Genomic DNA, 57671 nt, shown 5'->3' with positions numbered 1-57671 from the left:
AGAAAAAGAGCGCCCTGAATTATTAACGAGATCATTCGACCGAGTAATGCTTGTCAAAAATTTAGGCCTATATACTCACCAAGTATATGACTTAACACTGCAAGTAAAAGCCGGTTCACAAAAAGCGCTTGCTGATAGTAGTAAATTACAAGAAACTGAAAACTACGTAAAAGCAAACCAAAGCGAGCCAAACCCTAATATGTTTGGTACAGCGAAAGGAAAAAATGTAATTGTCGTCACTCTTGAATCCTTGCAAACCTTCTTAATAGGCGCATCAGTCAATGGGCAAGAAGTTACACCATTCCTAAATGAATTCATAAATGAAAGTTATTACTTTGATAACTTTTTCCATCAAACTGGTCAAGGGAAAACATCCGATTCTGAATTTCTAATCGATACGTCGTTGTATCCATTAAATCGAGGGGCTGTATTCTTCACACACGGTAACAATGATTATACTGCGACTCCAGAAATCTTACGTCAGCAAGGTTATTTCACTTCTGTATTCCATGCGAATAACGCAACATTTTGGAATCGTAATATCATGTACTCTGCTCTTGGTTATGATCGTTACTATAATGAGCTTGATTACAAAATTACACCAGAAACAAATTTAAATTGGGGATTAAAAGATATCGAATACTTTGATCAATCAGTAGATATATTAAAAACTGTTAATCAACCATTCTATGCTCGTTTCCTTACTTTAACAAACCATTATCCATTTACGTATGATGAAGATACAAAATTCATTGAACCATACAACTCTGGTAATGGCGTATTTGATCGTTACATCGTAACAGCACGTTACTTAGACGAATCAATTAAAAAATTTATTGAACGTCTAAAGGCCGAGGGGCTTTACGATGATTCTATTATTGTGTTATACGGTGATCATTATGGTATTTCCGAAAAACATAATCGTGCAATGGCACAGTTTTTAGAAAAAGATCAAATAACAGAATTTGATACTTTAAATTTACAACGTACGCCTTTATATATTCATATTCCTGGACAAACAGAAGGTCAAACTATTTCAAAGCCTACGGGACAAATCGATATGAAACCTACTATTCTAAATTTATTAGGTGTTGATTCTACGAATGATATTCGTTTTGGCCATGATATGTTTTCAGATGAATATACTGGCTTTGTTGTTTTACGTGATGGTAGCTTCATTACAGATAAGTATGCATACAAAAACAACACTTTCTACGACCGTATAACAGGTGAAATTGTAGATTTACCAAAAAAAGAAGCTCAAGCCCTCATTAAACGTGCCCAAAATGAATTACGAATGTCTGACAAAATTATTGAAGGCGATTTATTACGCTTCTCAGAAAGCAATAAAATTAAAACTGGCGAAGTACAAACTAAAATTAAAGAAACAGAAAAATAATCTATATATGAAAAAGGAGCAACTTATTACAGTTGCTCCCTTTTACTTTTATTCTACGCTTGTTTCTAAAGCTACATCCGTATAGGTATTATCATTACCAATATTTAAAATTACTTCACATTGACGCAATCTCAATTCAAAGAGCATGATAGAATCATGATAGATTTCAGGATTTGATTTCATCTTATGTAATATCTCTTGTTTTTCTTGTATTTCTATATGCGTGTTTTCTACAGCTTGCTTTAAGGAGTTAAATGGATTCCTAAAGAATATATTAATATCTCGCTCTTGTGTGTTTTCAAACAGCTCAAATTGCAAGAAAAATTTCTTCATAATAGAAGCCGTTACCTCAGTATAATCTTCATTTTCTACATACTGTTTGTATTTGTTATATAGCATAGATTTATTTTTAGGAAGAACTCCAAATAATTTACCGGCACTTTTCAGTAAAAATTGTGCTGGCGTAAATCGACGTAAAATATTTACTTCATCCATTTGTATTCTAGTCGTCATCCTGTCAGTATCTCTGCGCCAGTCATCAAGCACTTTAAAGTCACATTCTAACTGTATTCTATTTTCTCCAAATAGTGAATTAAGCCCTTCACTAAGTTCTTCTAAATACGTTTGACTTTGAAGAAGCTCATTATTAGAAGTTGCAATCCAATTTTGCATAGAAAGAGCAAGATTAGGTAATACAGTTTGTTCTAAATATTTATGCACTCTTTCATTCATTGCTTTATTTAGTTCCGTATCCATGTGCCCGAAATCACTTTCTTCACTAATTAAATTAGAACAGCTCTTTAATATCTTCGGAATATTTTCAGTAAGATCATTTGTAATTTCAGTTTTCATTGAACGATATGATTGTGTAATGAGATGAATTTTTTCCCGCTCAAATGCAGTAAGGTTATTAATGCTACCGTTTAGTTTCACTAGCATATCTTCATTCCAATTAATAGCATCCACTAGATTGTTTTCTTTCTCAACACGTTTATCCAAAAGATATGTAATTGTTTTTCGAATGAAATATAATAACTTTTCAGTACGTTCTGCATCTATATGTTTATGATTAAAGTTAAAATGAATAAACTCAGTTAAATCATTTAATTGTTGACTACTTGTATATAACGAAGAATAAGGGAAAATTCTCGCATGCGGGAAATATGTGTTTATTCTCGTTGCCGTATCATGTAATACCCTTTTCACTTCTGCTTCACTGTAAATGTTATCGATTTTATTTAGTAAGAAATGAATTTGTAAATTTGGCGTATGTTCTTGAATACTTAATAGAATGTCACGTTCTTTATCAGTAAAAGGTGAATCCGCATTCAATACGAACAGTAATTCGTCTACAGAATTTAAATATTCGAATATCTCATCTCTAGTGTCGTTATTCCTATTAAAGCCAGGTGTCACTACAAATGTAAGTTTATTTTCATTTAAAAATCTGCATGGTAATTTAAATTCAACACATGCTCTATCTCTATATGTTTGATGGTGCTGAGACATCATATTATGGTAATCAGAGACATCTTCCGTTGTTGTAATTGCTGAGTCTGTTATAGCGTTTATTTCTATATGAGCATCATTTTTTAAAACTACTACATTTGAAATTGATTTTTCTAATATATTTTCTCCTAATATAGAGTTAATAAATGTAGTTTTTCCGTTTCCTGAAGTTCCCGTTACTAAAATACGATTTGTTCTTAAATCTGCGAGCTCGTCAACTAGCCATTTAAATCGGTGACCTATTTCTATATTGTGCTTTTGTGCCCATTGTGTAATAGATTCAAAAAGATGTAAGCTGTACTCTAAGCCATTTACATGATTAATAGAATGTGACAATAAGTTTTCTGCATGTTCTATATTTGCTGAATCTATTTTGGAAGGGAAAATCTCATCCCATGCCAATACAGCTGCAGATGGAAATACAGCATAAGATGGATTGACTACCTTTAACCAATTTGCTAACAGATTTGGTATGATATCGTTTAATTGTCTAAGCGTATATTGACCTTGAATTAATGCAAAGTACGTTTCTTCGTAAAGAGCAGAAACTTTGTTCCATATATCGGACGAATGTATTTCAATATGTAAGAAAAATTCATTTATTGTGTTAAGCCACAATAAGTAATTTTTTTCATTTTTATAACTGTTCCAGAGTGATGAAACCATTTGCGTAAATTGTACTTGATCTACATTATTTAATGTAGCTAATGCATCATAAAAATAGTCTGGTGAAATATGTTTAGTAAACCCTTTATCGATATATCCTTTTAACACCTCAAACCAAGGATACGATTCTATGCGAATTAACTCATTCACAGCAAGCTCTACTGCACTATCAAAATCTTGCTGTTCCTCATAAAAGGAACGGGCAATTTTTGTGACATTCGGATAATCAGGATTTAAAGAAACTGCTTCTTTAATAACACCGAAAGCTGAGTCAAAATTATTTTGCTCAATGTAAAGAGAAAGTAATTGTAGTCTAATTTCGGTCATCAATATTTTATTATCAGTAGTAATAGAAGTATAAATATTTTCAGCAAATGATAACTGATTAAGTTCGAAATAAGCATCCGCAATATTTTTTTGTGCCCATGGTGCTAATTCATTACTAACCTTCTCCCATTTAAAAATAGCTGCTTCAAAATCTTGATGACGATAATAAAATTCACCTTGTGCAAAACGAATATAAGACCCATCAGAAATCTCATTTTTTTCTTCGTTTACATAAGCTTGTCCAAGTACGTCAAGAGTTGGTTTTGTTTCATTCTCCATTAGGAATGTTTCATAATACATCTTTTTTATTAATTGTTTTTCTAATCTCATCTTTTCCCCCACTATATCTTGAAAATACATTTTTAAGATATGTCAATACTTTTTGTATGTATGCTTTTTATCTTAACAAAGAATATCTTTTGGAAAATTTCATTTTCCTTTCATTTTTCAAGTTAGATTGAATTTTTATGAGAAAAGTTTCAGTTTTTTTTCAATTCCCTTTCAGTTATGAAACAGCATTAAATGTTCCTAATAACCTAATAACACTATAATATTCCACATTATATTATCAGGAAAACCCCATATAAACCATATTATAAAAAACAATATATATTGAATTTATATACATAATTCACTGTGCTGTCAAACAAAAAAACAATAAGAGCCAACAGCTATTCATACCATTTCTTTCTCAAATTGTTTTCCTTTAAAATGTTTCAGTAGTTATGTAATTAAATTCCATTAACCTATATAAATAACTAGTCCAAAAAATATCTATATGCATATCATGTTATAGTAAAGAATTTAGGAAATCCTAAAAGGAGGCATTTTCATGTTTGAAGATAAATCTAAAATAAATTACCCATATGAATTTACTGAAACTACAACAGTTCCTCTAAAGAACCCCATTGATAAAAAATTCAAGAACGGCACAGGTACACATAACTTCCCAATTAAGAAGCACTATAAAGAGCAAGTTCTATACACTGAAAAAATTAATAATAATAAAAATAAGTAATTGTATAGACCTTTATAACAATTAGCCAAATAAGAAGCAACATTCGACCATGCATAGTTATTTAGTTAGTAATGATACAATTCATGCACATTTTAAAAAGTGCTGTATACAGCGCTTTTTTATACATAGATAAATTTAAGCTAACGCAACCAAGAAATAAACTGCAAAATTACTCCACCTTATTTTCGTTTAACAATTAAATCTACATATTAAAAGGGAGCAACAGTAAATGTTGCTCCCTTTTGAAAAGTAATTTTATTCACTCTACATAACCCTCTTAAACATCTTCTCCAACTCATAAGTAGAATGATGCACAAGAATCGGTCTTCCGTGTGGGCATGTGTATGGGTTTGTTGTTGTACGTAATTCTTCCAGTAAGGCAAATATTTGATCGTTCGTTAAATATTGATTCGCTTTAATGGACGCTTTACAGCTCATCATGATGGCTGCTTCTTCACGTAACTTTTTAATATCAACTTTTTTTAGTTTAACAACTTGCTCCATCATTTCATCGATAATTTCTGTTTCTTGTCCTTTCGGGAACCATGTTGGATGCGAGCGGACGATAAAGGATTGATGGCCGAATTGTTCTAAAAATAGCCCGACTTTTTTTAGTTCTTCTAACTGTTCTTCGACACGTAAAAATTCAGTAAGAGATAGATCAATACGGTACGGTACAAGTAACTCTTGTACTTCTTGCGCTACCCTTCCTACTTTATCACGGAAGTATTCATAATTAATACGTTCCTGCGCGGCATGCTGGTCAATCATATATAAGCCTTTATCATTTTGAGCGAAAATATATGTTCCATGCATTTGTCCAATTGGATAAAGTGGTGGTAAGTCATTCCCGTTCATTTCAATCTCTTTTATTTCCCGAACTTCTTCTTCTAATTCCTCTAGTTCAAAGTCCTCTTCATTACTGTCCCACGATTTCTCTTCTTGAATTGGTTCTTCGATTATCGGTTTAGTGGATGGTTGCCAACTTTGCTCTTCTCTTATGAGCGACTGTGGTGGTTGCCATTCTTGTTTCGGCGGTTGCCAAAGCTGCGCTGGCTGTTTCACAGCCTGCGGTTCTTCTTGTTTTGCATCCATGCCAGTTGGTAAAACAATGTCCGGCATAGATGGTTCTTTCGGCTTCGCATGCTCAAACTGGAACTGTTCTTGCACACTTTCGTCTTTTTCTTTTTTCTTCGTTGTTACGCCTGCATCTGGAATGAGCTGTATTTTTTTAAATGCAGCTTGCAATGTTTCTTCGATCAGCTTTAGCAATTCTTGTTCTTTACTAAAACGAACCTCTAACTTCGCTGGATGTACGTTAACGTCAACTAGCATTGGATCCATTTCAATAGATAAGAAGCCAATTGGATACCGGCCGACTGGCAGTAATGTATGGTATCCTTGCTGAATTGCTTTCATTAGTACAAAGTTTCGAACGTAACGACCATTTACGATCGTTGACATATAATTTCGAGATGCTCTCGTTACTTCTGGTAATGTTACATAGCCTTTAATTGTAAAGTCTAAAGATTCAGCTTCAATTGGAACAAGCTTCTTCGCAACTTGAATACTGTAAATCGATGCAAGTACTTGTCTTACATCACCGTTACCTGATGTATGAAGCAATTTCTTTTCATTATGAAACAGTTTTAACGATACTTCTGGATGTGACATTGCAATACGATACACGATATCTGTAATATTCCCGAGCTCCGTATGAATGGTTTTCATATATTTAAGACGCGCTGGTGTATTAAAGAATAAGTTTTGTACTGTAATATCTGTTCCTTTTCGGCTCGCAGTTTTCTCTTGTTTTATAATGTCTCCACCTTTAATTATGAGGTGTGTACCAGGCGCATCACCTGTGCTAGTAATTAATTCTAATTCACTAACAGAGGCAATACTCGGCAATGCCTCACCGCGGAAACCGAGTGTTCTTATGCGAAACAGATCGTTTTCATCTTTAATTTTACTCGTCGCATGGCGTTCAAAAGCGACAATACAGTCTTCTTCTGCAATACCATCACCGTTATCAATGATACGAATTTTCGATAACCCAGCTTCTTCTAAGTGGATTTCAATAGATGTACTATTCGCATCGATAGAATTTTCCACAAGTTCTTTTACGACTGAAGCAGGGCGCTCTACTACTTCCCCTGCCGCAATTAAGTTAGAGAGTTGGTCATCGAGTTTGCGAATTTTCCCCATCTACTTACTCATCCTTTCTTTAACTTCTTCTGTAAGCGATACAATTCGTTCATCGCTTCTAAAGGTGTCATATCAAGTAAATCAATTTTTTTAATTTGCGCAAGTACTGCGCTTTCTTTTTGATCAAGCACAGGCTTGTCTTGTTTTTTTGAAGATTGGTCTCCTCCAAAGAAAGATAGTTGTGACTCTTCTTCAGTCTCTTCTTTCTTTTCTTGTATTTCTGCCGGTTCTTCTTTTACAACTACAGGTTCTGGAACAACTTCTTGTACCTTTACTTCTACACGCTTTGGAATAATAATTTCTTCCTGTCCTTCTAGTTGTGCTAACACTTCTTTCGCGCGGGCGATTAAGCTATCTGGAAGCTCTGCAAGTTGCGCAACGTGAATTCCGTAACTTTTATCAGCTGCTCCATCTTGAATTTTATGAAGGAATACTACTTTTCCATTCTCTTCAATTGCTGAAACGTGTACATTTTTCAGTTGATCTAAACTCTCTTCTAACACAGTCAATTCGTGATAATGCGTAGAGAATAACGTTTTTGCACCAATTTGGTCATGAATATGTTCAATGATTGCTTGTGCAAGTGCCATACCATCATACGTAGATGTACCTCGTCCAATTTCATCGAATAAAATTAAACTTCTTTCTGATGCGTTTGCAATTGCATTTTTCGCTTCTAACATTTCGACCATAAATGTACTTTGACCTGATATTAAATCATCCGCTGCACCAATTCTCGTAAAGATTTGATCAAATACAGGTAATACTGCTTCTGTTGCTGGTACGAAACAACCGATTTGCGACATAACAGTTACAAGTGCTAATTGTCTCATATACGTACTTTTACCAGACATGTTCGGTCCTGTAATTAAAAAGACATCCATCTTCTCTGGCATAATACAATCATTCGGTACATACAATTTCCCGTTCAATACTTTTTCAACGACAGGATGACGACCATCTTTAATAAAGATTTCACGCTTCGTTGTTAGTACAGGTTTTACAAACTGTTCTTCTTCACTAACTGTCGCAAAACTTTGCAGTACGTCTAATTCACTAATTACTTTTGCTAAATGTTGTAATTTCGGAATAAATACTTTTACTTCTTCACGAAGCGCTGTAAATAAATCGTATTCTAGTTGTACAATTTTTTCTTCTGCTTCTAAAATTAACGTTTCTTTTTCTTTCAGTTCATCTGTAATGAAACGTTCAGCATTAGCAAGCGTTTGTTTTCGTTCGTAGCGGCCTTCTGGAAGTGCTGCAAGATTCGCCTTCGTCACTTCAATGTAGTAGCCGAAAATACGGTTGTACCCGATTTTTAACGATTTAACTCCTGTAATATCACGCTCTCGTTTTTCAAGCTCAGCGATCCACGTTTTTCCGTTTTTACTAACGTAACGATATTGATCAAGCTTGTCATTATAACCGTCTTTAATAATATCTCCATCTTTAATAGAAAGCGGTGGGTTTTCTTGAATACTTCTTCCTAGTAATTCAGTTAAGCTCTCACATGGATCCGCTCCTTGAATTAACCTTGCTGCATAAGCATTATCTAACAAACTAATCGCTTCTAAAATAGCTGGCACTTGAAGTAAAGATCGTCTTAACTGTAATAAGTCCCTTGCATTGACATTACCAAATGCAACTTTTCCTGCTAAACGTTCTAAATCATATACTTCTTTTAATTTTTCTTTTAAATCTTCACGTAAGAAGTAATCATTTACAAATGTTTCAACCATTTCTAAACGCTCTTCAACTTTTTCTTTCTGAATAAGTGGACGTTCCATCCACTGTTTTAACATACGACCACCCATAGCTGTTTTTGTTTTATCCAATAGCCATAATAATGATCCTGTTTTTTCTTTCGTTCGAAGTGTTTCCGTCAGCTCTAAATTTCGCTTTGAATGCACATCAATTTTCATAAATTGATTCGTATAATAAATTTCTACAGGTTGTAAATGATCTAATGAACGTTTTTGCGTTCTTATCACATAGTTAAATAAGCGTCCAATTGCTTTAATTAACTTTGCTTGCGAAACATTTTTCACAAGATGTTCTAATCCTTCAGGAATTGCCGTTGCATCTTCATATGAAATTGTCATTTTTAACGTTTCAGTTAATTTATTTAATTCATCTTTAGAAAATGAAGAATCTACAACAATTTCTTTCGAACCAGTTGCATACACTTCCAATAAAATATCTTCTACTGAACCAGTCAATAACGTTACTGTATTTTGTCCAGTCGTTAAATCATTACAAGCTAAAGCATATGATCCATCTTCAAAATGTGTTAATGCGGCTAAGAAGTTGTTTTCTTTCTCATCAATTGTACGCCCTTCCATCATCGTTCCTGGCGTAATTAGTTGTACTACTTCACGGCGCACTACACCTTTAGCTGTTTTTGGATCTTCCACTTGCTCACAAACAGCAACTTTATATCCTTTTTCAACAAGTTGTTCAATATAGTTTTTAGCTGCATGATGGGGTACACCGCACATCGGTATACGATCACTACTGCCACCATCTCGGCTCGTTAATGTAATCTCAAGCTCATGAGCTGCTTTAACGGCATCTTCAAAGAACATTTCATAAAAATCGCCTAATCGGAAAAATAAAAAGGCATCTTGATAGTCTGCCTTAACCTTTAAATATTGCTGTATCATAGGGGTATATTGCGTCATACTTTTCCTCCATAATTCTTACATAGTAATCAATTTTCATATATGTCACATTTCACGGACATCCATATCTCCTATTTCAGGAGTCTATCTTCATTATAACATATTTCATAAAGAATCATGTTCATTCAGCGCCACTTATGTAAAGTAAAAAGCTAGGAAGAACTTCTCCCTAGCTTTCTATTACTCTTCTTCTGCATCAACGATAAAGTTCGGATCTAATTCTTCAAATTCATCATCAGCAATTTGGAAATCATCATCTGATTCTACGCAGCCTTCAGGATTTACACTTACACAAATTTTCGTTTCTCCAACTACTTCTGTTACAAATTCACGTTCTACAGTTACAACAATTTTATTACCGTTTGGTGATACCAGCGCTTCTAAACAATTTGGTGGCTGAATAACACGAGCAATAATTTCTAAATCGTCACCAGAAAAGTTTTTATCACGATAACCAATGCTGACTTCGTCCGTGTAGTTCACGCGTTCTGTTACAACTTCAGTCTTTGTATTTCCATCAAATGAATACCAAGTGTTCACATCATAGAAACCTTCAATTTCCACATGCTTCCCATTCTTTCTTGCTTCGTACGAGTGGTTAATTACCCAGCACCCTAAAATACTTGTTGGTTCATTATTCGATTCACATGTATGCGTTGACTTTGTATACTTACGTCCTTTTCCAACCACTGCTTTTGTAATAATCTCTCTAAATTCGGACATTCGTAACCCTCCTCAATCACTATTCACTTAATCATATGCGTGACAATAGCGGAATGTGTCATTCTTTTTTTGAGAAGAACTTACGTTTAATCAACTAAAAAAAAGAGATGTCAATATGACATCTCTTTAACAACCACAATTTCCTTTTTTACTTTCTACCGCTGCGCCAGTTTCACCCTTAAGTACATCGCCACCAGTTGAAATTAATATTTCATCTGTTACGTTGTTAGAAATTGTACTAGCAACTAACTGTAATAAGTCATTTACATATGTTTGTGAAGATTTAAATTCTTGTACAACTGGAATACTGTCTAACTTATCTTGCAATGCATCAATTTCAGCTTCTACCTTTTTTAAAGCTTCCCATTTCCCGTAATGTTGCAAGTTTACTGCTTGTTTTTGCAGTGCTTTAATTTCATCAATTGCGCGCTTTACATTTTCATTTTTATGAATTTGCGCCTCTGCTTTCTTAAAAAAATCAACCTCTTCTGTTTCAGAAATCATTTTTGCTAATTCTTTCGCTTGTTCAACAATGTCATCTTTCGAATATACTTTCATCTATTATTTCACCTCAATCGGCTCTTCAACTAATTCCCCGTTAAGAGACCAAGTTTTTGCTTCCGTTACTTTTACTTTCACAAGCTGACCAATTAAAGATTTTGAAGCAACGAAGTTTACAAGTTTATTCGTACGAGTATAACCTGCAAGTACTTCCGGATTATTTTTACTTTCCCCATCAACTAACACTTCTACAATTTGACCTTTATAACGACTATTCTTTTCAATTGCCAACGTATTTACTAGTGTATTTAAGCGTTGAAGACGTTCTTTCTTTACTTCCATCGGTACATTATCTTTCATTTTTGCAGCTGGTGTACCTTCGCGAGGAGAATAAATAAATGTAAAGGCAGTATCAAATCCTACTTCACGATATAACGACATCGTTTCTTCAAATTGCTCATCTGTTTCATTTGGGAAACCAACGATAATATCTGTTGTTAATACTGCATCTGGAATTGCTTCTTTAATTTTTCTTACAAGTTCTAAATAATGCTCACGCGAATATTTACGCGCCATAATTTTCAACATATCTGTACTTCCAGATTGAACTGGTAAATGGATATGTTCTACTAGGTTGCCACCTTTGCCAAGTACTTCAATTAAGTGATCATCGAAATCACGTGGATGGCTCGTTGTAAAACGAATACGGGCTATATCAACTTTACGAAGTTCGTCCATTAAATCACCAAGACCGTATTTTACATCTTCAAAATCTTTACCATATGCATTTACGTTCTGTCCAAGTAATGTAATTTCTTTATAACCATTCGCAGCTAAGTGACGAATCTCTTGGATAATATCTTCTGGACGTCTACTTCGCTCTTTTCCTCGTGTATACGGTACAATACAATACGTACAGAACTTATCACAGCCATACATAATATTTACCCAAGCTTTAATATCACCACGGCGTACTTTCGGAAGGTTTTCAATTACGTCCCCTTCTTTTGACCAAACTTCAACTACCGTTTCCTTCGAGAACATCGCATCTTTTAGAATGTACGGTAATCTATGAATATTATGCGTTCCAAACACCATATCTACATGCTGATTTTTTTGCATAATTTTATTTACAACAGATTCTTCTTGAGACATACAACCACATACACCAATTAAAAGGTCCGGATTTCTTCGTTTTAGTGACTTTAAATGGCCTAGTTCACCAAACACTTTATTTTCAGCATTTTCACGAATCGCACAAGTATTTAATAAAACTACATCTGCATCCTCAGTTGAAAAAGTTGGTTCATATCCAAGCGTTGTGAAAATACCTGCCATTACTTCCGTATCATGCTCATTCATTTGACAACCATATGTACGAATATAGAACTTTCGGCCTGTACCAAAATTGCGAAACTCTTCAGGTAAGCCAAAATCCCGTTCAATTTTAACTTCTTCTTTCCCGCGCTTTTTCGCATCCTTTAAGGAAGGTGGTTGATATACACTTTCAAAGTATTTACTATAATCTTTCTCTTCTTTTTTCGTAGAGGAATTAGCTTGTTGACTTGCTAATCGTTGTTGCTCGTTCATCGGTAATCTCCTTTCACCCTTAACTATACACACTCTATAGTCCATTTTAATGCGCTTAGACTCACCTCAAAAATGGTTAGATAGCTTGGAGATAACTTGTCCTTTGAAACTTGAGTAATCAATCTAATCATTCATAAGAATGAAGTCTTCCCCACGCAAATAGACATTCCCTTTTTATCATTTCTTATTGTCCTACCAAAAAGCATATTGCTTTATCCCTATAAACATTACCATAGTATGACGTGTTTCGCCAATTTTAACAATCCAGAGGCCCTTTATTATCTTACATTTCATAAGCAATGAACTTGCCATTTTCATACAACGATTTACATATTATTTTACCATTCTGAATTTTCTAAGTAAATAAAACTACCCTATATTTTTTGCACATAAAAAAGGTTGCCAAATCGGCAACCTCCTCTTCTTACATCACATAAATTCAGCAACAAGCTCATCAAACATTTTCTGATCCATATTTAAATCAGATTTCACTAAAGGCTCTTCACTATAGCCTTTAACAAGTTCTTGATATGATGGTTGCTTAGTATTTTGATAAATTAAACCTGTTACTAAACCGTTATTTTCCATTAACGTTTGCATAGCCATCATGCGATTAGATGGATCATATCCCTCTACTGTGCTTAGTTTCGTTAAATTCTCTTTAAACCAATCGTAAGTATTTACTTTATTGTAAGTAACACATGGGCTAAATACGTTAATTAATGAAAATCCTTTATGGTTAATACCAGCTTCAATAATTTGTGTTAATTCTTTTAAATCACTCGAAAAGCTTTGCGCCACAAATGTCGCACCAGCTGTTAAAGCCATTTCCATTACATTTAGTGATGGTTCAATTGAACCTTGTGGTGTGCTTTTCGTTTTAAATCCAGCTTCACTACGTGGTGAAGTTTGCCCTTTTGTTAATCCGTAAATTTGGTTATCCATTACGATGTACGTAATATCGATATTACGACGAATAGAATGGATTGTATGTCCCATACCAATCGCAAATCCATCACCGTCACCACCTGAAGCGATAACTGTTAAATCACGATTTGCCATTTTCACACCTTGTGCAATCGGAAGGGCACGACCATGAATACTATGCACACCATATGAATTAATATAACCTGAAATACGGCCTGAACAGCCGATACCAGAAATAACAGCAAGTTCATCTGGATTTAAGCCAACGTTAGCTGCTGCACGTTGAATTGCAGCTTGCACTGAGAAGTCTCCGCAACCTGGGCACCAGTTTGGCTTTACACTGTTACGAAAGTCCTTAAATGTTGCCATTTAATACAACCCCTTTTTTGCATTCGTTGTAAATCTCTTTCGGCAAGAATGGGTTTCCATCATATTTTAAAAGACTAGAAATTTTCTCACCATTACCAAGATTCATTTTCATAATGTTAGCAAGTTGACCTGTTGCATTGTTTTCTACTACTACAACACGCTTCGCCTTTTTCACAAGTGGATCGATTTCAGCTGTTGGGAACGGGTGAATTAAACGCACATGAGCATGGTTTACTTTCATACCCTCTTGTTCTAAACGCGTCATTGCCTCTTCGATCGCACCACGAGTTGAGTTAAATCCAACAAGCAATACGTCTGCTTCTTCATGCTTAACATTTTTATAAACAGGGGTATTAAACTTCAAGTTCTCCATTTTACGGAAACGTTTGTCCATTTGATCTTTACGGTTTATTGCTGATTCCGATGGCTTTCCAGTTTCATCATGTTCTACACCTGTAACATGGTGAACACCATTTTTCATACCAGGTAAAACACGCGGCGAAACGCCGTCTTCAGTTACTTCATAACGCTTGAAGTATGCTTTATTTTCACGTTCTGGTAATTCTGCTTCTAAATCAAGCTTACCACGACGGATTTCCACTTTATCTAATTTAAGTGGTTCTACTGTTTGTTTTCCTAACGAAAGCTGTAAATCTGTTAAGAAAATAACAGGAACTTGATATTCTTCAGATAAGTTAAATGCTTCTACAATGTCATAGAAAGCTTCTTCAACTGTACTTGGCGCCATTACGATTTTTGGAATTTCACCATGCGTACCGTAAATCATCGCCATTAAGTCAGACTGTTCTTGTTTCGTTGGTAATCCCGTACTTGGACCACCACGTTGTGTATCAACAATTACTAATGGGGTTTCTGTAATACCTGCTAAACCGATTGCTTCCATCATTAATGACAGACCAGGACCAGCAGATGCAGTTAATGTACGAACACCAGCATAGTTTGCGCCGATTGCCATTGTACAAGCTGCAATTTCATCCTCAGTTTGGATTACTGTTCCGCCGACTTTCGGTAATTTTTTAATTAAGTATTCCATAATTTCTGATGCAGGTGTGATTGGGTATGCTGACATAAAACGAGCACCACCAGCTACCGCACCAAATGCGATTGCATCGTTTCCAATCATAAACATGCGTTTTTTACCATCAGCTTTTTCAAGCTGCATCATGTTTACTTTCTCACCTAGTAATTCTTTCATATATTGAGAGCCGCGTTTAATTGCGTCCATATTCTTTTGAACGACTTGCTCTCCTTTACGACCAAAGATTTCTTCAACAACATCTAAATAAGCTGTTTCGTCTAATCCTAATACTGCACTTGATGCTCCAACAGCGACCATGTTTTTCATTAATGATGTGCCTAATTCTGAAGCAATATCTGTAAACGGTATCACATATAGATTTACATCTGTATTGTCGGGTATTGTTGGATTAAATTTCGCATCCGCAACTACAATTCCACCTGGACGTAGTTCGTGGAAGTTAAAATCAATTGTTTCTTGGTCAAAAGCAATTAAAATATCTAAATCATCTGAGATCGCGCGTACTTCTGTTGTACTTACACGAATTTTATTATTTGTATGGCCGCCTTTTATACGTGATGAGAAGTGGCGGTAACCGTATAGGTAATATCCTAATCGGTTTAATGCAATACAGAAGATTTCTCCTGTACTTTCAATTCCTTCACCTTGTTGGCCTCCAACTTTCCATGAAAGTTGACTAATCATCTCCTACACCCCTTTTGGCTGCATTCATTGTAGTGTATTTTTTTACAGTAATAGTTTAGCATTTTTTATGCAAATAAACTACAACGGACGCAAATTATGCCTCTTCTGATTTCCCTGAATCTTTAGTATAAAGCTATTTTGTTTTTCATTCTAGTATTAGGTCTTAAAAAAAGCAATAAAATCAAATGAATTAATTTTAATTTTTCTGAATTTTAAACCACAAACTTAAAAACTCATATGTTCAACAAAATTATCATATAAAAATCTTTCTACAGTAGATGCAGCATAGTATTTATAAAGCTCATTCATGACATTTTCATAATCTCCATAGGCAGATACATTGACAACCGTATCTACAATCCCATCAAAATCTGAACCAAACCCTATATTGTTTTCTCCACCTAGCGAGCAAATATATTCGATATGTTTTATGATATCAGTTATATTTGCTTGCCTTTCACTTGTTAGAAACTGCGGTACAAAAGTGACACCGATCATGCCATTTTTCTTTATAAGAGCTTTAAGTTGTTCATCGTTTAAATTACGTGGGTGCTCGCAAAGTTTCATACAATTTGAGTGGGAAGCAATAGGATTTTTTGCAATCTCTATAACATCCCAAAAACTTCTTTCATTTAGATGAGACACATCAGTCCATACATGTAGCGCATTCAGTTCTTGTACAACCTGTTTACCAAAATTCGTTAAACCCGCCCCACGTGTCTCTAGCGCACCATCAGCTAAGAGATTAGCATAATTCCATGTTAGTCCAAAAGAACGTACTCCTAGGCGATACAACAACCGTAATTTCATTGCTTCTTTTCCAATTGCTTCGCATCCTTCTAGTGTTAATATCGCTCCAACCTCGTCCTGTTTTAACATGTTAATATCATCTTGTGTCTGAATAAACTTTACACTTGGTAGGGATAAAATTTCATTATAAAAAATATCTACCATTTGTAATGCTGCTTCAAATCGGTTTTCATATGCCACTGTTTCTGGTACATATATAGCAAAACATTGTATACTTCCTTTTCTTCTCTTTAACTGTTCAAATGTAATATGTAATTGTGAATCATCGTTAAAATTCCTTTTCCCTTGTGCACTCCATAACTGAAGAAGCACGTCACAATGAGCATCAAAAATTTTCATTTTCATTCCTCCATTATAAAAACAACCTGTTTGCATACTGCAAACAGGTTGTTTAAAACTTAACGAGGTTCTACAATTAATTTTATTGCTGTACGCTCTTCGCCATCAATCATAATATCTGTAAACGCTGGGATACAAATCAGGTCCAAACCACTAGGCGCTACAAATCCTCTTGCGATTGCTACTGCCTTTACCGCTTGGTTCAATGCACCTGCACCAATAGCTTGAATTTCTGCTGTTCCGCGTTCGCGAATAACACCTGCAAGTGCACCAGCTACAGAATTAGGGACCGACGTTGCTTTAACTTTTAATATTTCCATTCCGCGTTTCCTCCTCGTTTCTTTAAAAAGTATTAGCAATTATTTCACTTTAACTTATATTCACGAGGAATGGCGCGTATTCCTGCTAAATTTTCGTAATTTTTCTAAAAAATTAAAATATAATAACTTATCTAAAATTTAACGGAAATTTACTCAAAAAATGGTTGATCGTCATTAATTAAAATGCGCTCAATTTTCTTTGCTTTTCCTGTATTTGGATCCACATCAATTAACACTGCACTTAATTGCGTTCTACCACTTGTTACTTCAAATCGTACCGGTAAGTTCGTTAAAAACTTCTTCAATACCGCTTCTCGGTCCATACCTAATATTCCATCATATGGCCCTGTCATCCCAACATCTGTAATATATGCCGTTCCGCTTGGTAAAATACGGTTATCCGCTGTAGGGACATGCGTATGCGTACCTACTACTGCTGTAGCGCGTCCATCTACATACCAACCTAGCGCTTGTTTTTCACTTGTAGTCTCCGCATGGAAATCAACAAAGATAATATTCGTACGTTTTTTCGCAATATTAATTAATTCATCCACTTTACGGAATGGACAATCAATCGGAGGAAGGAAAGTACGTCCTTGTAAGTTAATAACTGCAACTTCTGTTCCATTACAGTTCACAAAGATAAGTCCTTTTCCTGGAGTTCCTTCTGGGAAGTTAGCTGGTCTTGCAAGATATTTTGCATCATCGATGAATTCAAATACTTCACGATTATCCCAAGCGTGGTTTCCAAGTGTAACTGCTTGCGCCCCACATTCTAAAAAGTTTCGATATATTTTTTCTGTAATCCCACGGCCACCTGCTGCGTTTTCTCCATTAATGATTGTTACTGTAGGTGTATATTTTTTCTTTAATGCCGGTACGTATTGTTGAATCATACCTCTACCAGGAGATCCTACTACATCCCCAACAAATAATATTCTCATATGTCTTACCCTTTCTATGTACTGCATTTTTTATTGCTATAGCATTAAGGAAATTCCTTATAATATGTTTATTATAAGTTTGTTTCACTTTTACGCTATATAACTAACTGTCTTTATTTTATCCAATTCCAACACAAAAAAATAAAGTGGTGTTTCACCACTTTATTTTGCGTATTCCACTGCACGTGTTTCACGAATAACAGTTACTTTAATATGTCCTGGGTAATCCAGTTCATTTTCAATACGTTTTCGGATATCACGAGCTAAACGATGAGCTTCTAAATCATCGATTGTATCTGGTTTTACCAAAATACGAACTTCACGTCCTGCTTGAATTGCAAATGATTTTTCAACGCCTTCATAAGACTCTGAAATCTCTTCTAACTTTTCAAGACGACGAATGTAGTTTTCAAGCGTTTCACTACGAGCTCCCGGTCTTGCAGCTGATAAAGCATCTGCTGCTGCAACTAAAACTGCAATGATAGAAGTTGGTTCTGTGTCACCATGGTGAGATGCGATACTGTTTATAACTACAGGATGCTCTTTATATTTCGTTGCGAGTTCAACACCAATTTCAACGTGGCTACCTTCTACTTCATGGTCAATCGCTTTTCCGATATCATGTAATAGACCAGCACGTCTTGCTAGTTTTTCATCCTCGCCAAGCTCTGCTGCCATAAGTCCAGTTAAATATGCAACTTCCATAGAGTGTTTTAAGACGTTTTGTCCATAACTTGTACGGTATTTTAAACGACCTAAAATTTTAATTAAATCTGGGTGTAATCCGTGAACACCCACTTCAAACGTTGTTTGCTCTCCGACTTCGCGAATATACTCGTCCACTTCACGTCTTGATTTTTCGACCATCTCTTCAATACGCGCTGGGTGAATACGTCCGTCCTGTACTAGTTTATCAAGAGCGATACGAGCTGTTTCACGACGAATTGGATCGAATCCAGAAAGGATTACCGCCTCTGGTGTATCATCGATAATTAAGTCAATACCCGTTAACGTTTCTAACGTACGAATATTACGACCTTCACGCCCGATAATACGTCCCTTCATTTCGTCATTTGGAAGATTTACAACCGAAACGGTTGTTTCAGCAACATGATCAGCTGCACATCTTTGCATTGCAAGAGATAAAATCTCTTTTGCTTTCTTATCCGCTTCTTCTTTCGCGCGAACTTCACTTTCTTTTACCATAACAGCGATTTCATGAGAAACTTCATTTTCTACTTTACCAAGAATAATTGCTTTCGCTTGTTCGCGTGTCAGATTGGAAATGCGCTCTAATTCTGTTTGTTGCTTTTGAACTAACTCTCCCACTTTGCTTTCCAACTCTTCAATCTGTTGTTGTCTCGCTACAAGAGAATCCTCTTTCTTCTCTAACTGCTGCTCGCGTTTATCGAGCGTTTCGTCTTTACGATCAAGGTTCTCTTCTTTTTGCATTAAACGATTTTCTTGTTTTTGTAATTCGCTTCTACGGTCACGAATTTCTAATTCAGCTTCTGTACGAAGTGTATGAATTTCATCCTTTGCTTCTAAAAGCGCTTCTTTCTTAAGTGCTTCAGCCTCACGATTCGCTTCGTCTAGAATACGTTTCGCTTCATTAGCCGCACCATTAATCTTCGCTTCAGCAATAGACTTTCGAACAAAAAAGCCAACAACTGCACCGACTGTTGTTGCAAGCAAAATGGAGATGAGTATCCAAACTGTACTACTCATGATTTCACCTCCCCTTGCTATGAATGAAAAAAGACTGTCGGCATGTACATTAAATTACAACATACAGCAAAGACCGTCGTCCCGCTTTTTTAAGGGACTTTCTTCATTTCACAATTAAAATGTCATATTATTATTTCGGTAAGTTTTAAACCTTACTCCGAATATTACTTCTCTTCTTGAGAAGAGTATATCGTATATAAGAAAAAATATACATTCTCATTGTATCTATCGTAATTTTCATTGTCAAGCGTTGTCTACTTTTACTTTCTTTACCTTCAGTCCTGAATGTTATCTGAATTTGAAAAATTGATAGCATATTATCCTGGAAAACCTTAGTAAATACCATTTTATTCCCTTAAAACGCATGAATATTCCTCTTTACACATCCCATTTGAGTCAAAAAAATATTTTAACCACTACGATAGATACCCCTTTAATAGAAGGTAAAAAAATAAAAGACACGGGACCCGTGTCTTTTATTTTTTAATCTTGAAGAGTTGAATCTTCCGTGTCTTCCACACCAGAATCTTCACCAATTCCGTGATGATCACGAACAAAGAAGGCAATTTCCTCTCTTAAGTCCGTATTCTCTTTTAAGAATTGCTTCGAATTTTCACGACCTTGTCCTAAACGTTCTTCATTATAAGAATACCAAGCACCGCTCTTTTGAACGATATCAAGCTCAGAAGCCATATCCAAGATTTCACCTTCTCTTGAAATACCTTCTCCGTACATAATATCAACTTCAGCAACACGGAATGGTGGCGCTACTTTATTTTTCACTACTTTTACTTTTGTTTTATTACCAACGATGTCGTTACCTTGCTTTAATTGCTCCGCACGACGCACTTCAAGACGGACAGTTGAATAGAATTTCAACGCACGACCACCTGGAGTTGTTTCTGGCACTATCTATAGATTTTCCATCTCTATAGTCTGGACTATCTCTTCATCTCTTTACAGAGAGCCTTGCACTTCCAGCAGTAGCCTATCATCTGCCGTACCCTACTCAGTTAACTAAAAGTCCTTTTCGGTAGTCTCTACACCTTCCCCATATCACTATGGAGCTTGGCACGGTATTACCCTAAATAATGGTGGGCTTCACCGTTAGCAACTATATGGATAGTTACACCCTTAGGCAATAAGGTTCACAAGGTTTTTTAACATGCTATCACTAGCAAGGGAAACCCATGGTAAACTCCTTAATCTTTTCGATTAAGCAACTTGTAGTTGATTTCCGAACATAACCCCAACTTTTTCACGAATTTGGTTAATAAAGATTGCAATTGTTTTTGATTTGTTGATTGCTCCTGAAAGCTTGCGAAGTGCTTGTGACATTAAACGTGCTTGTAAACCTACGTGTGAGTCACCCATGTCTCCTTCAATCTCTGCTTTCGGTACAAGAGCTGCTACAGAGTCAATTACGATAATGTCAACCGCACCACTTCGTACAAGTGCTTCTGCGATTTCTAATCCTTGCTCCCCTGTATCAGGCTGTGATAATAGTAATTCATCTATGTTAACGCCTAATTTTTGTGCATATACAGGATCCATTGCGTGCTCCGCATCGATGAATGCTGCTTGTCCACCTTGACGTTGTACTTCTGCAATTGCATGTAATGAAACTGTCGTTTTACCTGAACTTTCAGGTCCGTAAATTTCGATAATACGGCCACGTGGGTATCCGCCTACCCCTAGCGCCACATCAAGTGCTAAAGAACCACTTGAAATTGTAGAAATTCTACGTTCCGCTTGTTCTCCTAATTTCATAATTGAACCTTTACCGAATTGCTTCTCTATTTGTTTTAACGCCATATCTAATGCCGCTTGACGATCACTCATTCAAAATTCCTCCTTAACTGAATTGCTAATCTTATTATACCTATTTTCAATTCAATTTGCCAACAAAAATCGAACATTTATTCGATTTTTTTATTTTCCATCACACAAATACGGAATTTAACTATAAAAAAAGCTAGAAGAGACTTATATCTCTTCTAGCTTTTTATATAAATGATAAAATCCATATTTTGCTGATCGTTCTCTAATTTGTTGACGACTTCCACTTAAATTAAGAGGAAAGACTGCAGTTTGTTCACCTTTAATCGCTAATCCAACAAATACTGTTCCTGGCTCTTTCTGTTCTGACGCATCTGGCCCTGCTACCCCAGTGAAACTAATTCCGATATCCGCTTTTAATAAATCCTTAACATTTTCAGCAAGATAACGAGCACATTCCTTACTAACTGCACCATCAGTATGCAATACTTCTTCAGGCACACGTAAAACATGTTGCTTCACATCATTATGATAACAAATGACACCGCCCTTAAATACAGAAGAAACACCAGCATTTTCAGTTACTTGATTTCCAAAAAGACCACCTGTTAAACTTTCTGCACATGCTAAAGTTAACCCTTTTCTCTTCAATAACTCGATTGCCTTATAATGCAAAAATTCTTGGTCATATCCGTAGAAAAATTCTCCTACTCTTTCTAAAATCAAATCTTCCACATGTTGAATTAGTTTCTCCGCTTCGCTAACATTTTGATGCTTAGCAGTTAAACGTAATGTCACTTCTCCATCATTTGCTAGCGGGGCAATTGTTGGGTTTGTTTGTCCATCAATTAAATCTTGAACTTTCACCTCTAATTGGGACTCCCCAATACCGAAGAAACGAAGCACACGTGAATAAATGTTTTCTCCTGTTGTAAAATTACGTAAAAAAGGCTCTACGTAACTTACATACATTGGTTTCATTTCTTTTGGCGGCCCTGGTAATAAAATATAAACTTTTCCGTTCTTATTTACCCCCATACCCGGCGCCATACCGTGGTCATTTGCAAATACTGTTGCTCCATTTAAAACGAGCGCTTGCTTTTTATTATTCTCCGTAAATTCACGGCCTGTACGCTTAAAGTAATTACTTATTAAGGCTAATGCCTTTTCATCATACACAAGCTTTTCATCTAAACTAGTCGCTATTGTTTCTTTCGTTAAATCATCTTTTGTCGGCCCTAACCCACCTGTAAAAATAAGGATATCAGCACGTTCTTCCGCAGCTTCAATTGCCTTTTGCAGTCGCTTATTATTATCACCAACAACAGTATGATAGTACACGTTAATTCCAATTGAAGCCAACTTTTCAGATAAAAACTGGGCATTTGTATTTGCAATTTGTCCAAGTAATAATTCAGTTCCAACCGCAATAATCTCAGCATTCATCCCAATTCCCCCACAAACTTCTATTTTGAGTTTACAAATGCAGCTCTATTTTTCCAGAAATAATCCCATCCTGAAATAACAGTAAAGATTAATGCAATCCATATGAAGATATCCGCAACTGGAATATGGATTAAATTTAAAGGTACATCGTGTAATAAATATGCTGCAATCGCAATAATTTGTGTCCATGTCTTAATTTTCCCTAGCTGATTTGCCGCAACTACTTCCCCTGTTCCAGCAAGTACAAGACGTAAACCTGTTACAGCAAACTCACGACTGATAATTACAATAACAATCCAAGCCGGTACATATCGCATCTCTACCAATGTAATAAGTGCTGCTGAAACAAGTAATTTATCAGCTAACGGATCAAGAAACTTTCCTAAGTTCGTTACAAGATTATACTTCCTTGCGTAATGTCCATCAATCCAATCTGTAGCTGAAGCAACGATAAAGATAAGTGCCCCCACTAAATGTTGAATTGGTAAATCAACATCACCAATTGTGTATGAACCCCAATTAAAGGGCGCTAACATAATTACCATGAAAATTGGAATTAAGAAGATTCTAGATATTGTAATTTTATTTGGTAAATTCACAGCTATTCCTCCATCATATCAAAAACATTTGTTCATTGAAAAAAGTCATCGAAGCGATGACTGTTATTGTGCAGGTTGCCCTATCCCTTGGTTTTTTATCACCAATCTTTGGTGAAGTTCTTTTTCTGGGTCCAATGGGAAAGCAACCACTTGGCCATTCAGTTTAACTTCAACATTCGTTGCATTTCCAATATTAAGTCGTACTTCTTTTAATGTTGATACATCACGTTTTTCTGTTTGACCACCTTGTACTGTAGTGTTTAAAATTTCGTTACCCGCATCATCTTTAACATCTACATAGCTTGTACCCTTCGCTATGATTTCCAATTCTAACGTTTTATTATTATGAATTTCCAAAGTAGATACCTTACCAGTTGTTCCAACTACTTTCACTTCTTGCTGTCCCGTTGGTGGTGCTGGTTGCTCTTCTTTCTTTGGTTCTTCTTTCTTTGGTTCCTCTTTTTTTGGCTCTTCCGCTTTCGCTTCATCTTTCTTCGTATCTAACGGAGAATCTTTTGCTTTTTGAACTTCAATTTTCTCACTTTGAGCACTCGGAACTTTTTCATCATCTTTTCCAGTTAACGCTTGAAACACAAACCAGATTACCACTCCAACTGCGATTACTAACAACGCAACTAAGATTTTCGGCATGTGATCTGCAATTGGCCATGATGAAGATTTTTGCATTGTTTCTTGTGTTTTTTGTCCCGTTGATACTTGTGGAACTTCACGCTTTTCAGATTGTGGTATCGTACTCTGATGTTCTACAAGCAGTTCCTCTCCATTTAATCCAACCGCATCTGCGTATTGTTTAATGAATGCACGCGCATAAAAAGCTCCTGGCAATACATCATAATTGCCTTCTTCAATTGCCACTAAATGGCGTTTTTGAATTTTTGTAATCTCATGCAGCTGATCAATAGTCAAGCCTTTCGCTTCTCTTGCTTCTTTCAGCTTTTGTCCCAATTCCGTCACTACTAACACCTCAATATTTCTTTAAAAGTCAAACATAGAGAAATTATTTTGCGTACCTTGCTCAATTTCATCTACTAAATTATATTGAATTTCTTCATCATAATCGTTGCGCAACTCGATAATATAATCAAAATCATCCAATGTGTATTCTGACTGACTCACAAATACATCAGGATGTTCTACAACTTTTGTTGCAGGCAATCTCATAATTTCACGAACGAGCTGCCAATGTCTTTCGTTAGCACGCTTCGTTGACACAATTCCATCTAGGATGAAAATATTGTCATCGCTATACTCATCTTCAATTAATTGACTACGAACAGTTTGCTTAATAAGAGTAGATGATACAAATAACCACCTTTTATTTGCACAAACACTTGCAGCAACAATGGATTCTGTTTTTCCGACACGAGGCATTCCGCGTATCCCAATTAGTTTATGGCCTTCTTTTTTCATAATTTCTGCCATAAAGTCTACAAGTAAGCCTAATTCATCACGCACAAATCGAAATGTTTTCTTATCATCTGCATCTCGTTGTATGTACCTACCATGCCTAACCGCTAGCTTATCTCTTAGCTTGGGCGGACGATATTTCGTTACCGTTATGTTATCCATCGTATTTAAAATTGATTCAAGTCTAGAGATTTGCTCTTGATTATCACACATAAGAAGTAACCCACGTCGTGCATTATCTACACCATTAATTGTGACAATATTAATGCCGAGCATACCGATTAACGAAGAAACGTCACCAAGCAAGCCAGGTCGGTTTTTATGTATTTCATATTCAAAATACCATTCAATCATCCAAGATCACTCCCCTTGCTTACTTTACACCTACGTACTATATTATATGATTTCACCTTAATAGGGAAGCTAAATGTATAATCTATCCTGTGTAATTATTATACAAAAAAAGTAGAGAGGAGAATCTCCTCTCTACTTTTACTTATGTTGTACAAACTTAACCATTAAGTTTGCAATGGTATGTTGCTCCTGTTCATCAGCAACTTTCCAAAGCTCAGCTAATAATTTCTCTTGGTCATTGCGTCCTTCTACTTCATTAGCAAGGTAGTCGCCAACACGAAATGCCATATCTGATACCGCACCGCCGTCTAAACCTTTTCCTTGCGCTTGCTCTAAACGATCTCCTAAAAAGCTCTTCCACTGATCAAAATTATCTAATACTGACATAATTAAGCACCTCACTATTGAGTAATAAAATCATGCTTAATTTGTGCAACTGTTCATTTTTTATGTAAGAAATTTTTAACAGTGCCAACCACCATTCACTCCGATGATTTGTCCAGTTATGTAAGATGCTCCTGGTGATACGAGGAATGCAACTGTTTTTGCTACTTCTTCTGGTAACCCTATTCTACCTAATGGTATATCTTCAGCAATTCCCATTTTATCTTCTTCAGAAAAAACACTTAACATTTCCGTTTCAATTGCTCCTGGTGCTACCGCATTCACACGTAATCCACTTAAAGACACTTCTTTCGCCAAAGCTTTCACATATGAATTTTGCGCCCCTTTTACCATTGAATAAAGCACTTCACAAGAAGCCCCTATTTGTCCCCATATAGATGAAACAATTACAATATTACCACTTCTCCTCCCAATCATAGGCGGAAGTGCCATTGAAAGTAATTTATATACGTTCTTCACTTGAAGTTCTACCATATAATCCAATTCATCGTTTGTTACATCTGTTACTAGTCCAAAAATACTCTTCCCAGCTGCATATACAATAACATCAATAGGATGTTCAATTTGTCTCCACAATTGCTCTGCTCCATCACTAGAAGCCAAATTCGCTTGCACAGGGATAACTTCCCCCCATGCTTTCTGCAATTCCAATACCTTTCCTTCACTGTTATTGTAATGAACATAAACTGTATATCCATCTTGAATTAATTGTTTCGAAATAGCAGAGCCAATCCCTCCGCTCCCTCCAGTTACTAACGCATACTTTTTCATAAATTCCCTCTCTTATCTCTACAAGTTCACTTTTTACACAACTAAATAATACCCTCATCTTACAATTTTTCAATGATAAGATGAGGGTATCTTTAAAATGTTATTTTTTCGGTAACACCTGACAAACACTCATTTTTTCTTCTGATAACAATAATTTTGCTACTTCTTGTAAGTCTTGAACGGTTAGCCCTTCTAATACAGTCAATGCATCAAATAGACTAGATTCATTAAACGCATATCGTGTAAATTGATTTGCAATATATTCTGGTGAATTCAACGAGCGTAAAAAACCACCAATTTTCTTTTTCTTCACTCGTTCTAATGCCGCCGCATCTAATTGATCATAATCTGTTTTTAATAAAATATCTTTTAAACGATCTGCCAATTCATCAGGTTGTTTCGTATCACCGCCAACCATTGCAAAACCGAAGTTATTTTCTTCTGTATAGTCATACGAGAATGAATCATCAATAAGCCCTTCATTATATAAAGCTTCGTAATGAACAGAACTTTTTCCAAATAAATAATCTAAAAGTAACGTAAGCGCAATTTCTTGTTTTAAAAGCGCTTGCCCTTTTTCTTTTAAATTAGTCGCTTTAATACCAACTAAACATTTCGGTGTTTGCACAGGCATTGAAATAATTTTTTTCTTTTCATTTACCTCATTTGGTTCCTCTTCAAATGAACGCACAATTTCTGGCTGGTTTTTATAATCTTTTTTTGCTTGATTTTCACGTACTAAATCCATTGTTTTCTCTGGATCAATTGCACCCACAACAAATAATAACATATTGCTCGGATGATAAAATGTTTCATAACATTCATATAATAAATCTTTCGTAATTTTACTAATAGATTCGATTGTCCCTGCAATATCAATTTTAATTGGGTGTTTTACAAACAAGCTATCAATTAACCCAAAGTACAAACGCCAATCTGGGTTATCTTGATACATTTGAATTTCTTGCCCAATAATCCCCTTCTCTTTTTCAACTGTTTTTTCAGAGAAATAAGGCTCTTGCACAAAGTTTAGTAATGTATTTAAATTTTGTTCTACGTTTGAAGTACATGAAAAAAGGTAAGCTGTTCGTGTGAAGGATGTAAAAGCATTTGCCGATGCTCCTTGTTTACTAAACAATTGGAAGGCATCGTGATCTTCTTTTTCAAATAATTTATGCTCAAGAAAATGTGCAATCCCATCAGGTACACGAATCATTTCTTCTTTCCCTAATGGTACAAATGTATTATCTACTGAACCATATTTCGTCGTAAACGTCGCAAATGTTTTATTAAATCCTTGTTTCGGTAAAACATATACATCTAATCCATTAGGAAGTTTTTCATAATAGAGTGTTTCTTTTAATTGCTCATAAATAATTTTCTCCATTTACTCTCCCTCCGTTCCTTGTAAAAAGTAAATTGTATCTAGTTCAATATTTTTAGCAACTTTTACAATTTCTTCTTTTGTCACACTTTCTATACCTGTAAGCCATTCTTCAACTGGACGTGTACGATCTGAAATAATACCATGATATAGCATTTCTACAAATCCACGCGGTGTATCAATCGCCTCTAATATTTGATTTTGGATGACACTTTTTGTTTGGTGTATTTCTTCTTCAGAAAACTCTCCGTTTTGCATCGCAAGCATTTGTTCTTTAATAATCTCAACTGCTTTTTCATAATTTTTCGCTTCAATTCCTGACATAACAAATAATAAACCTTTATGACTTTCAAAGCGCGATGCTGCATAGTACGCTAAACTATTTTTTTCACGCACATTTACGAATAACTTCGAATGAGAAAAACCACCAAACAATCCATTGAACAATTGCAATGCAAAATAATCTTCATCTTTATATGTGACAAATGTACGATAACCGATGTGTAATTTACTTTGTTTTAATTCTTGTTTTTCAACAACTTCTTTTTCTTCATTATTTCGTCTATGAAGGAGTACATTTCTTTCTCTCACTGGACGAGCTGAAATAGAAAAATACTTACTTACAAGATCAACGGCGTTTTCTGAAATATCACCAATAATATATAGATCCATCTCATCTTCCGCTAACACCTTTTGATAATATTGATACAGACTTTCATTTGTAATAGAAGCAACACTCTCTTTTTTTCCATTTGCACTTAAACGATACGGTTCTACTTTGCACATTTCTTCAATTAAACGCTCGTTTGCATAACGCATTTTATCGTCATAAGTAGCTTCAATTCTCTGTAACAGTGCTCTTTTTTCACTTTCTACGATAGAAGGCAGGAAACCGTTCCCCTCCGTCGCTGGATGTAACACAATATCCGACAACATAGAAAGCGCTTTTTCAAATAACGGTGGTGCATCATGTAAATATACTTCATTTGCAATGTCTACATAAATGGAGATAATATGGTCTTCCCCTTTTTTACTTACATCTACTGCTAAAGAAGACCCGTATAATTCTTCTAAATATTGACGAAGACGAATTACAGAAGGTAATTTTTCTGTCGCACTTTGCAATACGTATGGCAATAGGGCACGCTCTGTCACCGTCTCCTCATTTAAAGGCGCTTTAAAACGAAATACAAAGGTATTCGTTTTATATTTATCAGTCGGAATAATATGTACGCGCAAACCACCTAACTCATGTAGTTGTTGTTCCATTAGTTTCATTTATAGCCCTCCTTTACGTATATAGGAATATTCCTCTTCAATATACAGTTTTTAGAAATAAAAAATCAACTTTTCTCCCTTATTATGCTTACATATGATTCTTTCTAAAAACTTTAATATGTAAGGAACATAGTAAAATTCCGTATTAAATATATTCTATGTAAAAAAGCCCACACTAATGTGCGAGCTTTTTTATACTTATAAAATACTTATCGTTTTCCTTTTTCATAAGGAGTTCCTAATGCTTTCGGAGCTTCAGAACGACCTACAAAACCAACAAGCGCTAATATTGTGAATACATATGGTAATATCGTTAATAAAACACTTGGAATTTGATCTAATACAGGAATTGTTCCGCCCGTTACACTAAGAGATTGTGCAAAACCAAAGAATAGAGCTGCACCTAGTGCGCCTAGTGGATTCCACTTTCCAAAAATCATAGCAGCTAAAGCTAAGAAACCTTGTCCTGTAATAGTTGCCCCTGAGAAGTTATTAGAAATTGACATTGCAAAAATCGCTCCACCAATTCCAGCAAACACTCCTGAAATACAGACCCCAATATAGCGCATTTTATATACGTTAATCCCCATCGTATCCGCTGCCATTGGGTGTTCACCAACAGCACGTAGACGAAGACCGAACGGTGTTTTATAAATAACATACCAAACAACGAATGCTAAAATAATGGCAATATACGACGTTATTGGTACGTTCGAGAAAAATATTTTCCCTAAAACCGGAATATCCGAAAGGCCTGGAATATCAATCTTTTCAATACGATACTGAATAAAGTCAGTCTGCCCTTTATCAAAAATCTTCTTAATTGCAAATACCGTTAAACCAAGAGATAAGAAGTTAATTGCTACACCACTTACAACTTGATCTGCTCGGAATGTAATAGAAGCTACCGCATGAAGTAATGCAAATAATCCACTACCAATTGCCGCAAATAATAACGCAATCCACGGAGTCATCGTTCCCCAAGTATCACCCATTAATAAGTTTGTAACAACTCCAATAAATGCACCAAATAGCATTAGTCCTTCTAATCCGATATTTACAACACCCGATCGTTCACTAAATACACCACCTAGTGCTGTGAAAATGATAGGTGCCGATGTATATAACGTACCCGTCACAAGAATGGCTAATATATCTAAAAAGCTCATTTATTTCCCCTCCTTGCTCATGCGTGTAAGCGCCCATCTTAACACATAACTACATGCAACAAAGAAGATGATACATGCAATAATTACATTAATAAGCTCTGATGGTACATCTGCCTCAAAGTTCATTTGAGGGGAAGCACTTTTCAAACCACCAAATAATAAAGCTGAAAGGATTATCCCAAACGGATTATTCCCTCCAAGTAATGCTACAGCAATCCCATCAAATCCTACTCCTGTAAACGAAGACATCGCTGTCATACTCTGGAATGTTCCTAATCCTTCCATCGCTCCACCAATCCCCGCAAATGCACCAGCAATTGTCATGGAGAATACTACATTACGAGAAACTTTCATACCTGCATATTGAGAAGCATGCTGATTAAATCCTACCGACTTTAATTCGTAGCCTAAAGTTGTTCGATCTAATAAGAACCACATTAAAATAGCAATTAATATTGCTACAATAATTCCCCAGTGAAGACGCGAACCATCAGTAATAGAAGCAAGCCAGTCTGAAGATAGTGATGCACTCTCTTTAATGTCATACGTTTTATCATTACCTTCATGTAAAAAGCGCTTAATGATGTCATATGTTACATATAATGCGATATAGTTCATCATAATTGTTACAATAACCTCATTAACTTGAAACTTTCCTTTTAAATATCCAGGAATGAAGCCCCAAATTCCTCCTACCAATGCTGCGAATAAAATAGATAATGGAATATGAAGGAAAGCTGGTAGTGAAACTGCATAACCGAACCAAACCGCTGCAAGCCAACCAACTAGCAATTGACCCTCTACCCCGATATTAAATAAACCTGTACGAAATGCAAACGCCACTGATAAACCAGCAAGAATAAGCGGTATCATTGTACGAAGCGTTTCACCAATCGCACTTGCGCTGCCGAACATCCCTGTCCAAAGTGCACTATAACCCACAATTGGATCATAACCACTAACTAGCATTACAATCGCTCCGACAAGTAAGCCAAAAATAACGGATAGTACTGGGACTAAAATATTTATCGTTCGTTCTGTTAAAAGTTTTTTAGCCATTTGTACCCACCTGCTCCTTCTTTGTTCCTCCAGCCATTAACAATCCAAGCTGTTGTTCATTCGTTTCTTTCGCATCAACTATTGCTACAATTTTCCCTTCATAAATAACAGCAATTCGATCGCTAACATTTAAGATTTCATCTAACTCTAGTGATAAAAGTAATACACCTTTCCCTTTATCCCTTTGCTCTATTAATCTCTTATGAATAAATTCAATTGCTCCTACATCTAAACCACGTGTTGGCTGTGCTGCGATTAATAAATCTGGATCACGGTCTACTTCACGTGCAATAATTGCTTTTTGTTGATTTCCCCCAGATAGAGCGCGTGCTAACGTTTGCTCACTAGGTGTACGTACATCAAACTGTTCAATAAGAGCCTTTGCTTTTTCTGTAATTTTGCTGAAATTTAAAATCCCTTTCTTTGAAAACGGATTCTTATAGTACGTTTGCAGAACTATATTATCTCTAACAGAAAAATCAAGGACGAGTCCGTGTTTATGACGATCTTCTGGAATATGACCAATTCCTTCTTCTGTTATTCTTCTAACAGGCCAATTTGTTATTTCTTTCCCTTTAATTGCAATAGAACCTGACTCAACTTTTCGTAAACCAGTAATTGCTTCTATTAATTCACTTTGTCCGTTTCCATCAATCCCTGCAATCCCAACAATTTCCCCCGCACGAACAGTTAAGTCAAGGCCTTTTACAGCAGGTAGTTGACGTGCATCGTGAACAACAAGGTTTGCAATTGAAAGTACCTCTTCTTTTGGTTTCGCGTCTATTTTTTCTGTTTTAAAATTCACTTGACGTCCGACCATTAATTCTGCAAGTTTATTTTCATCCGTATTTGCAACGTCAACCGTTCCAATTCCTTTTCCTTTACGAATAATCGTACAACGATCGCAAACTTCCATAATTTCTTTCAACTTATGTGTAATAAGAACAATAGATTTTCCTTCTTGCACAAGCTTTTTCATAATTTGAATTAGCTCATGAATTTCTTGCGGTGTTAACACAGCTGTTGGTTCATCAAATATTAAAATTTCTGCACCGCGGTAAAGAGTTTTCAAAATCTCAACACGCTGTTGCATACCAACTGAAATATCCTGTATTTTCGCATATGGATCTACAGCTAAACCGTATTGTTCAGACAGTTTTTGAATTTCTTTAGCAGCTTCCTCAACAGCAATTTTCCCTTTTTTCTTCGGTTCATTTCCGAGAATAATATTTTCTGTAACTGTAAAATTATGAACAAGCATAAAGTGCTGATGAACCATTCCAATACCAAGGTCATTTGCCACATTCGGATTGGTAATGTTTACAGACTTTCCTTTAATTTTAATTTCACCTTGTTCTGGTTGGTACAAACCAAATAGTACATTCATCAATGTGGATTTCCCTGCACCATTTTCTCCAAGTAAAGCATGTATCTCACCCTGCTTTACTTGCAGCGTAATATCATCATTCGCTACAATGCCTGGGAATACTTTCGTAATGTTATTCATCTCAATTACGTATTCCATTGTGTTCCTCCTTTTAACAGGGAACATTCCCTATTACACTATTAACTTATTAAGCAATTCGGAAGTTTTATACATACAAAGGTTAGTTCTATGAACTAACCTTTGCTATTTCTCTATTTATTTTTTTAGAGAAGCTTCATATTCTTTATACTCTTTATCTGTAGCTGGTACTTTAATTTCACCGTCTGTAATTTTCTTTTCAAGCTCTTCTACTTTTGTTAAAATTTCAGGGTTAACTTTTTTCACGTTGTCAGTTGTTTTTGCAATACCAACACCGTCATCTTTTAAACCAAATGCTTCTACTTTACCGCCTTTTAACTTACCGTCTTTCGCTTCTTGTGCTACTTTTTCAACAGCGATATCTACACGTTTTACCATTGAAGTTAATGTTACGTTTTCAGGCATACCTTCTTGGTTTTGGTCACGGTCAACACCGATTACCCAAACATTTTCACCTTTTTTCTTACGGTTTTTCGCTTCAGTGAATACACCGTTACCTGTACCACCAGCAGCATGATAAATTACATCTACGCCTTGACCATACATTGCTGATGCAAGAACTGTACCTTTTTCAGGTTTATCAAATGCTTCTGCATATTCAGATACGATTTCAATGTTTGGATTTACTGCTTTTGCACCCGCTTTAAATCCATTTTCGAATTTACTAATTAAATCACTCTTCATCCCACCAACAAATCCTACTTTATTCGATTTTGTTGACATAGCTGCTACCGCACCTACAAGGAATGATCCTTCATGATCTTTAAATGTAATGCTCGTTACGTTTGGTGCATCTACTACAGTATCAACGATTGCAAATTGTTGTTTTGGAGATTCTTTTGCTACTTCTTTAATTGCACCTTCTAATTTATAACCAATTCCGAAAGATAAATCATACTTATCTTTTGAAAATTTCTTTAAGTTTGGAATATAATCCGCTTCTTTTTCAGACTGTAGGTAACGATAATTTGTCTTTTCCTTTAATCCGTTATCTTTACCAAACTTTTTTAGTCCTTCCCAAGAAGATTGGTTGAACGATTTGTCATCAACGCCCCCAACATCCGTTACCATACCAACCTTGAAGTCTTTCGTGTCTTTCTTGTCACCGCTTGCCTTATCCGAGTTACCACATGCACCTAAAACTGTACTTGCTACTAATGTTAATGATAATAAAAGACCTGCTTTTTTCTTCATACTAGAAACCCCTCCAAAAATGATATATATTTATTTATTCTTTCGCTGCTGTCCCTTACTTCTTGCTGTCACCTCCCTAAAAAGGAACTTACCTACATACGCTTTCTTAATACGTGGAAGCTAAACTTATCAGCTCTAAAGTAATTGATAGAATATAAGATTGGCTCATCATTTTGATCATAGTGCATTTGTTTTAATACAAGCAGTGCTGTTTCAGGCTCACATTCTAAAATTGGTGAGATTTTAGGGTGATAGCCAATTGGCTCAATGTGAGCAACCGCATATGTTATGCGCTTATGCGTGTTATTATGTATCACCGTTAATAATGATTCCTCATTGTAACCCGATAAATCTGGCAATATTTCTTTTGCAAGTTTATCGATACAATATACAACAGGTTCCCCATCTGCTGTACGCACGCGTTCAATCATCACTGCATTAAAACCATCTTCACTATTAAACTTCTCTTTTTCCTCTTCTGTTAAAGTTGTAGTAGATGATGATAAAAAGATCGTTCCTGGTGTTTTCCCCACACTAGAAATCATATCTGTAATACTAGAAAGTTGTTCTATTCCAGAAGAAAATAATGGCTTTGCATTTACAAATGTCCCTACACCATGTCTACGAATGACAACATTTTCTTCTTCTAAAATACGTAACGCTTCCCTTAAAGTCGCTCTACTTACGCCAAGTTCTTTCGCTAAATCAAACTCTGATGGTAACTTTTGTCGTTCTTTATAAGCCCCATCTTTAATTTTTTCTTTGATGTGATCAATCACCCGTAAATATAGGTGACGACTATCGGATTTTACTGACATAAGACTCCCCCGCATTTCAATTATTCGACCTCTGATGTAAGACTTCTTTTCTCTTTTTTCAACTTACAACATAGTACAAATGACTAACCACTAAAAATAAGCACAATTGTCGAATAAATAATAATAATTTTTTAAAATGAAATTTTCACTCTTTACTGTATAAAAAAAACTTTGCACCATAAACATTCCTCATTTCGAGAAAAAGTTCGGCACAAAGATCCTTTACATCCTTTGTTACACACTTTTCCCCTCATAGTCTAGCAATTCATGGTTGCCAGGTAGAAACTTATGGACCTTATCTCCAAGATTATATGAGGCAGTGATTCTTTTCGAAGTAATCTTACCACTTGCTCTCATACGTGTCAACAAAATCCAACATTTTTCTGCATTAAATATCGAACATTTACATAAAACATACTCAAAGTATTCGTATTCTATAGGGCCCCTATAAATGTAAGCCCTTTCTTTATTGCTGAGTATAGTATATAACAAAAACACTATATAAAAAAGCCTAATTGTAAAAACAATTAGGCTTTTTTTAAGAACTTTTTTCTTGTACATCATTAATGAGTACTTCTCTCGGTTTACTACCTTCATATGGACCTACTACACCATTCATTTCCATTGCATCAATTAGACGAGCAGCTCGCGTATAACCTACTCTAAACCTACGTTGCAGCATAGAAACAGATGCTGTTTGCATTTCCACTACAAGTTGAACCGCTTCATCATATAATTCATCTTCTACTTCCTGCTTCGTATCAGGAACATCTTGCGGAATCATATCTTCTTGATATTGTGCTTTTTGCTGTCCAATAACATATTCTACAACTCTCTCAACTTCATCATCTGATAAAAATGCGCCTTGTACACGTACAGGTTTCGATGCACCAATTGGTATAAACAGCATGTCGCCACGACCTAGTAGCTTTTCTGCACCACCACCGTCAAGAATTGTACGAGAATCTGTTTGAGAAGATACAGCGAATGCAATACGCGATGGAATATTTGCTTTAATAACACCCGTAATAACGTCAACTGACGGACGTTGCGTTGCAATAATTAAATGAATACCAGCAGCACGAGCCATTTGCGCTAGACGCATAATCGCATCCTCTACATCAGACGAAGCAACCATCATTAAATCTGCTAACTCGTCCACAATTACTACAATATACGGTAATTCGGGTTGTTTCGCTTCTGATTGACTATTATGTTCTTTTATATAATCATTGTATCCTTCAATGTTACGTGTACCACTATGAGCAAATAATTCATAACGACGTTCCATCTCACTCACAACTTTTTTCAATGCTTGCGATGCTTTTTTCGGATCAGTTACAACTGGCGTTAACAAATGAGGCACACCGTTATATACATTTAACTCTACCATTTTCGGGTCAATCATCATTAATTTTACTTCATGCGGTTTTGCACGCATTAAAATACTAACAATAATACCATTAATACATACACTTTTCCCGCTACCTGTCGCACCAGCTACGAGTAAATGGGGCATTTTATTTAAACGGGCTAATACAGCTTCACCTGTAATATCTCGGCCAAGACCAATTAACAACTTCTCTTCCGGATGATTATTAGCCTTAGAATCAAGAACTTCCCTCAGCGTTACCATCGAAACTTCTGAGTTCGGAACTTCGATCCCTACAGCTGATTTCCCGGGAATTGGCGCCTCAATACGAATGTCCTTTGCAGCTAAAGCAAGGGCTAAATCATCACTTAAACTGACAATTTTGCTTACCTTTACCCCCATATCAGGATACACTTCATATTTTGTAACTGCAGGACCTCTATGCACTTTGGTTACTTTCGCTTTCACTCCGAAACTTTGGAATGTACGTTCTAATTTACGAGCATTCTCATAAATTTCCGCGTTTTCATTTGTAACTTGCTTATTCTTTGGAAATTTTAATATATCAAGTGAAGGAAGCTTGTAATCTTTATTTTCTACATTTGAAAATTGCATAGGAGGTGCTTGCGCTTCACTCTCTAACGATTCAACAATTTTTTCTCCACGCTTTTTCTTTGATTCTTCAATTGGTGGAGTCTCTTCAATAAACGGTGAAGTGATCAAATCTTCTTGCTCTACTTCAATTCGTTTATCCTCTTCTTCATTTACAGGATAATTCTCAGTGAAATTTGAAATAATTGGCGGATCAATTTGGATTTCTTCCATCGGCTCAATAACTTCTTCTTGTTCTGCAGCACGTTTGCTTCTTGTACTTCTTGTTGTTTTTTTCTTTTCTGTTTGTTCAGCCGTTCTTTTGGATTTCCAATCTTTATAATCCCCTTGTATCACTTGAAATTGACTTCTAAGAATTCTACCAACTGGAGCTAACACTTCTCCAATATGTTTATTTGTTATACAGAGTACCCCGAGAATAACTAAAATAATTCCAATGATATAGGCTCCTACTTCGTCGAATAGGAAGTAACATGTCGCGAACATAAGCGCACCAAACATACCACCACCTAAATGAACGCTATCTGGCCCTTTTTTCATTTCAAGAAAGAAGTTATCTTTCGTACTCACAATAACAGAAGTATTTTGCACTGCTCCATCTTTTGTAAGAAGGTTAAATAATGTAATATGACTAAACATTAATATTGCCAATACAATTAAATAAAATCCAATTAACCGTTTATTTAAAAGGTTCGGCCATCCGCGTTTTATAACAAAGGAAACCGATAAAGCTATTACACCTAACACACCAATTATGTACCACTCACCAAAGAAGAAGCGAAAAAATAACACAAACGATTTCCCTACAACGCCTAGCTGTAAAATCGTAATGATTGAAAGTGCAAAAAGAGTTAAACCGACGATTTCATAATACAAAGTTGGCTTTATCGTACGTCTTGCCTTTGCCTTCGTCCCTCTTTGCTTTTGTTTTGCCATTTCTTCACCTCGTGTTCTACATATAAGTAAAGCTCTCCTAAAAACGCTCTATTTATATGTCTGTTTTCTCTATTTTTCAGGTCTTTATATCTTCTATTTTTACACTTCTTGTAAAATGCTAAATAAACAGAAGAAAGCAGCCTACTCATGGCTGCTCAACCGTCTTGTTTTTTATATTATACCATAGCTTCTAAACAAAATCCTTCTTTTTGCTAAAAGGTTATTTTCTGACCTGGCTCAAACTCTAAATAGTGAAGTGGGTCCGTACTTAGCACACGTACAATAGAATAACACCCATGTTCCTCTTCAGAAACCATTAATTCCACACCATTTATATTTACAACTTTTTGACTTTCACATTGTGAATAATCGGCCGGATACACAAGTTGCTCTGGCATAATTGTATATAAAATCATTGTAACATTGTCCCTTCTGCACTACCTTCCGCGCGAACATCGATTAATTCGTTTAATTTTCGAATTGCATTTCCAATACCACCAACATCATCTATAAGACCGTACTTTACTGCATCCCCACCAATTACATTCGTCCCAATATCTCGCGTTAAATTTCCTTTCGCAAACATAAGCTCTTTAAAACGATCTTCTGTTACTTTCGAGTGCTTCGTCACAAAACGAATGACTCTTTCTTGCATCTTATCCAAATACTCAAATGTTTGTGGCACACCTATGACAAGACCTGTTAAACGAATTGGATGAATTGTCATCGTCGCAGTTTCCGCAATAAACGAATAGTCAGTAGAAACAGCAATCGGTACACCAATGGAATGTCCCCCACCTAAAACTAAAGATACTGTTGGCTTTGAAAGTGAAGCTACCATTTCAGAAATTGCTAGTCCAGCTTCAACGTCACCTCCAACCGTATTTAATATTAACAGCAAACCTTCAATTTTTGGATTTTGTTCAATCGCAACAATTTGCGGAATGATATGCTCGTATTTTGTTGTTTTATTTTGCGGCGGTAATTGAACATGACCTTCCACTTGTCCGATAATCGTTAAACAATGAATACGTGATTCATTCATCTGTGGTACATTTGTCTGTCCAAGCTGTTGAATTTTTTCTACTATTGAAGCCTCTTTTCCAGCTTCTTTTGGCTCAGCTTCTTTTTCTTCATTTGTATATCGATCACGTTCTGTCATTTCGCATCCCCTTTCACTCGTATATAACTATTATTTCTTAAGTTATAAATTTCATTCGATAGGGTTAAAAAGAAAAAAAGATCACCCATAAGGGTAATCTTTTTTATACTTCCATAATAATCGGTAAAATCATAGGTTTTCTCTTTGTCTCTTCGTACAAGAACTGTCCTAATAATTCACGAATATTTTGTTTTAACATTGACCATTCAATCGAATATTCTTTAATTGACTGCTCAACAATCATACGTACAATCTCTGTAGATCGTTCAATTAACGCTTCTGATTCACGAACATATACGAAACCACGTGAAATGATTTCTGGACCAGAGATAATTTTCTTTTCATCTTTACCAAGTGTTACAACAACTACTAATATTCCATCTTGAGATAACATCTTTCTATCTCGAAGAACGATATTACCAACGTCACCTACACCTAATCCATCAATTAAAACATTACCAGCTTGTACTTTACCGACTAAGTTCGCTTCATCGTCACCAAAAGCAATTACATCGCCTTTTTCTACGATAAAGATATTTTCTCTTGTAATACCTACATCTTCAGCTAAATACGCATGTGCTTTTTGCATACGAAACTCACCATGTACGGGTACAAAGTACTTCGGTTTCATTAAATTTAACATTAATTTTAATTCTTCTTGGCTACCGTGACCTGAAACGTGAACTTTTCTTTCGCCGTAATAAACAACTTCAGCTCCAGCTCTAAATAACAAATCAATAATTTTTGATACAGATATTTCATTACCCGGAATTGGCGAAGCAGCAATGATAACAGTATCACCTTTACGAATTGAAATTTGTTTATGTGCTTGTTTTGCCATTCTAGATAGAGCAGCCATCGGTTCACCTTGACTACCTGTCGTTAAAATAGCTACCTTTTTCTCTGGGAAGTTATCTACTTCTTGTAATGAAATAACCATACCTTCTGGAACATCTAAATAACCAAGACGTCTTGCAATGTCTACTACTTTCACCATACTACGTCCTACTACCGCTACTTTTCGCCCTGTTTCGGCAGCTGCATCAAATACTTGTTGAATACGATGTACATTCGATGCAAATGAAGCAACGATAATACGACCTTCTGCGCCGTAGAACACTTTAGAAATTTCTACACCAACTTCTTTTTCTGAACCTGTATACCCTGGACGCTCTGCATTTGTACTATCAGATAATAGGCAAAGTACACCTTCATTTCCGATTTGCGCCATTTTCCCAAGATCTGCTCCACTATTTCCAATTGGAGTTTGATCGAATTTAAAGTCTCCAGTATATACGATTGCACCTTTTGATGTATGGAAACAAACGCCAACAGAATCCGGAATACTATGTGTCGTTCCGAAGAATGACACTGTTGTAGTGTTAAACTCTACTGTTGAATTTGAATCGATTGTTTTTAGGTCTACACGGCCTAACATGCCCGCTTCACCAAGTTTTTCTTGTATAAGTCCTACTGTTAATTTCGTTGCATAGACTGGAATAGATAATTTACGAAGCACATACACAATTCCACCAATATGATCTTCATGACCGTGAGTAATAAATAAACCTTTTACTCGCTCTTGATTTTCCACTAAATATGTAATATCAGGAATAACGATATCAATTCCAAACATTTCATCTCCCGGGAACATTAACCCCGCATCTACGATAAAGATTTCAGAATCAATTTCAACACAGTACATGTTTTTCCCGATTTCACCTACTCCACCAAGAGCAAATACTTTAACAGACTCATTCTCTTTTCTCTTCATGTTGTTGCCTGGTTTAAAAATCTTGCAAACACTGATTTCACTAAAATTGCAGAGACACCAGGGGAAACTCTACAACCACCATATTTTCACCGTCCAAGACGAATGTCCTTACCGTTATGCGATATCATGTCCTTGTTTATTTTTTAAACCAGGTTTCACCTCTCTTTCATTATATAAATCAAATATCTTATTCGATATGATATGAAAATTTAATTAAATTATAATTTTTCCCAATTTTGCTAAGCATACCCGTACTAAGCTACTTAGCCATATTATACCTGATACAAGAAATAGAACACAAGTTAAATCGTGCGAAAGAAAGAGGAAAAGAACGGAATGACAACAAAAGTATCGAACGTATTTCCTTTATATTTACTCCGATTTTATACTCCATATTATTTTGAAGAACTAGCCATACATACGCTAAATTCATTTCATAATAGGGAGTTTCAAGATTTATTTTTCTAGAATCCAACAAAAACACTTACAAAATGGAGTTTTTTTATGAATTACGTCACATTTGAGGGGATTTCTCTAAAAACAGACACCGTAGTTTATTACGTTTATGCCATAATATCTATCATTTTTTGACTCAGTTAAAGGGGTACGATTATTTTCTTATACACATAATGAAGAAGCGATTAATATTCTTATAAGAACACATATAAGTAAGAAAAAGAGGAAAAGATTTGCATATAATAAAAAATGACCTAGTCCTACACTAGGTCATTTTTTATTAACGAGGGATAGATTGCATTACAGATTGTAACGTTACTCTTTCTTCTTCTGTTAATGGAAGAAGTGGTAAACGTACAGAACCTACATCTAATCCAACCATTTGTAACGCTGTTTTTACTGGAGTTGGACTTGGCGCCATAAATAATGAATCAGTTACTCTTACAAGTAATTGATGTAATTTTTGTGCCTTCTTAAATTCTCCTGCTTGAAATGCTGTAATCATTTCTTGCATTTCGTTTCCGATAACATGAGAGGCTACCGAAACGATACCTTTCGCTCCAACTGCCATAGCTGGTAACGTTAAACCGTCATCACCGCTGTATACCGCAAAGTCGTCCGCTGTTTTTTCAATGATTTCTGTCATTGTTAACACATCGCCGCCGGCATCTTTAATAGCAACAATGTTTTCTATTTCTGATAAACGAACAACTGTATCAACGGAGATTTGTACAATAGATCGTCCTGGAACGTTATATAGCATAACCGGAAGCGGCGTACTTTCAGCAATTGCTTTAAAATGCTGATACATTCCTTCTTGACTCGGTTTGTTATAATACGGTGCTACTAGCATTACTGCATCCACACCAACTTCTGTTGCCTTTTTAGTTAAGTCAATAGAAGCATGCGTATTATTGCTACCTGTTCCAGCGATTACGGGCACTCTTTTATCGACAACAGATACGACATGGCGATATAACGCTACTTTCTCTTCTGAAGTTAATGTAGGAGATTCTCCTGTCGTTCCTCCTACCACGATTGCTGTTGTACCGTTATCAATTAAATAATTTACCAATTTCGTTGTCTTTGCAAAATCGATATTCCCGTTTATATCAAACGGTGTTACCATCGCGGTTGCAATTGTCCCAAAATCTATCATGGTCTCACTCCTTATTGTTCCAGTTGCTTTTCTTTTGAAAGCTCAAACGCACTATGTAATGCATTTACAGCCTCCACTAAATCAGTTTCTTTTACAAGAACCCAAATTGTTGTATGACTATCTGCCGATTGCAGGATTTGAATACCTTTTTCCGCTAAAGCTGTAACGATTTTCGCAGTAACCCCTGGGTATCCTGCCATTCCAGCTCCAACGATAGATACTTTCGCACAATGCTCTGTCACAATTGGCTCATATCCAAGGTTCTTTAATAATTTAACTGCATGACTTGATACATTATCACTCACCGTATATGCTACACCAGTAGGTGAAATATTAATTAAATCGACACTTATTCCTTCGTTCGCCATCTCTTTAAACACATGTTGTTGCAAATCATATGCCGTTTCTTTTGCAAGCACTTTAATTTGCGTTACGTTCGATACGTGGGCGATACCTGTAACAGGACGTTCTTCTACATCACGACCTCTTGTAGCACCGTCATATGCTGAAATAAGCGTACCTTCACTATCAGAATACGTAGAACGTACACGAAGTGGCACTTTTGCATGCATCGCAATTTCAACTGCACGTGGATGAACGACTTTCGCACCTTGATAAGCCATGTTACAAATTTCGTTATACGTTACAGTTTGAAGATGACGTGCATCTTTTACAATACGAGGATCCGCAGTCATAACACCTTCTACATCAGTGAATATATCGATGTATTCAGCATGAAGTGCAACACCTAATGCTGAAGCTGAAGTATCACTACCTCCGCGTCCAAGTGTTGTCGTATCACCTTTTTTCGTTTGCCCTTGGAATCCTGTAACGACGATTACATCTATATTTTCTAACTCTTCATGTATACGATCGCAATTCATTTCAATAATCTTTGCATTCGTAAAGTCATCATTCGTTACAAAACCAGCTTGTGCACCATTTAATGCTGCTGCTTTTACACCGTTCTCATTCAACATATTAGAGAAAACAATTGCAGAGATTAACTCTCCGCACGATAATAATAAATCTTGCTCACGTTTAGAAATAGTAGATTCCTCTTGATTTACAAGACTTAATAACGTATCCGTTGCATATGGTTCACCTTTACGACCCATAGCAGATACGACAGTAACTACTTTATAACCAGCAGCTAATGATTTCTTTATATGATGAAGCGCATGCTTACGTCCATTGTCATCACGTACTGATGTGCCACCAAATTTTTGAACAATTATTTTCATATTTTGCACCTTCTCTTAGCCGTTTACACTAATTGTAATTTTACTAAGCGCTCTGCAATTTGAACAGAATTCCATGCAGCGCCTTTTAATAAGTTATCAGATACGACCCAAAGATGGAATCCTTTATCGTTATTTAAATCTTTACGGATTCTTCCAACGAATACTTCGTTTTTACCTACTGCAGTAGCTGGCATTGGATATAACTGCTCTTCTGGATTATCTTGCAGAACAATACCTTCCGCATTTGCAAGTAAGCTCTTTAATTCTGCTACTGTTACGCCTTCTTTTTCTACTTCGATGTAAACAGACTCAGAGTGTCCTGATACAACTGGTAAACGTACACATGTTGCCGCTACTTCTAATTCAGGCATATGCATAATTTTTTTTGTTTCGTTAATCATTTTCATTTCTTCAAATGTAAATCCATTATCTTGGAACTTATCAATCTGTGGAATCGCATTAAAAGCAATTGGGAAATGCTTCTTATCACCTGATACAGGAAGAACATTTGCCTTAACTTCTTCGCCATTTAAGATTGCTTGTGATTGTTCATGAAGTTCTTCAATAGCTGCCGCACCAGCACCTGATACAGCTTGATATGTGGAAACGATTACTCGTTTTAAACCATATTGCTGACGAACTGGCTCAAGAGCTACTACCATTTGAATTGTAGAACAGTTTGGATTTGCAATAATACCATTATGTTCTTTTAAGTCGTTTTCATTTACTTCAGGTACAACAAGTGGCACGTTTTCTGTCATACGGAATGCACTTGTATTATCAACAACAATCGCACCGCGTTTTGCTGCTTCTGGCGCTAATTGTTTCGATACAGATCCACCAGCACTAAATAGTGCGATATCTACTCCTTCAAAGCTTTCAGGAGTTGCCTCTTGAACTGTAAATTCTTCGCCTTTAAATACAAGTTTCTTACCTGCAGATCGTTTAGATGAAAGTAACGTTAATTTCCCGATTGGAAATTCTCGTTTCTCTAAAGTATTTAACATTTGTTCACCAACTGCGCCGGTTGCTCCAACTACAGCGACATGAAAAGTTTTTTGCTTTTCCATCACTATGCCCCTTTCTAGATACCAATCCTTCTATAACTTAGAATCAGAAGGAGTATACAATACCCCTTCTAATCTTAATAACGTTAATTTTATCATATTCTACAGTAAGAATGATGGTTTCATCAAAAATTGTCCGTTTTTTTTCGTTTTTTAATTCATATATCTGAATTTTTCTACGACCACCGGTTGCAATTGCTTTCCTTGCAGCGCTTCTAATACTGTATCTTCCAGTAACTCCATACGAGCTACCATTGAGTTCGGTTTTTTCTCTGGCGCATCTTGACCGAATGGGACGAAATAGATATTTTTTGTGGCCATTAGGCGCATGAGATTTACCCCATTTAATCCTAAAGCATCATTCGTCGAAACTGCCAATACGACAGGCTTGCCATTTCTTAGCGTCGCTTTTGCTGCCATTAGTACTGGAGAATCTGTCATTGCATTTGCAAATTTACTCATAGAATTTCCTGTTAATGGAGCGATTACCATGCAGTCTAATGGAATTTTAGGTCCAAGTGGCTCTGCTCCAACAATTGAATTAATTGCTTTAAAACCTGTTATTTCTTCAATCTTCTTAATCCACTCTGCTCCTTCTCCAAATCTAGTATTTGTTGATTGAACAGTGTATGAAACAACGGGACGTACTTCTGCCCCTTCAGCAATTAATTTTTCTAAGTGCGGCATAACTTCCTCATACGTACAATGTGAACCCGTAAATCCGAAACCAATTCGTTTCCCCTTCAAACTCATTTCTTTTCCTCCTCCTTTGCAATTGCATCTGCTGCTAATAACTGAGAAAGAACATTTGCTAAAATTTGCCCAGCCGTTTTGGGAGCAACAATACCTGGTAATCCAGGTGCTAGCAACGCTTTGACTCCTCTTTTTTCCGCATATCTAAAGTCAGTACCACCTGGTTTAGAAGCTAAATCAATCACTAACGTATGAGCTGGCATTTTTGCAATAACATTCGCTGTTACAACGAGGTGCGGAATTGTATTGATTACAATATCGATATTCCCTACTTCTTTCTCTATGTCTTGCATATGAAAAGGAGAAAACATCATTTCTGTAATACGTGCAATATGTTCAGATCGTCTTGCTCCAACTTTGACATGGGCTCCTAATGATTGAAATGCTCTCGCAACACTCATTCCTGTTCTACCAAATCCTAGAACCATTACATTGGACCCATGAATTGTATAGTCGGTATGTTGAATTACCATCATTAATGTACCTTCTACAGTTGGAATAGAATTGTATATTGCCACATCATCACGATCAAATAATTTAACAAGTTTTCGGTTCGTAGTAGATACGAGATTTTCCAAGTAAGGTGTACCAATACCCGAATATATAGTAAAGTGTTCTGGTGTATTTTCAATTTGTTCTTTCGTTATTGAAACTTTTTCATTTGAAAAAATAGTATCTACTTCTCCTTTAGCATTTGTACCTGCAACCGGCAAAATGATTGCGTCTACAGAAGTGAAATCTAAATTTTGTATACTTTCTTTTGCTGCCCCTGTGAAACCATGATCTAACTGATCAAACCCTATCAAAGAAAGTTTCGCATCCAATTCAACTAGCTTACGAATTACTTCTAGCTGCCTCGCATCTCCTCCTATGACAGCAATATGCATCTCAGTCAACATTCCCTAATTCACCTTCTTTTTCTGTCATTTATAAGAAAAGTGCCTACTTTTTCTTTTTCCTCCACATCATATGTAATGTACGAGTTTATGGTGATTGAAAATCCAAATGCACATATGATTTATCAGGTTTCTATGTAGATACAAAAAAAGATGACCAAAATGGCCATCCTTCACTCCGAATTTGAACGATCTATACTATCACAAAGAAGCATATCATGTCCGACTTTCTTTATTTGATTCCATGCCACCCTTACTTCTTGTGGTTCCTTTTTAAAACCTCCCCACTTCCCTACAGGTATTATAAGTGTTTGTATTTGTCCGTCTTTCTCATTAATCTCTAAATCCATATAACCTAAGACTCCCATTTTTTCCGCTTTTTCTATATCTACAACCTCTTTACCACTTAATTCACTTAATCGCATACATACTCCACTCCCCTACTGAATTTTTCATTTGCATTGTCTATAATTAGTACCTATTCTATATGTATAAAAAAAATAACCTTCTCTCATTTAAAAAGAGAGAAGGTTATTATCAGATACATCATAAAAATCGATTATAGTTTTATTCCTTTTGGAAGTTTTCCGTCTGGACTAATAAGTGCCGCAGAGAATTCATCAGTAAACATGTTGCGAATTAATCCGTCCACATTTTCTTTTGTTACAGTGTTTACACTTTCAATAATCTCATCAAGTGAACGATGTTTACGAAGAAGCAATTCATTTTTACCGTTACGACTCATACGGCTATTTGTACTTTCTAAACTTAACATTAAGTTTCCTTTTAATTGCTCTTTACTATTCATAAGCTCTTTTTCTGTAATACCTGTATTTTTCAATGTCTCTAATGTTTCTTGCATTGTTTCATACAGTGTATCTAATTGTTGGCTACCTGTTCCACCGTAAAGTGTTAACATACCTGTATCTTCATAAGAAGAGTGGTAAGAAAATACCGAGTAAGCTAATCCACGTTGCTCACGTACTTCTTGGAATAAACGGCTACTCATGCTACCACCTAAAACATTATTTAATACAATTAAGTTATAAATATCTTCGTGTCCCATTTGTAAGCCTTTATATCCTAGACATAAATGAGCTTGTTCCGTTTCCTTTTTACGGGCTACCTTATTGAAATGGAAAATTGGGCTATGTACTTGTTCACGGTTTGTTGTTCCTTCATAACTACCGAAATATTGCTCCACTGTTTGTAAAAATGCTTCATCAATATTTCCTGCAACTGATACAACTACATTTTCAGGTGTGTAATGATCTTTTATATATTGACGTAACGTATCACCTGTAAACGTATTAAGCGTTTCTTCTGTTCCTAAAATAGGATATCCAAGTGGATGCGTTTCATATGTTGCTTTCGTTAACATATCATGCACAATATCATCTGGCGCATCTTCGTACATTTTAATTTCTTCACATACGACATTCTTCTCTTTTTTCAGTTCTTCCTCATCAAATGTTGAATTAAAGAACATATCTGCTAAAACATCTAAAGCATATTTAGCATGCTCATCTAATACTTTTGCATAGTAACAAGTATATTCTTTTGAAGTAAATGCATTCACTTGACCACCAATGCTATCAAATGATTCTGCAATCTCTCGTGCACTACGTGTTTCTGTCCCTTTAAAGAACATATGCTCTAAAAAGTGAGAAATCCCATTATTTTTTTCATTTTCATTTCTTGATCCCGCATGGATCCAAATACCAATTGCAACCGATCTTACAGTTGGTATATTCTCCATAACTATTCTTACACCATTTTTACAAGTATATTTTTTAATCAAAAACTTTCCTCCTACTGCCAGTTTCTCTAAATAAAACGCTATTATTTAATGATAACAAGTTTAAGGATGAATGTCATGCAAATGTATTTAATCCACACGTTTTTCATCCAGTAATTCAGTTATATTCCCCACTTTATATCCTTGTTCCTTCAATTTTATAATCATTGTTTCTAAAGCCTCTGCTGTAGACGAAGTAGGATGCATTAATATGATAGCACCTGGATGTATTTTTCTCATTACTCTCTGCAATAGTACATCCGGCTCAGGTCGCTTCCAATCAATCGTATCTACAGTCCACATAATCGTTCCCATTTGAAAATCATCTGCAATCTTTACGACTTCATCTCGAAAGCTTCCACTCGGCGGGGCAAACCATCTTACTTTTTGATTCGTTGCTACTTCTATCATTCGATTTGTTTTTTGTAACTGATCTCGTATTTCATCTGACGATAACGTTTTCATATTAGGGTGTGTGTATGAGTGATTTCCAACTTCTTGTTTTGCATCGACAATCATTTTTGCAAACCGCAAATTTTCTTTCACCCAACGTCCTTCTAAAAAGAAAGTGGCCTTCACATCATGCTTTTTCAAGATTTCTAATATGCGAGGCAAATACTCATTTCCCCATGCCACATTTATTGTTAATCCTACCATCTTTTTATTTGGATGCCCTCTATAAATTGGAGCTGGTGATAAATCTTCCAAATGAACACTCGGTGAGACTTCTTTGAATTCAAGATATTTTTGATCAAATTCCTTTAGCTTCTTCATATTATTATACGATGCTTCAATATCCACTTGTCTTCCATTATATCCAGGTGTTGCCTTCCATATTTTATCAATCATCGCATTTTGAGGTGCAATCTCATACTGTTTTGCATGCTTTTGAATTTCTTCATGCAAGTTATCTTGTGCAAAAACAGAATAAGAGCCTAAACTGACATATAAAGAAAATATACATATGTATGCCAATATACGAACTTTCATATAAACCCTCCCAAATTAACTATATAAAAACATTTTCTTCTTATCTTTGTTAATTTGAGCGTTATAATGAAAACTATACCTATACCGACATAAAAATATATGAACATCATGTTTTTTACATAACAAAAAAAGCCAGTTTAACTGGCTTTTACTTATTGCTGCTCTTGTTTGTTTTCTTCTTTAGCAGCTTCTTTTTCTTGCTCTTCTTTTAGCAATACTTTTCTAGATAGATTTACGCGACCTTGCTTGTCAATCTCGATAACTTTAACTGTAATTACATCACCGATTTTCACAACGTCTTCTACTTTACCTACACGCTCAAGTGCAAGTTCAGAAATATGAACTAATCCATCTTTACCGCTGAATAATTCAACGAAAGCACCAAATTTCTCAACACGTTTCACTTTTCCTTCGTAGATTTCACCTACTTGTACTTCGCGAACGATATCTTCGATAATCTTCTTAGCTTTGTCGTTCATTTCTTGATTTATTGATGAAATGAATACTGTACCATCTTGCTCGATGTCAATTTTAACGCCAGTTTCTTCAATAATTTTATTGATTTGTTTACCGCTTGGTCCAATAACGTCACGGATTTTATCTGGGTTGATTGTCATTGTAATAATCTTTGGAGCGTAAGCTGATAATTCAGTACGTGGCTCTGCAATAACAGATAACATATGATTTAGAATGTGCACACGACCAATTTTCGCTTGTTGTAATGCCTCTTCTAAAATCTCACGTGATAAACCATCGATTTTAATGTCCATTTGCAGCGCAGTTACACCTTGTGCTGTACCTGCTACTTTAAAGTCCATATCACCTAAATGATCTTCCATACCTTGAATATCAGATAAAATTGTGTAATGCTCACCAGATTTAACCAGACCCATTGCAATACCTGCAACTGGAGCTTTAAGTGGAACACCCGCATCCATCATTGCTAAAGTACTACCACAAATACTTGCTTGTGAAGTAGAACCATTTGATTCTAATACTTCAGATACAAGGCGTACTGTGTATGGGAAATCTTTTTCAGATGGAATTACAGGCTCAAGTGCGCGCTCTCCTAGTGCACCGTGACCAATTTCACGACGACCTGGTCCACGCATCGGTCTTGTTTCACCAACACTAAATGATGGGAAATTGTAATGGTGCATAAAGCGTTTTGATTCTTCTACACCAAGACCATCTAAAATTTGCACATCGCCTAATGCACCTAATGTACAAATACTTAATGCTTGTGTTTGTCCACGTGTGAATAAACCAGAACCGTGTGTACGAGATAAAATACCAACCTCTGATGCTAAAGGACGGATTTCGTCACCTTTACGGCCATCTGGGCGAATTTTTTCAACTGTAATAAGACGACGTACTTCTTCTTTTACAATTTTATATAAAATCTCATTTACTTGTCCTAATGTATCAGCGTCAGCTTCCTCAGCTTCGTAATGCTCAATTACACGCTTTTTCACTTCGTTAATTGCATCTTCACGTGCATGTTTCTCATGTACTTGAATTGCAGAATGCATATCCTTCTCAGCCATTTCACGTACAGCTTGATTAAGATCAGCGTCAACTTCATAAAGTTTCACTTCTGATTTCTCTTTACCTACAGCTTGTACGATCTCTTCTTGGAATGCAATTAAACGTTTAATTTCATCATGACCAAACATAATTGCTTCTAACATTGTTTCTTCAGGCACTTGATCTGCTCCTGCTTCAACCATGTTAATCGCATCTTTCGTACCAGCTACAACTAAGTGGATATCACTTTGTTCTTGCTGTTCTACTGTTGGATTAATAACGAATTCGCCATTAATACGACCAACTGTCGCACCAGCGATTGGACCTTCAAATGGAATATCTGAAATCGATAACGCTAATGAAGAACCAAGCATAGCTGCCATTTCAGAAGAACAATCTTGATCAACACTCATTACAATGCTGACAACTTGTACTTCGTTACGGAAACCATCTGCGAATAGCGGACGAATTGGACGGTCGATTAAACGACTTGCCAAAATTGCTTTTTCACTTGGACGACCTTCACGCTTAATAAAACCGCCAGGAATTTTTCCGACTGCATATAAACGCTCTTCATAGTTCACTGTAAGTGGGAAAAAATCTACATTTTTAGCTTCTTTTGATGCAGTTGCTGTAGATAGAACCGCTGTATCGCCATATCTTACTAATACTGCTCCGTTCGCTTGTTTGGCAAGCTGACCAGTTTCAACTGTTAGCTGGCGACCAGCTAAATCTATCGAGAAGACTTGCTTTTCTTGACTCATTTAAGTACCCCTCTCAATTTAAAGTATTCAATTCTTCTATGTAAATGGATAGTATATCACAATATTCTACCTCTAGTATTGCCTAAAATTAAGTAAGCTATAAAGCGTAGAAGATATATTTTTACCTAACAAAAAAGCGGGAATATTCCCGCTTCTTTGACTATCGACGTAAGCCAAGCTTTGTGATTAATTCACGGTAACGTGTGATATCGCTATTACGAAGGTAAGTTAGTAAATTACGACGTTTACCAACCATCTTTAATAGACCACGACGTGAATGATGATCTTTCTTGTGAGTACGTAAGTGCTCGTTTAGAGTGTTAATTTGCTCCGTTAGGACAGCAATTTGAACCTCTGGAGAACCAGTATCAGTCTCATGAGTTCTAAATTGTGCAATGATTTCATTTTTACGCTCTTGTGTTAAAGCCATCCTATTTCACCTCCTATTAATTAAACCCCCAATTACCTAGCAAGCGTCGGTGAGTCGCAATGCCAAGCAATGGTTGTCATAAAGTACATAACATAGAATACTACTTTTCATTTGAAAAAGCAAGTATATTCTTTTCGCTCGCAAAATATTCTTGTGCTGTTTTCTTATCTTTTGCGATTTGTTCAACTAACTCATCAATGCCATTGAATTTCTTCTCTTCTCTTATACGCATATGCCACTCTACTGTAACATTTTGATCGTATATATCTTTGTTAAATTCAAATAAGTGCACTTCAATTGATAATTGACGCTCATCTTCTTTAAAAGTCGGTTTATATCCAATATTACATACACCATCGTACCATTCATCGTGAACTTTTAATCTCACTGCATAAACACCTACAGGTGGCAATAAATACTCATCACTTAAACCTACATTAGCTGTTGGAAAACCAATTTGACGCCCACGTTTGTCGCCGTGTATAACTGTTCCCGCTACAGTATAGGCTCTACCTAAAATAGATGGAATTTGTTCCATTTCGCCATTTCGAATTAACTTTCGTAATGCTGTAGAACTTACTTTCTCTTCTTGAAATTCAACTTTTTCAATCACAGTCTGTGTAAACTCCCCTCTTGCATGAAATGGTAAAGTCTCCATCTTTCCTTTTCCTAAACGTCCATATGAATAATCAAACCCTGCTACTACATGCTTTACATTTAAACCAATAATATAATCATCTACAAATTGTTGTGGTAATAACCCTGCAAATGATTCATCAAATTTAATCACATATAATATATCGATTCCTAAGCTTTCGACTATTTTTTCTTTATCACGCATTGGTGTAATATACTCCACATGCGCATCCTTTTTCCCTAAAACAACAGATGGATGAGGATGAAATGTCATAACTGCACTTTTATATCCTCGGTCGTCCGCTATTTTTTTCGCAGTTCGAATTACACATTGATGTCCTAAATGAATGCCATCAAAAAATCCTAATGCCATTACAGTAGGTGGTAATTCTAATTTATTTTGTTCATGTGGATGAGTTAAATGAATAAGTTTCACGCTTGAATTCACCTTTTTCTGTAATAATCCTTCCAATAATTCATTATAGCTTTAGTTCTTGATTATTCACAAGTACTTTCATCGGCTTTAACATGCCAGGATGTTTCGGATGATGTTCATAAATTGCTAAGCAACGATCATTTTTATCAAACACTGTAATAAATGGTGCTGTTATTTCTAATTCATTCTTTAAGAACATACCATTCTTGATTTTCTCTGCTTGCTTTTCATCTACAACCATTTTTGGAAACTTACTTAATGCTTCATCAATTGAAATGAAGATAGACTCTACTGTTCCATTTTGCACGTTTTCTTCAATTTCTTCAAATGATATGCAATCTTCTAATAAAAATTCACCAGATGCCGTTCTTACAAGGTGAGACATATGTGATGGGAAACCAAGTTTCTCCCCGATCATTACCGCTAACGTTCTTACATATGTTCCTTTACTACACGTTACACGGAAACGGAATGAAATATTTTCTCCTTCAAAAACTTCACGGTCATCAAGTAATACGAATTCATGAATCGTAATTGTACGAACTGGACGTTCCACCTCTTGTCCTGCTCTTGCATATTCATATAATTTTTTCCCGTTTACTTTTACAGCTGAGAACATTGGTGGCATTTGTTCAATCGTGCCTGTTAATTCCGCTAGTACCTCTTCTACTTCTTTACGTGTAATAACACGGTTTACATCTTGTTTCTCCACAACTTCACCAGAAGCATCTTCTGTTGTTGTTGAAAACCCTAATGTTACTTCACCTTCATATGTTTTCGTTTCACTTGTTAAAAATTGTGCAATCTTCGTTGCTCTCCCCACACAAAGTGGTAATACTCCCGTTACATCTGGGTCTAATGTTCCCGTATGACCAATTCTCTTTTCTCGCAATATCTTTCTTAATTTAAATACACAATCATGTGATGTCATGCCTTTTGGCTTATGTAATAATACTACACCTTCCATATATGTTCACCTCATCATAATTCTTTCGTAGTAAATATCCAAAACTTATTTTGCATTGAAAAAATGGATAGACAAATGTCTATCCATTATTCTTCACGTTTACCGTCTTTATTAATTTCATGTAAAAGTGTATCAATTCGATGACCATATCCGATAGACTCATCAAACTCAAAGGTAATTTCCGGTGTTTTACGAAGACGAATACGTTGGCCAATTTCTGAACGAATAAAGCCTTTTGCCTTCGCTAAACCTTTTAACGTATTTTCTTTCTGTTCTTCGTCACCTAAAACAGAAATATATACTTTGGCAATTTGCAAATCACCACTCACTTGTACATCTGTTACTGTAACAAATCCGATACGTGGGTCTTTAATTTTACGACTAATGATGTCGCCTAATTCTTTTTTCATTTGCTCGCCTACACGGTTTGCACGTAATTTCATAACTCTTCACCTCATTCAATACCATTCCAATTGTGTTATCGTACGTTCAATTTCAGGAAATGAATCGATGTACTCCAGTACACGATTCATTTCTTTTTCACAGATAACACGATTTGAGGATACGGAAACAATCGCAATTTCTGTACGTTGCCATACATCTTGATGCCCAACTTCAGAAACAGCTACATTATAGCGCTGTTTCACACGAGTTAGCACTCGTTGCAAAATTGCCCGTTTCTCTTTTAAAGAATGCACATCGTAAATCATACACTCGAATGAGAGTGAAGCGACAATCATCGCTTCACTTCTTCCATAACGTATGCTTCAATGATGTCCCCTTCTTTAAGGTCATTATATCTCTCAATTGTAATACCACACTCATAGTTTTGTGCAACTTCTTTTACGTCGTCTTTGAAACGTTTTAACGTATCAAGTTGTCCTTCGAAAATTACGATACCATCGCGGATAATACGAACGCCGCTATCGCGTGTAATTTTACCGTCAATTACGTAACAACCTGCGATTGTTCCAACTTTTGTTACCTTGAATGTTTGACGAACTTCCGCTTGACCGATTACTTTTTCTTCGAATTCTGGATCCAGCATACCTTGCATTGCTAATTCAATTTCTTCGATTACTTTGTAGATAATGCGGTGTAAGCGAACATCAACGTTCTCTAATTCAGCTGTACGCTTCGCGTTCACATCCGGACGTACGTTAAATCCAATTACAATTGCATTAGATGCAGAAGCTAAAATGATATCAGATTCTGTAATCGCACCTACACCAGTGTGAATGATTTTAACTTTTACGCCTTCAACATCAATTTTACGAAGTGACGCTGCCATCGCTTCAACAGAACCTTGTACGTCTGCTTTTACGATTAAGTTGATTTCTTTTACATCGCTCTCTTGGATTTGTTGGAATAAATCTTCAAGGCTTAATTTAGATTTCTCACCACGTTGTGCAACTAACGCTTCTTGTGCACGTGATTCACCGATTTGACGAGCTTTCTTCTCATCAGCGAATGCCATGAAACGATCTCCAGCCTGTGGTACTTCATTTAAACCTGTAATTTCAACAGGAGTTGATGGACCAGCAACTTTTACACGACGACCAATATCACTTACCATTGCACGAACACGTCCGAATGAAGTTCCAACAACGATTGGATCTCCAACTCGAAGTGTACCGTTTTGAACTAATAATGTCGCGATAGTTCCTTTACCTTTATCAAGCTGTGCTTCAATTACAGTACCCGTTGCATAACGATTTGGGTTTGCTTTATATTCTTCTACTTCACTTACAAGAAGAATCATCTCTAGCAAGTTGTCAATTCCCTCGCCTTGGATTGCAGAAATTGGTACGAAAATTGTATCTCCGCCCCAAGCTTCTGGAACTAATTCATATTCTGTTAATTCTTGCATTACACGATCAGGATTTGCTGCTGGTTTATCCATTTTATTCACAGCTACAATAATTGGTACTCCAGCTGCTTTTGCATGGCTAATCGCTTCAACTGTTTGAGGCATAACACCGTCATCAGCTGCAACAACAAGGATTGTAATATCAGTTACTTGCGCACCACGAGCACGCATCGTTGTAAATGCCGCGTGACCAGGCGTATCTAAGAATGTAATTTTCTTATCATTTACTTCAACTTGGTATGCACCAATATGCTGAGTAATTCCACCCGCTTCGCCAGCAGTTACTTTTGAATTACGAATTGAGTCAAGTAATGTTGTTTTACCATGGTCAACGTGTCCCATAATCGTAACAACAGCTGGACGCTCTTTTAAGTTTTCTTCATCATCTTGCTCATCAATGAATGTTTCAAACTCAGTTTCACTTACAACTACTTCTTCTTCTACTTCAATACCGTAATCAGTAGCAATTAACTCAATTGTATCTTTATCCAAGTCTTGGTTAATTGTTGCCATAATTCCAAGCATGAAGAGCTTTTTAATAATTTCAGATGGCTCTTTACTTAACTTTTTAGCAAGTTCACCTACTGTAAGGCTTCCAGAGAAAGTAATTTTATCTGGTGTTTCTACTATTTGCGTTTGTTGTCTTCCAGCAAAGTTATCTTGACGTTTGTCTTCATTTCCTTTGCCTTTTTTCTTTTTCTTATTGCTGTTCTTTTTACTGCGAACAACTTTCTCTTCTACTTCAAACTCATCTGCAACAGAAGGTTTTTCCGCTCCAGTGTTATATTCATTATCTAATTTATTTACTACTTCATCTTCTAACATTGTCATATGATTCGAAACCTCGATATTCATCTCTTTAAGTTTTGTCATAAGATCTTTACTTGAGATATTATTTTTTTTTGCATATTCATGTACTCGAATTTTACTCATACCTTCACCCCCGGTAATTTGTATCGAGCATGCTACGTAGCTTTTTCGCAAAGCCTTCATCTAACACAGCTACAACGACTCGCTCGTCTCTCCCAATCGCATGCCCTAATTGTTGTCGATTTTCGACTTTTTTCATTGGTACGTTGTAGTACGTCGTTTTATCAGTGATACGTTTAGTAGTGTTCGCTGACGCATCTTCAGAAAGCAATACGAGCTTTACTTTACCACTTCGTACTTCTTTTAAAACGAGTTCTTCACCCGAAATGATTTTTCGAGCGCGATTTGCTAGTCCTAAAAACGATTTCCAATCGGACACTTATTTCGACTCCTTCTCAACAAGCTCAAGAAGCTCTTCGTACAGAGAACTGTCGATTTTCGCTTTTAGATGATGTTCCAAAATGTTTTTCTTTTGGGCTTGCATAATGCATTCTTTATCTTTTGACAAATATGCACCTCGTCCTGATTTTTTTCCAGATAAATCAATAGACACTTCGCCCTCTTTGGAACGAACAATGCGAACGAGCTCTCGTTTTGATTTCATCTCTTGCGTCGCGATACATTTTCGTAACGGAACTTTTCGATTGCTCATACTCATCACCTCTATTCGATTTCGTCTTCAACTGAATCGAATCCGAATGCGATTACGCTATCTTCTTCTGTTACAATTCCAAGTTGTTTCGCATCAGACTCACTTTTAATATCAATTTTCCAGCCTGTTAATTTAGCTGCAAGACGCGCATTTTGTCCACGCTTACCGATAGCTAATGATAGCTGGTGGTCTGGAACAACAACAGTTGTTGCTTTTTCATCTTCATCTACAAGTACTTTAACAACTTGTGATGGGCTTAAAGCATTTGCAACATATTCAACTGGATCA

The 57671-nt window shown here is 36.0% G+C and carries 49 protein-coding genes, 2 pseudogenes and 1 riboswitch (2 of these 52 cut by a window edge); of the genes and pseudogenes, 2 read left to right on the top strand and 49 right to left on the bottom strand.

What is annotated here, in order from left to right; translation table 11 throughout:
- Positions 1-1399, top strand: partial view of an LTA synthase family protein gene (locus tag IBT51_RS06740; RefSeq protein WP_078401578.1) — the 3' portion only. The gene continues 521 nt to the left of window position 1, outside the view; only the last 1399 of its 1920 coding nucleotides appear in the window; its start codon lies off the left edge, out of view; it ends in the stop codon at positions 1397-1399.
- Positions 1400-1447: 48 nt separating this feature from the next.
- On the opposite strand, the gene IBT51_RS06735 is transcribed toward IBT51_RS06740, so the two are convergent.
- A complete protein-coding gene (locus tag IBT51_RS06735) occupies positions 1448-4231 on the bottom strand; it encodes a dynamin family protein (protein WP_200458030.1) in 2784 nt (927 codons plus the stop codon).
- 502 nt (positions 4232-4733) lie between these two features.
- On the opposite strand from IBT51_RS06735, the gene IBT51_RS06730 reads away from it, so the two are divergent.
- On the top strand, positions 4734-4919 hold the full coding sequence (locus IBT51_RS06730; protein ID WP_000461138.1) for a hypothetical protein: 186 nt from the start codon (positions 4734-4736) through the stop codon (positions 4917-4919).
- 264 nt (positions 4920-5183) lie between these two features.
- On the opposite strand, the gene mutL is transcribed toward IBT51_RS06730, so the two are convergent.
- The 48 genes and pseudogenes from mutL to nusA form a co-directional block, all read right to left on the bottom strand.
- Positions 5184-7127, bottom strand: a complete 1944-nt coding sequence (gene mutL, locus IBT51_RS06725) for a DNA mismatch repair endonuclease MutL (RefSeq protein WP_088024006.1) — start codon at positions 7125-7127, stop codon at positions 5184-5186.
- A gap of 8 nt (positions 7128-7135) precedes the next feature.
- Complete coding sequence (mutS, locus tag IBT51_RS06720) at positions 7136-9808, bottom strand: DNA mismatch repair protein MutS (protein WP_000195993.1); 2673 nt, start codon at positions 9806-9808, stop codon at positions 7136-7138.
- A gap of 180 nt (positions 9809-9988) precedes the next feature.
- Positions 9989-10531: an outer spore coat protein CotE gene (gene cotE, locus IBT51_RS06715; protein WP_001288799.1), complete on the bottom strand. Its 543-nt coding sequence runs from the start codon at positions 10529-10531 to the stop codon at positions 9989-9991.
- 126 nt (positions 10532-10657) lie between these two features.
- Entirely contained in the window at positions 10658-11089 is a 432-nt protein-coding gene (locus IBT51_RS06710; RefSeq protein ID WP_000870460.1) for a YlbF/YmcA family competence regulator, read from the bottom strand.
- Between the two features lie 3 nt (positions 11090-11092).
- Positions 11093-12622 (bottom strand): tRNA (N6-isopentenyl adenosine(37)-C2)-methylthiotransferase MiaB, encoded by a 1530-nt coding sequence (miaB, locus tag IBT51_RS06705; protein WP_001005393.1) that lies wholly within the window; start codon positions 12620-12622, stop codon positions 11093-11095.
- Positions 12623-13051: 429 nt separating this feature from the next.
- The gene (locus IBT51_RS06700) at positions 13052-13918 is read right to left on the bottom strand and encodes a 2-oxoacid:ferredoxin oxidoreductase subunit beta (protein WP_000190155.1); all 867 of its coding nucleotides are present in this window, start codon (positions 13916-13918) and stop codon (positions 13052-13054) included.
- A complete protein-coding gene (locus tag IBT51_RS06695) occupies positions 13905-15662 on the bottom strand; it encodes a 2-oxoacid:acceptor oxidoreductase subunit alpha (RefSeq protein ID WP_000625417.1) in 1758 nt (585 codons plus the stop codon). Before IBT51_RS06695 ends, IBT51_RS06700 begins: the two co-directional genes overlap by 14 nt.
- 225 nt (positions 15663-15887) lie before the next feature.
- Entirely contained in the window at positions 15888-16811 is a 924-nt protein-coding gene (locus IBT51_RS06690; protein WP_053563766.1) for a dipeptidase, read from the bottom strand.
- Positions 16812-16870: 59 nt separating this feature from the next.
- Positions 16871-17131, bottom strand: coding sequence for a stage V sporulation protein SpoVS (spoVS, locus tag IBT51_RS06685; RefSeq protein ID WP_000404341.1), 261 nt, complete (start codon positions 17129-17131; stop codon positions 16871-16873).
- 149 nt (positions 17132-17280) lie between these two features.
- Positions 17281-18075 carry a TIGR00282 family metallophosphoesterase gene (locus IBT51_RS06680; protein WP_001221097.1) on the bottom strand — a complete coding sequence of 265 codons (795 nt, stop codon included), beginning with the start codon at positions 18073-18075 and terminating at the stop codon, positions 17281-17283.
- Positions 18076-18237: 162 nt separating this feature from the next.
- Entirely contained in the window at positions 18238-19803 is a 1566-nt protein-coding gene (gene rny, locus IBT51_RS06675; RefSeq protein ID WP_000099769.1) for a ribonuclease Y, read from the bottom strand.
- Between the two features lie 483 nt (positions 19804-20286).
- A pseudogene (locus tag IBT51_RS06670) lies at positions 20287-20709 on the bottom strand (recombinase RecA family protein); the annotation flags it as partial.
- Positions 20710-21036: 327 nt separating this feature from the next.
- Positions 21037-21645: pseudogene (recA, locus tag IBT51_RS06665) on the bottom strand (recombinase RecA); the annotation flags it as partial.
- A 144-nt stretch (positions 21646-21789) separates the two neighbouring features.
- The gene (gene cinA, locus IBT51_RS06660) at positions 21790-23028 is read right to left on the bottom strand and encodes a competence/damage-inducible protein CinA (RefSeq protein WP_029443109.1); all 1239 of its coding nucleotides are present in this window, start codon (positions 23026-23028) and stop codon (positions 21790-21792) included.
- A 20-nt stretch (positions 23029-23048) separates the two neighbouring features.
- Complete coding sequence (pgsA, locus tag IBT51_RS06655) at positions 23049-23627, bottom strand: CDP-diacylglycerol--glycerol-3-phosphate 3-phosphatidyltransferase (protein WP_001052977.1); 579 nt, start codon at positions 23625-23627, stop codon at positions 23049-23051.
- Positions 23628-23690: 63 nt separating this feature from the next.
- On the bottom strand, positions 23691-24602 hold the full coding sequence (locus IBT51_RS06650) for a helix-turn-helix domain-containing protein (protein ID WP_000137474.1): 912 nt from the start codon (positions 24600-24602) through the stop codon (positions 23691-23693).
- Between the two features lie 21 nt (positions 24603-24623).
- Complete coding sequence (locus IBT51_RS06645; protein WP_000574107.1) at positions 24624-25409, bottom strand: DUF3388 domain-containing protein; 786 nt, start codon at positions 25407-25409, stop codon at positions 24624-24626.
- Positions 25410-25547: 138 nt separating this feature from the next.
- Positions 25548-25796 (bottom strand): DUF3243 domain-containing protein, encoded by a 249-nt coding sequence (locus tag IBT51_RS06640; RefSeq protein ID WP_000114444.1) that lies wholly within the window; start codon positions 25794-25796, stop codon positions 25548-25550.
- A 75-nt stretch (positions 25797-25871) separates the two neighbouring features.
- Complete coding sequence (ymfI, locus tag IBT51_RS06635; RefSeq protein WP_000759626.1) at positions 25872-26585, bottom strand: elongation factor P 5-aminopentanone reductase; 714 nt, start codon at positions 26583-26585, stop codon at positions 25872-25874.
- 100 nt (positions 26586-26685) lie between these two features.
- Positions 26686-27972, bottom strand: coding sequence for an EF-P 5-aminopentanol modification-associated protein YfmH (gene yfmH, locus IBT51_RS06630; RefSeq protein WP_000411277.1), 1287 nt, complete (start codon positions 27970-27972; stop codon positions 26686-26688).
- On the bottom strand, positions 27973-29247 hold the full coding sequence (yfmF, locus tag IBT51_RS06625; protein WP_000772413.1) for an EF-P 5-aminopentanol modification-associated protein YfmF: 1275 nt from the start codon (positions 29245-29247) through the stop codon (positions 27973-27975).
- 209 nt (positions 29248-29456) lie between these two features.
- Entirely contained in the window at positions 29457-30416 is a 960-nt protein-coding gene (locus IBT51_RS06620) for an ABC transporter permease (protein WP_000008857.1), read from the bottom strand.
- Positions 30417-31475 (bottom strand): ABC transporter permease, encoded by a 1059-nt coding sequence (locus IBT51_RS06615; RefSeq protein WP_001085255.1) that lies wholly within the window; start codon positions 31473-31475, stop codon positions 30417-30419.
- Positions 31468-33000, bottom strand: coding sequence for an ABC transporter ATP-binding protein (locus tag IBT51_RS06610; RefSeq protein WP_000456925.1), 1533 nt, complete (start codon positions 32998-33000; stop codon positions 31468-31470). Before IBT51_RS06610 ends, IBT51_RS06615 begins: the two co-directional genes overlap by 8 nt.
- 117 nt (positions 33001-33117) lie before the next feature.
- Positions 33118-34194 (bottom strand): BMP family lipoprotein, encoded by a 1077-nt coding sequence (locus IBT51_RS06605; protein ID WP_200458031.1) that lies wholly within the window; start codon positions 34192-34194, stop codon positions 33118-33120.
- 92 nt (positions 34195-34286) lie between these two features.
- Positions 34287-35012: a GntR family transcriptional regulator gene (locus IBT51_RS06600; RefSeq protein ID WP_000114182.1), complete on the bottom strand. Its 726-nt coding sequence runs from the start codon at positions 35010-35012 to the stop codon at positions 34287-34289.
- Between the two features lie 233 nt (positions 35013-35245).
- A riboswitch (purine riboswitch) is annotated at positions 35246-35347 on the bottom strand.
- A 203-nt stretch (positions 35348-35550) separates the two neighbouring features.
- On the bottom strand, positions 35551-37932 hold the full coding sequence (locus tag IBT51_RS06595; RefSeq protein WP_053563764.1) for a DNA translocase FtsK: 2382 nt from the start codon (positions 37930-37932) through the stop codon (positions 35551-35553).
- A gap of 212 nt (positions 37933-38144) precedes the next feature.
- Positions 38145-38348: a YlzJ-like family protein gene (locus IBT51_RS06590; protein ID WP_000605020.1), complete on the bottom strand. Its 204-nt coding sequence runs from the start codon at positions 38346-38348 to the stop codon at positions 38145-38147.
- Positions 38345-39094 carry a translocation-enhancing protein TepA gene (gene tepA / locus IBT51_RS06585; RefSeq protein ID WP_000139807.1) on the bottom strand — a complete coding sequence of 250 codons (750 nt, stop codon included), beginning with the start codon at positions 39092-39094 and terminating at the stop codon, positions 38345-38347. Before tepA ends, IBT51_RS06590 begins: the two co-directional genes overlap by 4 nt.
- A gap of 103 nt (positions 39095-39197) precedes the next feature.
- On the bottom strand, positions 39198-40868 hold the full coding sequence (locus IBT51_RS06580; protein WP_000823089.1) for a ribonuclease J: 1671 nt from the start codon (positions 40866-40868) through the stop codon (positions 39198-39200).
- A 736-nt stretch (positions 40869-41604) separates the two neighbouring features.
- Positions 41605-42483: a 4-hydroxy-tetrahydrodipicolinate synthase gene (gene dapA / locus IBT51_RS06575; protein ID WP_000564763.1), complete on the bottom strand. Its 879-nt coding sequence runs from the start codon at positions 42481-42483 to the stop codon at positions 41605-41607.
- An 11-nt stretch (positions 42484-42494) separates the two neighbouring features.
- Positions 42495-43727 (bottom strand): aspartate kinase, encoded by a 1233-nt coding sequence (gene dapG / locus IBT51_RS06570; RefSeq protein WP_053563763.1) that lies wholly within the window; start codon positions 43725-43727, stop codon positions 42495-42497.
- A 23-nt stretch (positions 43728-43750) separates the two neighbouring features.
- On the bottom strand, positions 43751-44797 hold the full coding sequence (asd, locus tag IBT51_RS06565; RefSeq protein WP_000414846.1) for an aspartate-semialdehyde dehydrogenase: 1047 nt from the start codon (positions 44795-44797) through the stop codon (positions 43751-43753).
- Positions 44798-44947: 150 nt separating this feature from the next.
- Entirely contained in the window at positions 44948-45547 is a 600-nt protein-coding gene (gene dpaB / locus IBT51_RS06560; protein WP_000053596.1) for a dipicolinate synthase subunit B, read from the bottom strand.
- Positions 45544-46446 (bottom strand): dipicolinic acid synthetase subunit A, encoded by a 903-nt coding sequence (gene dpaA, locus IBT51_RS06555; RefSeq protein ID WP_000954735.1) that lies wholly within the window; start codon positions 46444-46446, stop codon positions 45544-45546. Before dpaA ends, dpaB begins: the two co-directional genes overlap by 4 nt.
- 170 nt (positions 46447-46616) lie before the next feature.
- Positions 46617-46868 carry a YlmC/YmxH family sporulation protein gene (locus tag IBT51_RS06550; RefSeq protein ID WP_001239757.1) on the bottom strand — a complete coding sequence of 84 codons (252 nt, stop codon included), beginning with the start codon at positions 46866-46868 and terminating at the stop codon, positions 46617-46619.
- Between the two features lie 134 nt (positions 46869-47002).
- Positions 47003-48244, bottom strand: coding sequence for a M16 family metallopeptidase (locus tag IBT51_RS06545; protein ID WP_000593001.1), 1242 nt, complete (start codon positions 48242-48244; stop codon positions 47003-47005).
- A gap of 87 nt (positions 48245-48331) precedes the next feature.
- On the bottom strand, positions 48332-49231 hold the full coding sequence (locus tag IBT51_RS06540; RefSeq protein WP_053563762.1) for a polysaccharide deacetylase family protein: 900 nt from the start codon (positions 49229-49231) through the stop codon (positions 48332-48334).
- A gap of 152 nt (positions 49232-49383) precedes the next feature.
- Positions 49384-51522, bottom strand: a complete 2139-nt coding sequence (pnp, locus tag IBT51_RS06535) for a polyribonucleotide nucleotidyltransferase (RefSeq protein ID WP_000076745.1) — start codon at positions 51520-51522, stop codon at positions 49384-49386.
- Positions 51523-51682: 160 nt separating this feature from the next.
- A complete protein-coding gene (gene rpsO / locus IBT51_RS06530; RefSeq protein WP_001229392.1) occupies positions 51683-51952 on the bottom strand; it encodes a 30S ribosomal protein S15 in 270 nt (89 codons plus the stop codon).
- Positions 51953-52052: 100 nt separating this feature from the next.
- The gene (ribF, locus tag IBT51_RS06525) at positions 52053-53024 is read right to left on the bottom strand and encodes a bifunctional riboflavin kinase/FAD synthetase (protein WP_000766703.1); all 972 of its coding nucleotides are present in this window, start codon (positions 53022-53024) and stop codon (positions 52053-52055) included.
- Positions 53025-53067: 43 nt separating this feature from the next.
- Complete coding sequence (gene truB, locus IBT51_RS06520; RefSeq protein WP_000399362.1) at positions 53068-53991, bottom strand: tRNA pseudouridine(55) synthase TruB; 924 nt, start codon at positions 53989-53991, stop codon at positions 53068-53070.
- An 86-nt stretch (positions 53992-54077) separates the two neighbouring features.
- Positions 54078-54434, bottom strand: a complete 357-nt coding sequence (gene rbfA, locus IBT51_RS06515) for a 30S ribosome-binding factor RbfA (RefSeq protein ID WP_000776437.1) — start codon at positions 54432-54434, stop codon at positions 54078-54080.
- Between the two features lie 15 nt (positions 54435-54449).
- The gene (locus tag IBT51_RS06510) at positions 54450-54731 is read right to left on the bottom strand and encodes a DUF503 domain-containing protein (protein WP_000634349.1); all 282 of its coding nucleotides are present in this window, start codon (positions 54729-54731) and stop codon (positions 54450-54452) included.
- Positions 54728-56794 carry a translation initiation factor IF-2 gene (gene infB, locus IBT51_RS06505; protein WP_000036347.1) on the bottom strand — a complete coding sequence of 689 codons (2067 nt, stop codon included), beginning with the start codon at positions 56792-56794 and terminating at the stop codon, positions 54728-54730. The genes IBT51_RS06510 and infB overlap by 4 nt, the downstream gene beginning before the upstream one ends.
- A gap of 4 nt (positions 56795-56798) precedes the next feature.
- Positions 56799-57110 carry a YlxQ family RNA-binding protein gene (locus IBT51_RS06500; protein ID WP_200458032.1) on the bottom strand — a complete coding sequence of 104 codons (312 nt, stop codon included), beginning with the start codon at positions 57108-57110 and terminating at the stop codon, positions 56799-56801.
- Positions 57111-57383 carry an RNase P modulator RnpM gene (rnpM, locus tag IBT51_RS06495; RefSeq protein WP_000071125.1) on the bottom strand — a complete coding sequence of 91 codons (273 nt, stop codon included), beginning with the start codon at positions 57381-57383 and terminating at the stop codon, positions 57111-57113. It abuts the gene before it with no gap.
- An 11-nt stretch (positions 57384-57394) separates the two neighbouring features.
- Positions 57395-57671, bottom strand: partial view of a transcription termination factor NusA gene (nusA, locus tag IBT51_RS06490; protein ID WP_000102598.1) — the end only. 830 nt of this gene lie beyond the right edge of the window; 277 of the gene's 1107 nt are visible here — the last part of the coding sequence; its start codon lies off the right edge, out of view — the gene reads right to left on this strand; it ends in the stop codon at positions 57395-57397.

This window comes from Bacillus sp. S71 (assembly GCF_016625265.1).
GTDB lineage: Bacteria > Bacillota > Bacilli > Bacillales > Bacillaceae_G > Bacillus_A > Bacillus_A cereus.
This window is presented reverse-complemented; position numbering and strand designations above follow the sequence as displayed.

Bases quoted from the DNA above. Each gene is read 5' to 3' on its own strand.
- IBT51_RS06710 (WP_000870460.1), bottom strand. From the start codon at position 11,089: ATGAAAGTATATTCGAAAGATGACATTGTTGAACAAGCGAAAGAATTA.
- IBT51_RS06600 (WP_000114182.1), bottom strand. From the start codon at position 35,012: ATGTCAGTAAAATCCGATAGTCGTCACCTATATTTACGGGTGATTGAT.
- IBT51_RS06595 (WP_053563764.1), bottom strand. From the start codon at position 37,932: ATGGCAAAACAAAAGCAAAGAGGGACGAAGGCAAAGGCAAGACGTACG.
- IBT51_RS06540 (WP_053563762.1), bottom strand. From the start codon at position 49,231: ATGAAAGTTCGTATATTGGCATACATATGTATATTTTCTTTATATGTC.
- IBT51_RS06590 (WP_000605020.1), bottom strand. From the start codon at position 38,348: ATGATTTTATATACAATTATGCCAGAGCAACTTGTGTATCCGGCCGAT.
- IBT51_RS06610 (WP_000456925.1), bottom strand. From the start codon at position 33,000: ATGGAATACGTAATTGAGATGAATAACATTACGAAAGTATTCCCAGGC.
- IBT51_RS06730 (WP_000461138.1), top strand. From the start codon at position 4,734: ATGTTTGAAGATAAATCTAAAATAAATTACCCATATGAATTTACTGAA.
- rbfA (WP_000776437.1), bottom strand. From the start codon at position 54,434: ATGAAATTACGTGCAAACCGTGTAGGCGAGCAAATGAAAAAAGAATTA.
- miaB (WP_001005393.1), bottom strand. From the start codon at position 12,622: ATGAACGAGCAACAACGATTAGCAAGTCAACAAGCTAATTCCTCTACG.
- IBT51_RS06605 (WP_200458031.1), bottom strand. From the start codon at position 34,194: ATGAAGAAAAAAGCAGGTCTTTTATTATCATTAACATTAGTAGCAAGT.
- mutS (WP_000195993.1), bottom strand. From the start codon at position 9,808: ATGACGCAATATACCCCTATGATACAGCAATATTTAAAGGTTAAGGCA.
- dpaB (WP_000053596.1), bottom strand. From the start codon at position 45,547: ATGAGTTTGAAGGGGAAACGAATTGGTTTCGGATTTACGGGTTCACAT.
- IBT51_RS06550 (WP_001239757.1), bottom strand. From the start codon at position 46,868: ATGCGATTAAGTGAATTAAGTGGTAAAGAGGTTGTAGATATAGAAAAA.
- infB (WP_000036347.1), bottom strand. From the start codon at position 56,794: ATGAGTAAAATTCGAGTACATGAATATGCAAAAAAAAATAATATCTCA.
- tepA (WP_000139807.1), bottom strand. From the start codon at position 39,094: ATGACAGAACGTGATCGATATACAAATGAAGAAAAAGAAGCTGAGCCA.
- yfmF (WP_000772413.1), bottom strand. From the start codon at position 29,247: ATGAAACTAATGGAACAACAACTACATGAGTTAGGTGGTTTGCGCGTA.
- rpsO (WP_001229392.1), bottom strand. From the start codon at position 51,952: ATGGCTTTAACACAAGAGCGTAAAAATGAAATCATTGCACAATTTAGA.
- dpaA (WP_000954735.1), bottom strand. From the start codon at position 46,446: ATGTTGACTGAGATGCATATTGCTGTCATAGGAGGAGATGCGAGGCAG.
- cinA (WP_029443109.1), bottom strand. From the start codon at position 23,028: ATGAATGCTGAGATTATTGCGGTTGGAACTGAATTATTACTTGGACAA.
- IBT51_RS06680 (WP_001221097.1), bottom strand. From the start codon at position 18,075: ATGAGAATATTATTTGTTGGGGATGTAGTAGGATCTCCTGGTAGAGGT.
- IBT51_RS06690 (WP_053563766.1), bottom strand. From the start codon at position 16,811: ATGAAAATTTTTGATGCTCATTGTGACGTGCTTCTTCAGTTATGGAGT.
- dapG (WP_053563763.1), bottom strand. From the start codon at position 43,727: ATGAAAATAATTGTTCAAAAATTTGGTGGCACATCAGTACGTGATGAC.
- rnpM (WP_000071125.1), bottom strand. From the start codon at position 57,383: ATGAGCAATCGAAAAGTTCCGTTACGAAAATGTATCGCGACGCAAGAG.
- IBT51_RS06645 (WP_000574107.1), bottom strand. From the start codon at position 25,409: ATGATTGAATGGTATTTTGAATATGAAATACATAAAAACCGACCTGGC.
- cotE (WP_001288799.1), bottom strand. From the start codon at position 10,531: ATGTCCGAATTTAGAGAGATTATTACAAAAGCAGTGGTTGGAAAAGGA.
- IBT51_RS06640 (WP_000114444.1), bottom strand. From the start codon at position 25,796: ATGTCAGTATTAGATAATTTTGATCAGTGGAAGAGCTTTTTAGGAGAT.
- IBT51_RS06700 (WP_000190155.1), bottom strand. From the start codon at position 13,918: ATGGCAACATTTAAGGACTTTCGTAACAGTGTAAAGCCAAACTGGTGC.
- pnp (WP_000076745.1), bottom strand. From the start codon at position 51,522: ATGAGTCAAGAAAAGCAAGTCTTCTCGATAGATTTAGCTGGTCGCCAG.
- asd (WP_000414846.1), bottom strand. From the start codon at position 44,797: ATGGAAAAGCAAAAAACTTTTCATGTCGCTGTAGTTGGAGCAACCGGC.
- IBT51_RS06580 (WP_000823089.1), bottom strand. From the start codon at position 40,868: ATGAAGAGAAAAGAGAATGAGTCTGTTAAAGTATTTGCTCTTGGTGGA.
- ymfI (WP_000759626.1), bottom strand. From the start codon at position 26,585: ATGAAAAAGTATGCGTTAGTAACTGGAGGGAGCGGAGGGATTGGCTCT.
- yfmH (WP_000411277.1), bottom strand. From the start codon at position 27,972: ATGGAGAAAATTATTTATGAGCAATTAAAAGAAACACTCTATTATGAA.
- IBT51_RS06735 (WP_200458030.1), bottom strand. From the start codon at position 4,231: ATGAGATTAGAAAAACAATTAATAAAAAAGATGTATTATGAAACATTC.
- IBT51_RS06620 (WP_000008857.1), bottom strand. From the start codon at position 30,416: ATGAGCTTTTTAGATATATTAGCCATTCTTGTGACGGGTACGTTATAT.
- IBT51_RS06510 (WP_000634349.1), bottom strand. From the start codon at position 54,731: ATGATTGTCGCTTCACTCTCATTCGAGTGTATGATTTACGATGTGCAT.
- IBT51_RS06695 (WP_000625417.1), bottom strand. From the start codon at position 15,662: ATGATTAGTCAACTTTCATGGAAAGTTGGAGGCCAACAAGGTGAAGGA.
- spoVS (WP_000404341.1), bottom strand. From the start codon at position 17,131: ATGGAAATATTAAAAGTTAAAGCAACGTCGGTCCCTAATTCTGTAGCT.
- IBT51_RS06615 (WP_001085255.1), bottom strand. From the start codon at position 31,475: ATGGCTAAAAAACTTTTAACAGAACGAACGATAAATATTTTAGTCCCA.
- truB (WP_000399362.1), bottom strand. From the start codon at position 53,991: ATGGAAGGTGTAGTATTATTACATAAGCCAAAAGGCATGACATCACAT.
- mutL (WP_088024006.1), bottom strand. From the start codon at position 7,127: ATGGGGAAAATTCGCAAACTCGATGACCAACTCTCTAACTTAATTGCG.
- rny (WP_000099769.1), bottom strand. From the start codon at position 19,803: ATGAGTAGTACAGTTTGGATACTCATCTCCATTTTGCTTGCAACAACA.
- dapA (WP_000564763.1), bottom strand. From the start codon at position 42,483: ATGATAGATTTTGGGACAATTGCAACCGCGATGGTAACACCGTTTGAT.